Annotated in this window: 47 protein-coding genes, 5 pseudogenes and 2 CRISPR repeat arrays (1 of these 54 only partly in view); of the genes and pseudogenes, 20 read left to right on the top strand and 32 right to left on the bottom strand. The window is 56.6% G+C overall.

Going from position 1 to position 57,671, the window contains the following annotated elements:
• Positions 1-176: 176 nt before the first annotated feature.
• On the bottom strand, positions 177-362 hold the full coding sequence (locus MU558_RS23585) for a DUF8008 family protein (protein WP_486642007.1): 186 nt from the start codon (positions 360-362) through the stop codon (positions 177-179).
• Between the two features lie 203 nt (positions 363-565).
• Here MU558_RS23585 and MU558_RS22330 point away from each other — a divergent pair, with 203 nt between their 5' ends.
• Positions 566-1,522: a hypothetical protein gene (locus MU558_RS22330; protein ID WP_246975670.1), complete on the top strand. Its 957-nt coding sequence runs from the start codon at positions 566-568 to the stop codon at positions 1,520-1,522.
• 334 nt (positions 1,523-1,856) lie between these two features.
• Here MU558_RS22330 and MU558_RS22325 read toward each other — a convergent pair whose 3' ends face one another.
• The 4 genes from MU558_RS22325 to MU558_RS22310 all read right to left on the bottom strand — a co-directional run bounded on the left by MU558_RS22325 (position 1,857) and on the right by MU558_RS22310 (position 5,245).
• Positions 1,857-2,501 (bottom strand): helix-turn-helix domain-containing protein, encoded by a 645-nt coding sequence (locus MU558_RS22325; protein ID WP_246975668.1) that lies wholly within the window; start codon positions 2,499-2,501, stop codon positions 1,857-1,859.
• Between the two features lie 165 nt (positions 2,502-2,666).
• Positions 2,667-3,602, bottom strand: coding sequence for a hypothetical protein (locus MU558_RS22320; RefSeq protein WP_246975666.1), 936 nt, complete (start codon positions 3,600-3,602; stop codon positions 2,667-2,669).
• Positions 3,599-4,381 (bottom strand): DUF8168 family protein, encoded by a 783-nt coding sequence (locus MU558_RS22315; protein WP_246975664.1) that lies wholly within the window; start codon positions 4,379-4,381, stop codon positions 3,599-3,601. Before MU558_RS22315 ends, MU558_RS22320 begins: the two co-directional genes overlap by 4 nt.
• Positions 4,382-5,245, bottom strand: a complete 864-nt coding sequence (locus tag MU558_RS22310; protein ID WP_246975662.1) for a hypothetical protein — start codon at positions 5,243-5,245, stop codon at positions 4,382-4,384.
• 411 nt (positions 5,246-5,656) lie between these two features.
• Here MU558_RS22310 and MU558_RS22305 point away from each other — a divergent pair, with 411 nt between their 5' ends.
• A complete protein-coding gene (locus MU558_RS22305) occupies positions 5,657-5,899 on the top strand; it encodes a hypothetical protein (protein ID WP_246975660.1) in 243 nt (80 codons plus the stop codon).
• A gap of 88 nt (positions 5,900-5,987) precedes the next feature.
• On the opposite strand, the gene MU558_RS22300 is transcribed toward MU558_RS22305, so the two are convergent.
• The 5 genes and pseudogenes from MU558_RS22300 to MU558_RS22280 form a co-directional block, all read right to left on the bottom strand.
• Positions 5,988-7,124, bottom strand: coding sequence for an FAD-dependent oxidoreductase (locus tag MU558_RS22300; protein WP_246975658.1), 1,137 nt, complete (start codon positions 7,122-7,124; stop codon positions 5,988-5,990).
• Positions 7,125-7,154: 30 nt separating this feature from the next.
• Entirely contained in the window at positions 7,155-7,883 is a 729-nt protein-coding gene (locus MU558_RS22295) for a CPBP family intramembrane glutamic endopeptidase (protein WP_246975656.1), read from the bottom strand.
• Positions 7,880-8,761, bottom strand: a complete 882-nt coding sequence (locus MU558_RS22290; RefSeq protein WP_246975654.1) for an alpha/beta fold hydrolase — start codon at positions 8,759-8,761, stop codon at positions 7,880-7,882. Before MU558_RS22290 ends, MU558_RS22295 begins: the two co-directional genes overlap by 4 nt.
• A gap of 509 nt (positions 8,762-9,270) precedes the next feature.
• Positions 9,271-10,557: pseudogene (aglM, locus tag MU558_RS22285) on the bottom strand (UDP-glucose 6-dehydrogenase AglM).
• A 62-nt stretch (positions 10,558-10,619) separates the two neighbouring features.
• On the bottom strand, positions 10,620-11,237 hold the full coding sequence (locus tag MU558_RS22280; RefSeq protein WP_246975652.1) for a DDE-type integrase/transposase/recombinase: 618 nt from the start codon (positions 11,235-11,237) through the stop codon (positions 10,620-10,622).
• Between the two features lie 225 nt (positions 11,238-11,462).
• On the opposite strand from MU558_RS22280, the gene MU558_RS22275 reads away from it, so the two are divergent.
• The 6 genes from MU558_RS22275 to MU558_RS22250 are packed head-to-tail and all read left to right on the top strand — an operon-like array spanning position 11,463 to position 17,947.
• Entirely contained in the window at positions 11,463-12,539 is a 1,077-nt protein-coding gene (locus MU558_RS22275) for an ABC transporter substrate-binding protein (RefSeq protein ID WP_322987059.1), read from the top strand.
• Between the two features lie 23 nt (positions 12,540-12,562).
• Entirely contained in the window at positions 12,563-13,213 is a 651-nt protein-coding gene (locus tag MU558_RS22270; RefSeq protein ID WP_246975648.1) for a hypothetical protein, read from the top strand.
• Positions 13,210-13,836, top strand: coding sequence for a hypothetical protein (locus tag MU558_RS22265; protein ID WP_246975646.1), 627 nt, complete (start codon positions 13,210-13,212; stop codon positions 13,834-13,836). Before MU558_RS22270 ends, MU558_RS22265 begins: the two co-directional genes overlap by 4 nt.
• Positions 13,833-15,650, top strand: a complete 1,818-nt coding sequence (locus MU558_RS22260; RefSeq protein WP_246975643.1) for an ABC transporter permease — start codon at positions 13,833-13,835, stop codon at positions 15,648-15,650. The genes MU558_RS22265 and MU558_RS22260 overlap by 4 nt, the downstream gene beginning before the upstream one ends.
• The gene (locus MU558_RS22255) at positions 15,647-16,735 is read left to right on the top strand and encodes an ABC transporter ATP-binding protein (RefSeq protein WP_246975641.1); all 1,089 of its coding nucleotides are present in this window, start codon (positions 15,647-15,649) and stop codon (positions 16,733-16,735) included. The genes MU558_RS22260 and MU558_RS22255 overlap by 4 nt, the downstream gene beginning before the upstream one ends.
• A 39-nt stretch (positions 16,736-16,774) precedes the next feature.
• Positions 16,775-17,947 carry an ISH3 family transposase gene (locus tag MU558_RS22250; RefSeq protein WP_246972190.1) on the top strand — a complete coding sequence of 391 codons (1,173 nt, stop codon included), beginning with the start codon at positions 16,775-16,777 and terminating at the stop codon, positions 17,945-17,947.
• Positions 17,948-18,328: 381 nt separating this feature from the next.
• Here MU558_RS22250 and MU558_RS22245 read toward each other — a convergent pair whose 3' ends face one another.
• Complete coding sequence (locus MU558_RS22245) at positions 18,329-19,615, bottom strand: hypothetical protein (RefSeq protein ID WP_246975639.1); 1,287 nt, start codon at positions 19,613-19,615, stop codon at positions 18,329-18,331.
• A gap of 453 nt (positions 19,616-20,068) precedes the next feature.
• On the opposite strand from MU558_RS22245, the gene MU558_RS22240 reads away from it, so the two are divergent.
• Entirely contained in the window at positions 20,069-20,698 is a 630-nt protein-coding gene (locus MU558_RS22240) for a DUF7437 domain-containing protein (RefSeq protein ID WP_246975637.1), read from the top strand.
• A 96-nt stretch (positions 20,699-20,794) separates the two neighbouring features.
• Here MU558_RS22240 and MU558_RS22235 read toward each other — a convergent pair.
• A protein-coding gene (locus MU558_RS22235; RefSeq protein ID WP_015310310.1) for an IS1595-like element ISNpe28 family transposase occupies positions 20,795-21,678 on the bottom strand; the annotation gives its coding sequence in 2 pieces (ribosomal slippage) (positions 20,795-21,216 and positions 21,216-21,678; 885 coding nt in all).
• Between the two features lie 66 nt (positions 21,679-21,744).
• Between MU558_RS22235 and MU558_RS23580 the strand changes: the two genes are divergently transcribed.
• Positions 21,745-22,182: a PIN domain-containing protein gene (locus MU558_RS23580; RefSeq protein WP_486642010.1), complete on the top strand. Its 438-nt coding sequence runs from the start codon at positions 21,745-21,747 to the stop codon at positions 22,180-22,182.
• A 120-nt stretch (positions 22,183-22,302) separates the two neighbouring features.
• On the opposite strand, the gene MU558_RS22230 is transcribed toward MU558_RS23580, so the two are convergent.
• From MU558_RS22230 to MU558_RS22210, 5 genes and pseudogenes are all read right to left on the bottom strand, one after another.
• The gene (locus tag MU558_RS22230) at positions 22,303-22,803 is read right to left on the bottom strand and encodes a metal-dependent hydrolase (RefSeq protein ID WP_246975635.1); all 501 of its coding nucleotides are present in this window, start codon (positions 22,801-22,803) and stop codon (positions 22,303-22,305) included.
• Entirely contained in the window at positions 22,796-23,416 is a 621-nt protein-coding gene (locus tag MU558_RS22225; protein ID WP_246975633.1) for an OB-like fold-containing membrane protein, read from the bottom strand. The genes MU558_RS22230 and MU558_RS22225 overlap by 8 nt, the downstream gene beginning before the upstream one ends.
• Before the next feature lie 426 nt (positions 23,417-23,842).
• Complete coding sequence (locus MU558_RS22220; RefSeq protein WP_246975631.1) at positions 23,843-24,010, bottom strand: hypothetical protein; 168 nt, start codon at positions 24,008-24,010, stop codon at positions 23,843-23,845.
• A 168-nt stretch (positions 24,011-24,178) separates the two neighbouring features.
• Positions 24,179-24,628: an HVO_A0114 family putative DNA-binding protein gene (locus tag MU558_RS22215; RefSeq protein WP_246975630.1), complete on the bottom strand. Its 450-nt coding sequence runs from the start codon at positions 24,626-24,628 to the stop codon at positions 24,179-24,181.
• A 60-nt stretch (positions 24,629-24,688) separates the two neighbouring features.
• Positions 24,689-25,045 (bottom strand): annotated as a pseudogene (locus MU558_RS22210) (toxin-antitoxin system TumE family protein).
• 207 nt (positions 25,046-25,252) lie between these two features.
• Here MU558_RS22210 and MU558_RS22205 point away from each other — a divergent pair.
• The 3 genes from MU558_RS22205 to MU558_RS22195 all read left to right on the top strand — a co-directional run bounded on the left by MU558_RS22205 (position 25,253) and on the right by MU558_RS22195 (position 28,532).
• Entirely contained in the window at positions 25,253-25,810 is a 558-nt protein-coding gene (locus MU558_RS22205; protein WP_246975627.1) for an IS1096 element passenger TnpR family protein, read from the top strand.
• A gap of 84 nt (positions 25,811-25,894) precedes the next feature.
• Positions 25,895-27,709: an SWIM zinc finger family protein gene (locus MU558_RS22200; RefSeq protein ID WP_246975625.1), complete on the top strand. Its 1,815-nt coding sequence runs from the start codon at positions 25,895-25,897 to the stop codon at positions 27,707-27,709.
• 559 nt (positions 27,710-28,268) lie between these two features.
• Positions 28,269-28,532, top strand: coding sequence for a hypothetical protein (locus MU558_RS22195; RefSeq protein ID WP_246975623.1), 264 nt, complete (start codon positions 28,269-28,271; stop codon positions 28,530-28,532).
• A 2-nt stretch (positions 28,533-28,534) separates the two neighbouring features.
• Here MU558_RS22195 and MU558_RS22190 read toward each other — a convergent pair whose 3' ends face one another.
• Entirely contained in the window at positions 28,535-29,686 is a 1,152-nt protein-coding gene (locus MU558_RS22190) for a homing endonuclease associated repeat-containing protein (RefSeq protein WP_246975621.1), read from the bottom strand.
• A 113-nt stretch (positions 29,687-29,799) separates the two neighbouring features.
• Here MU558_RS22190 and MU558_RS22185 point away from each other — a divergent pair, with 113 nt between their 5' ends.
• Positions 29,800-30,564, top strand: coding sequence for a SprT-like domain-containing protein (locus MU558_RS22185; protein WP_246975619.1), 765 nt, complete (start codon positions 29,800-29,802; stop codon positions 30,562-30,564).
• A gap of 100 nt (positions 30,565-30,664) precedes the next feature.
• Here MU558_RS22185 and MU558_RS22180 read toward each other — a convergent pair whose 3' ends face one another.
• Positions 30,665-31,936, bottom strand: a complete 1,272-nt coding sequence (locus MU558_RS22180) for an ATP-binding protein (RefSeq protein WP_246975617.1) — start codon at positions 31,934-31,936, stop codon at positions 30,665-30,667.
• A 27-nt stretch (positions 31,937-31,963) separates the two neighbouring features.
• Between MU558_RS22180 and tnpC the strand changes: the two genes are divergently transcribed.
• A complete protein-coding gene (tnpC, locus tag MU558_RS22175) occupies positions 31,964-33,421 on the top strand; it encodes an IS66 family transposase (protein WP_246966203.1) in 1,458 nt (485 codons plus the stop codon).
• Between the two features lie 43 nt (positions 33,422-33,464).
• Here tnpC and MU558_RS22170 read toward each other — a convergent pair.
• Positions 33,465-33,629: pseudogene (locus tag MU558_RS22170) on the bottom strand (ATP-binding protein); the annotation flags it as partial.
• 130 nt (positions 33,630-33,759) lie between these two features.
• Here MU558_RS22170 and MU558_RS22165 point away from each other — a divergent pair.
• From MU558_RS22165 to MU558_RS22155, 3 genes and pseudogenes are all read left to right on the top strand, one after another.
• Positions 33,760-34,389 carry a DUF7986 domain-containing protein gene (locus tag MU558_RS22165; RefSeq protein ID WP_246975615.1) on the top strand — a complete coding sequence of 210 codons (630 nt, stop codon included), beginning with the start codon at positions 33,760-33,762 and terminating at the stop codon, positions 34,387-34,389.
• A 50-nt stretch (positions 34,390-34,439) separates the two neighbouring features.
• Complete coding sequence (locus tag MU558_RS22160; RefSeq protein WP_246975613.1) at positions 34,440-34,799, top strand: hypothetical protein; 360 nt, start codon at positions 34,440-34,442, stop codon at positions 34,797-34,799.
• A gap of 111 nt (positions 34,800-34,910) precedes the next feature.
• Positions 34,911-35,379 (top strand): annotated as a pseudogene (locus MU558_RS22155) (DUF7995 family protein).
• Here MU558_RS22155 and MU558_RS22150 read toward each other — a convergent pair.
• The 11 genes from MU558_RS22150 to cas6 form a co-directional block, all read right to left on the bottom strand.
• Positions 35,376-35,846: a hypothetical protein gene (locus MU558_RS22150; protein WP_246975609.1), complete on the bottom strand. Its 471-nt coding sequence runs from the start codon at positions 35,844-35,846 to the stop codon at positions 35,376-35,378. The pseudogene MU558_RS22155 and the gene MU558_RS22150 sit on opposite strands and share 4 nt — an antisense overlap.
• On the bottom strand, positions 35,843-36,217 hold the full coding sequence (locus MU558_RS22145; RefSeq protein ID WP_246975607.1) for a MarR family transcriptional regulator: 375 nt from the start codon (positions 36,215-36,217) through the stop codon (positions 35,843-35,845). Before MU558_RS22145 ends, MU558_RS22150 begins: the two co-directional genes overlap by 4 nt.
• Before the next feature lie 163 nt (positions 36,218-36,380).
• Positions 36,381-36,878, bottom strand: coding sequence for a toxin-antitoxin system TumE family protein (locus tag MU558_RS22140; RefSeq protein WP_246975605.1), 498 nt, complete (start codon positions 36,876-36,878; stop codon positions 36,381-36,383).
• Positions 36,879-37,088: 210 nt separating this feature from the next.
• Positions 37,089-41,821: direct repeats of the CRISPR family, unit length 37 nt; unit sequence GTTTCAATCCCGTGCTGGGTTTTCTGTCCACTGCGAC.
• Between the two features lie 117 nt (positions 41,822-41,938).
• The gene (cas2, locus tag MU558_RS22135; RefSeq protein WP_246975603.1) at positions 41,939-42,211 is read right to left on the bottom strand and encodes a CRISPR-associated endonuclease Cas2; all 273 of its coding nucleotides are present in this window, start codon (positions 42,209-42,211) and stop codon (positions 41,939-41,941) included.
• Position 42,212: 1 nt separating this feature from the next.
• Positions 42,213-43,208 (bottom strand): type I-D CRISPR-associated endonuclease Cas1d, encoded by a 996-nt coding sequence (gene cas1d / locus MU558_RS22130; RefSeq protein ID WP_246975600.1) that lies wholly within the window; start codon positions 43,206-43,208, stop codon positions 42,213-42,215.
• On the bottom strand, positions 43,205-43,822 hold the full coding sequence (gene cas4, locus MU558_RS22125) for a CRISPR-associated protein Cas4 (RefSeq protein WP_246975598.1): 618 nt from the start codon (positions 43,820-43,822) through the stop codon (positions 43,205-43,207). The genes cas1d and cas4 overlap by 4 nt, the downstream gene beginning before the upstream one ends.
• Positions 43,819-45,921, bottom strand: a complete 2,103-nt coding sequence (gene cas3, locus MU558_RS22120; protein ID WP_246975596.1) for a type I-D CRISPR-associated helicase Cas3' — start codon at positions 45,919-45,921, stop codon at positions 43,819-43,821. Before cas3 ends, cas4 begins: the two co-directional genes overlap by 4 nt.
• Before the next feature lie 43 nt (positions 45,922-45,964).
• Positions 45,965-46,711 (bottom strand): type I-D CRISPR-associated protein Cas5/Csc1, encoded by a 747-nt coding sequence (gene cas5d / locus MU558_RS22115; RefSeq protein WP_246975594.1) that lies wholly within the window; start codon positions 46,709-46,711, stop codon positions 45,965-45,967.
• Between the two features lie 8 nt (positions 46,712-46,719).
• Positions 46,720-47,709, bottom strand: coding sequence for a type I-D CRISPR-associated protein Cas7/Csc2 (gene cas7d, locus MU558_RS22110; protein ID WP_246975592.1), 990 nt, complete (start codon positions 47,707-47,709; stop codon positions 46,720-46,722).
• Positions 47,706-50,816, bottom strand: coding sequence for a type I-D CRISPR-associated protein Cas10d/Csc3 (gene cas10d, locus MU558_RS22105; protein ID WP_246975590.1), 3,111 nt, complete (start codon positions 50,814-50,816; stop codon positions 47,706-47,708). The genes cas7d and cas10d overlap by 4 nt, the downstream gene beginning before the upstream one ends.
• On the bottom strand, positions 50,813-51,673 hold the full coding sequence (gene cas6, locus MU558_RS22100) for a CRISPR system precrRNA processing endoribonuclease RAMP protein Cas6 (RefSeq protein WP_246975588.1): 861 nt from the start codon (positions 51,671-51,673) through the stop codon (positions 50,813-50,815). Before cas6 ends, cas10d begins: the two co-directional genes overlap by 4 nt.
• A 134-nt stretch (positions 51,674-51,807) precedes the next feature.
• Here cas6 and csa3 point away from each other — a divergent pair, with 134 nt between their 5' ends.
• Positions 51,808-52,473, top strand: a complete 666-nt coding sequence (gene csa3, locus MU558_RS22095; RefSeq protein ID WP_322987058.1) for a CRISPR-associated CARF protein Csa3 — start codon at positions 51,808-51,810, stop codon at positions 52,471-52,473.
• Between the two features lie 110 nt (positions 52,474-52,583).
• A CRISPR array of direct repeats spans positions 52,584-55,620; the repeat unit is 37 nt; unit sequence GTCACAGGACACCGAAAACCCAGAACGGGATTGAAAC.
• Positions 55,621-55,755: 135 nt separating this feature from the next.
• Positions 55,756-56,927 (top strand): annotated as a pseudogene (locus MU558_RS22090) (ISH3 family transposase).
• Between the two features lie 655 nt (positions 56,928-57,582).
• Here MU558_RS22090 and MU558_RS23575 read toward each other — a convergent pair.
• A protein-coding gene (locus MU558_RS23575) for a DUF8008 family protein (RefSeq protein WP_486642006.1) crosses the window boundary here: on the bottom strand, positions 57,583-57,671 show its final stretch. The gene runs 319 nt beyond the window's last position; 89 of the gene's 408 nt are visible here — the last part of the coding sequence; its start codon lies beyond the right edge, outside the window; its stop codon occupies positions 57,583-57,585.

Raw genomic sequence — 57,671 nt, 5'->3', positions numbered from 1 at the left:
TCACTTGCGACCATCGTCTGTAGCGACAACCACTGAGGACCACTCGGGGGAGCCACCCACGAGTAGCCATCCTCGAAGCCGCGGTCGTGGTGTGAATCGGTCGTCCTCTGAGACGTGGGGTGCTCTCGAGGCGGGCTCTCGCCCCCTGTCCCAGCCGAAGACGGGTGTCATCTGGATCAGGAGCTGAAATTCCGGCGTTCACGATCGCAACTCGAGCCGATAGTCTCTCCTGAAACGGCGACGTCCGCCGGGAGGACGAGCCGCCGTTCGGTGTACTCGAGGCCGTTCTTTCGCTGCGTCCGTCTGCGGACCGCGATTCGATTTCTCGACCGGTCGAACGAGGTGTTAATTTCCGGACACACTACAAAATTTAGAGTGCATACTCACGGTTTTCGCCGCGGGAGAAACAGTCAACTCGAGAATGGCTGAAGAATGTGGATGGTGGGGTGGTATAGAACGAGAACGCATCTCCTTCGGAGCGTCTGCAGACCTGAATGATCGACACTGATGGAAACTATTTTACCTGGAGTATAACGATAGCCCTCTCGACCATCACCCTGACGTAATGAGTGAACTGCTCAATCAGGGACTCGTTCTCCTGGGGGTCGTTCTTTTCACGATCGGATTCGCGGCCGTTCTGCTGAACCCGTCAGTGGCATTTGGTCCCGAGTCCACGTCTCCGGAAGGTAACGAGTCCGTGGACGCAGCGTCTCTTGAATCAAATGCATCCACGGAAACAGAGCCGACATCGTCTGGATCAAACAAATTCACGGCAACAGAGGCTGGTTCCTCTGTGTCCAACGAATCAACGGAAACAGAGCCTGCGTCTCCGGAATCCAATGAATCCACAACTACAGTTACAGTCGACGGCAGCACCAGGACGATGATCGCTGGTCAGACTATCAACGGCGACGTGAACGTCACCGGCCCGGTCCAAAGGAAGTTCACGATCGCGCGTGGCACAGTCATCGACGGGCAGCTCCGGCTCCCAGAGATACACACCAGGGCCGAGATCAAAGCCACCGTTGGAGGGATCACTGCACGCGCTCTTACCGACGACGCCAAACTACGACTAACCGACAGAGCGCTGATCGACGGCGCCGTCTCGATCGAACGAATTCATGATGGGGGTGCGTTCAAAATGAAGAACGGGGCCATCACTGGCCCAATCTCGATCGATGCGGTCCACGGCGGAGACGTCGCACTAGAAGATCACGCTCGGGTTGTGGGCCCCCTGTCGATCACGACAATCGACGACGACGCCGAGATTACGTTCAAAGATGCTGCCACTGTCGGCGGGGACGTAACCATCGAGACAGTCGATGACGGCAGCATTGCAATTGAGGACGCCGCGATCGCTGGTGATGTCGTCGTTGACGATCTCGGTGAGAACGGCGAATTCGTTCTCGACGACGATGCGACGATCCACGGCGATCTCGTCGTTCGAAACGTTGACTCGGAGAGCAAAATCGATGTCGACGATGAGGCCGTCGACGGAAAGGTCCGGATCGACACTGCCTGACGAGGTCCGCTCGAGGATGATCAACGCTACGAGGCTGCCACGCTCGTCTTACTACCCGCCCGATGCCCTGCAGACACCTACGACGTCGGTAGCTGTCGTACTCACCTCGTAACCAAGGCCTGCAGCGTCCATACATTCATACACCGAAAATCGCCCGACTGCGCGGGGACCTCCGGTTGGACGGGCATCTCTTCTACTTTCGTTCGATGGTCGAACGAGAGAGTGGGTCCGCAGGGAGTCGCGTATAGCCAAACCGACGTCGTAGAGAAGATCGATCGCCGATTGCTCAATCCCGAGTGAACCCGTGCTGTGCTGGTCGCAGTAGAGACTCTCGTCACCTCGTCTCGGTGTGTTTCCGAATCACCGCTGCCTCTGCCTTCCGCACCAGTTCCCCGGCGGTACTCGTCGAGCAGTTTAGAACACCTGCAATGTCCGCGATCGTCCCCTCACGAGGTACTTCGTAATAGCCGACCGAGACCGCAGCCTCCAGTGCCGCCTCTTGCCGGTCTGTAAGGCTCGACGGTGAGTTCTTTCGCTCGAAGTCGTGGACCTGTTCGATGGTGAGTTCACCGAGTTCGGAGAGCTTTTCGTGGAGTGCACTGAGCGCCGTCGTTTCACCGACCGCTTCGAACTGTACCTCACCCGTCTCGAGAAAGACGACTGGCGTGAGGAAAATCACACGTGAATTTTCGATTGTATCCAGCAACGCGGAAGCGAACTCGTAGTCGTCCTGCAGTAGAAACGCGTACGTCCCGTCGCCATCCTCAACGAAGTTACTAACGAGAAGGGAGTCGATATTTTCGATAGCTTTCTCAGTCGCTTCTCGATCCCCATCACACCAGAACAACGTCGTCGCGTCTTCGGTCGGACTCCACATCAGCAGTTCAGCCCGTGAAATCGATGACTGGTCCATAATCTGCTGGTGAAGTGGGTGGACGAATCGCTCCGGATAGGTGGCCGAGAACTGAATTCGTTTCATGCCGCCGTTGAACGACGTTCGACTGAGCCACATATCAATCAGTATGGTCTCTCACGAGCGGTTCCCAGCCCAGCGCGATGATATCAGTTGTTGGCAATGTGATCTACTTTATTCAGTCTGACCGACTGGGACACTGCGGAATCCTTGCCGGTCATTGTTCGGTTGTCAGTTCTCCGACTTCGGCTTTTCTATCTGTTTCTTGACGCTCGTTTCATCTGGAGTGACTGGCTTCACTCGAAGCTCTCCGAAGCCGTACTTCGAGTGATTCCCGACGCGGGTGAGTCCGGACATCGCGGTCTCCACCGGACGGTCGCCATCGTAGCCGACGACCACGCCGTGATCGACCGTCTCCAACTCGTATACGTCGCCGCCCTCGATGACCTTCTCCAGGCGGTGGCGCAGCTGCGCTTCGTCGTCTACGCTCCACCACCAGGGAACGTCCACGTTGTTCGCCTTCGGGTACTCCGACCGGAGGACGAACGGCGTCACAAGTTCGAGGATGAACGCCTCGCCGTCTTCGAGACGCGAGTAGTCCAGTGCCTCCAGGTCAACGACCTGCGTGTCTTTCAGCGTGGTCGTCCCGTAGCCGTAGTTCCGTTTGCCTCCGAACTGGAGGCCGTCAAGCACGTCCTCGCCGAGGGGTAGAACGTCCGGGTCATCGGCGTGCAGGTAGGCGTTCACGTACCAGCGCGTGGTCTGCTGCTGTTTCCGAGCGTCGTCGGGCCGGCCCATGATCGTCTCGTGAGCCAGCGCGGGCATCCCGCTCTGGAACCGGATGTCGTGGGCGTTCAGCCCGTCGCGGGGCCGAGTATCGAGCAGCCACGGGTGGTCGGGATGCCGGAAGAGGAACAGGTCGTCGTAGCTCTCCACGTCGGGGAGCGACGACCCCATGTACGGTCGAATCCCGCTCTGCGAGTGCTCTTCCGGGAACGTCCCGAACTGGCCGGGCACGAACATCCCGTGGCTGGCGTTGATGTGCTGGTGGACGTCGTGTTCCAGCTGCATCCCGAGCGCGTGGTAGATCGCGTTCCCCGAGACGTAGTAGGGATGCCCGAGGTAGTCCATGTCGAGTTCCCAATGAACCTGCTGGATGCACGTCATCGACTCTCCCTCCGAGTTTCGAGATCCTCGATGTACTGGAGCGCCGTGCTCCAACTCCAGATCCGACGGAGGTTCGCATCGAGCACCATGTCGTGCTTGTCGTGGTTGACATCGAGCGGGTGCGTGGTGAGGCGCTTCCATGCCGACGCCCACGACCGCCACGGGCGGCTTCCAAGGCGCGCCCATGGTTGCCCGTCCGCGCTCTCGTCGATTCGAAGCGCGAAGCGGTCGCCCGCGTAGACCGTCCGGTGGGGCACGATCTCCTCGGCATCGTCCACGACCAGGAGGAGATCGGCGAACTCGTGACCGGCGCGGTAGTTGTCCAAGAGCGTCGCCACGAGCAGCGTGTGGTACTTCAAGCTCGTGTACGGGTAGTAGATGCTCTCGTTGAACCCGCTCGCTACGTCCGACGTGATCCACGCCCGATGCATCGCCTTGGGGTCGGAGCCCGTCAGCAGGTCGTTGATGGCCTCAGAAAGGCGCGGGCGTGAGAACTCCTCGGGGTCGTAGTGAGAGGTCCCCGTCAGCAGCGAGAGCCGGTAGTGCGTCTCGTGGTTGTCCACGGTCTGCTCGGGCTTCCCGTTGGGCCGTGAGAGCGCCGACGCGTCGCCGTCCGCGCCGTGCGGGACGGTCTGATTCACCGGGACGCCGTGGAAGATGTCCGGCGCGTAGTCGTGCGTCTCACCGTTAAGTTTGTGGGCGTCGTGCCGGTACGCGGCGACCATCACGTCTTGGCCGCCGTCGCCTTGGAAGTCGCTGAGTGTGACGTTCTCGGCCATCTACGGCCCCTCCTCGATACGCTCTTCCAGCGCCTCCACGAACGCCGGGCGGCACTCCTCGGTCCACTGGTCGTCTTTCTCGTCCATCTTGTTGGTATTGCCCTTCCCGCGGTCAAAGACACGCTTCAGTTCGCGTTCCTCGTACAGCGGATTGATGAGGTGGCAATCAACGATCCCCGCGCCGAAGTTGCGCGCGCCACCGAGCTGGTGCATAAAGTTCGTCTTGTGCTCATCAAGGAAGTCGATCCCCTCCGCGAGGAGACCGATGAACTCGGGCTTCGTCTCCCGGAACGAGAGATGCCAGCAGCCGTCCAGATTGGCGACGGCGTCTACTGCGGCGTTCCGTAGCGGTTCTCGGTTGTCCTTCCGGTTGCGGGAGACTACGTTCCGATTCAGCCGGCGGTAGTGGCCTTCGGCCTGTCCACGTGTGTAGTCCACGCTGGAGCGGACGGGGTTAAACTTGATCGGGCGACGCATCACCTTTCCCGGCTGGTTGCCGAAGCCGCCGAAGAGGTCGAAAACCACGCATCCGTGGTCTTCTTTCGGGTCATCGACGCACGCGCCCTTTTCGTGGTAGCCGTCATCGAGGTCGCGCTCGTAGACATCTTCCTTCATGAAGTTCGCATTAGCCTCGCCGGGGTGACAGGCGGTACCGTCGTACTCGTGGACGACGCGCTCCATCCCGTGGCGAAGCCAGCCCGAGAGCGGAAAGGCAGGGATGATACCGCCAATCTGGTTCTGCGGGTCGTCGTCCTCGTAGTTGCCGTTCGAGGCGTGGTGTCTGTCGGTCATGATGCTGTCACCGACCACCAGCAGGTCTGTCTGGATTCGCACGAACACGTCGCGGTCGATGTCTTCAATCATGGTGACCCAGTTTCGTGACCTCATCACGTTTAAAGGTCAGCGAGTATCGAGTGCGTTCTCCAGCGCGTCCAGAGAGCCGTAGGCGACGCCACCCATGTGCTGCTGGCGGATCAGGTCGTTCGTTCCCACCATCGTCCCGGTAATCAATAGTAGTACGCTCTTGTGGCGGAGATTGTTGATACAGTTTCCCGTCGTCGGCTCGAGTCAAGACTTATCCACCAGAGCCACTGAGACGCAAGTTCGCGATCTACTGCACTCGCTGCAGAATCGCGGGACGGCTCCGCATCAACAATGTGCTACACAAGAGCGTTGGCTGAAAAGTTCCGTGGTAGATGGGGGGTAGAAACCTCATATCGAGTGATCAAAAATCGGTTTCTGCCACAGTCGGGTTCGAGCCAGATTGAACACCGGATGTTCCTGTTCGGCTACGCGGTGCTGCTGTACAACATATGGACGGTGGCGAACGCGATTGGAGCCGATCGGGATGACGATCACGACCTCGGGGAGGACGGGAAATACTGGAAGGCAATCGTCTTCCTGAGTAACATGATTGACGACCGGGAGCCACTCGAAATCGGGGAAGTTCCTGAGGGAGAGTTATCAGAATTCAGTGAGATGATTCAGAGCGATTTTTACTTGAAGTTCAGCGTCTGAAAGAGGGCGTTTCCACTCACCCCTCGAACTGAATAACATCACCTACATTGCCAACTACTGATATGGAGGAGTCCAGTTATCAGACTGTCTAGGATAACTCGCGCTCGAGGAACCACTCGAACAGCGGCGTCCGTTTCGTCAGTTCGTTCCGGACCCGGCGAAAGACTGGTGATTCGAGGAACGTGAACGCAGCTTCGATTCGGGCAGTTCGGCGGACGCGTTTCGCATCGGGGCGGCGACGCTGTTCGAACTGACTGAAAGCCATTCGGGACGACGATTGGTCCGTCGTGAGCAGTTCCTGGGCGAGCACACGGGCGTCCTGTAGCGCGAGCGACGCCCCCATGCCAGAGATCGGACGAACCGCGTGCGCAGCATCGCCGAGCAATACGACGCGGTCTGTATGCCAGCGTTCACAGGAGACGTCTCGGACACGGTCGAAGAACGGCTCGTCCTCCGTTCCGTCGAGAAGCGCCGGGAGTTTCCAGCCGATGGCTTCCGCGTGGTCTCGGAGCGTCTCGCGGGCTGGCCCGGTAACCGGTGTGTCGTGGCGTGCAGCGAGGTTGAACCCGACACGGTCGTCGACTCGAGCCACGAACCCCTCGCTTTCGGGGCCCCACACGCTGACCATGTCCGGGCCGATCTCGACGTTCTGGCGGGCCCACAGCGACCAAATATATGTATCGTGTTCGCGGACCGTCCAGTCGGTGAAGCACTGCTCGCGGACAGTAGAATGGATCCCATCCGCACCGACGACAATTCCGAACCTCTCTGTCGAGCCGTCGTCGAACGTGACTTCGACGCCGTCGCAGGTCTCGTCGATTCGGATTGGTTCTGTGCCCATTCGGAGCCATGCTTCAGGAACGCGATCACGGAGGGCCGCGTGCAGATCAGCACGGTGAACTGCCAGGAGAAGCGATTGTTCCCGTGGAATCGACATCCGTGTGAGTACTCTCTCGTCGCTCGAACGCACGGCAATCGCCCGCGGGTCAGTCGCCACCTCACGAACGGACGACAGGAGGCCGAGATCCGCGAGTACAGATTGGCCCTCGGCCCAGAGGCCGATACCGTATCCACCCCTCCCCCATTCGGTGCGCTGTTCGACTATCGTCGGTTCGTAGTCGAAGCGGGCGAGGTAGTTGGCTAACGCGAGCCCAGCCAGGCCACCGCCAACGATCAGTACATCGGTATCTACGTCCGTCGAACCACCGTGTTGGGAGCCCGTCATTGTGATTCGAAGCGTGATTGGAACGTCAGTTCACGCCCACCCGGCTGCGACCACGACTACGTAGGCAAACAGGTTGTTCAGCGCGTGCATCACCACTGCACCCGAGAGGTTGTCGTAGCGGAGTCGAAGGACTGCAGGGAGGAAGCCCCACGCAGAGATGAAGATCGTTCCGGCGACACCGAAGTTCGGTAAGTGGATGAGCGCGAAGAGCGCGGTCATCAGGACCGTCGCACTCACGGGCCCGAACCCACGTGACGTGAAGGCCCCGAGGACGAGCCCTCGATAGAGAATCTCCTCAGTGACCGGAGCCAACACGACCGCCCCGAGGACAATTGCAAGGACGGCTGTCGGGTTACTCAACGAGTAAGAGAGCCCCTGCAGTTGGTATCCGAGAGCCGCGTTCAGTTGTGCGGTAATCTGATACACCCCGAGACCGGCAACGAACATACCGATAGCGGCGGCCGTCTCGTTCAGTGACGGCCACCGGAAGGTGAATACCGCTGCGCGCTGGTTGGGGGTTAAAAGCCCATACAGCAGCCCGACGACGAGAAGATTCACACAGCCGTAGAACAGGTAGCCGGATACCAACGAGTATGCTCCAGTGGGGGTATCAGTGAGCATCCTGTGGGCGGCGTACAGAAGTGAGACCAATGGAACCGGGAGGAGCGTGATTATCAGTACGGTTCCAAATCGGTCACCAAGAGAGTCACCGATACGAACGCTTGCCAGCATCCGTCGGACACTGAGCGAGTCGGTCATCGATACCCCTCCAGCACGTCGGGGATACTCCGAAGCAGCGTCTGAAGGTGATCCACGCCGTCGAGAACGCGCAATTCGGCGCTCGGGATCTTCCGTTCCAGGTGTCGAGCCCCGGCAATCGGTACGTTCGTGTCGTTACTCCCGTGCCAGAACCGTACGTCTACGTCGATCTCCTCGACGTCGATACCCCAGTCAGTTGCCGTATTCCGGAACTCGGTCACTGCGCCACTGCGGTGACGGGCGAACGCCTCGACGAAGTCCTCCTTTACGATCTCCGCCGCAGCGTTGGGTACTGCGTCGTCGGTTGCAGTATATTGTCCCACGACGAACGACGGATCCAGGCGTTCCGCGAGCCACGTCTGTCCACGAAAGAGTCCGCGGAGGACGGATGGGGTCGTGGTCGCCAAACCCACCAGGAGCCGCTGTATCGCAGGAGGTTCCTCGCTGACGGTTGGGGGCGTCGCCCCAGAAATAATATCGACTTGACTAATTCTCTCAGGTTTCGTTGCCACTATCGATAGCGCGTATGGACCGCCGCCAGAGAATGCGATGAGACCCGCAGTCTGCACGTCAGCGTCGTCCAGAACGGGCGTAATGAACTCAGCGGCATCACACACCGACCGATTCGGCCACGGTGAGGAGCGGCCGTATCCTGGTCTGTCGGGGGCGAGTACTCGAACGCCGTTCTCCTGGGCTGCTGTCCCAAGAAGCGCCCCTAACCGACGGGATCCAGGCGTTCCGTGGAGAAACACCACCGGAACCCCATCTGGGCGTCCGTATTCAGCGTACGCGATCTGTCGGTCACTATCTACTGGAACGACGTTCGCTTGCTGAGAGCCCAACCTCGACCTACGTTGGGGTGGATTTGATGCTGACATTATCTGTAATTGTTTAGGGAGGGAGGGAGGAACTGGCGCCGGACCAATACGGTGGTATTTATACATACCCCACTCGATCAGCGGAAGCCCCGGCTACGTTATCGGCCGCTTCTCGGAACGCCCAGTCGCGTTGCAGTACGCCGCGAGGAGGGTGTCGTACAGTAGCTACGGCCGTGACGGCCCGATGATACAAAGTCCAGTGCGCTTGTTCTCGTCGACGAACAGGCGATTCGCCACCAGAAGTCGGCGGCAGTGAAACACCCTCTCATGAATCGTCTCCGGCACGGTCCCAAAGTTCTCTCCGGTGTCGTTCTGGGCAAACCCGATATCTCCACGATTCTGGACGTCAAAATGGGCGTCAACAGACTCTGAAACGATGTCGTCATGGATCGGCTGTCGAATCCTCGTGGGGACACTCGCATCGAGCGATAGACCACCTCGAGGACGCTCACGGCTCCGACTACCATCCACCATTCGAGCCAGCGTCCTCGAGTTTTCGAGCGACAGAATTACCAGGTGAGCCCTTCGTACGTGATCCCGTCTCGTCGCTGTGCGATCCGGCGGCCGTCGACGACGACTGGTTCAGCCATCGTGTCGAATTCCTCGTCCAGCATCGCGAACTCGTCCCAGTCCGTCACGACAGCTGCACCATCGCTCCCGTCCAGTGCCTCGGCTGCAGTAGTGGTGTATTCGATTTCCGGGAATCGCTCTCGCATCGGGTCGATCGCGACCGGATCGTAGGCCACGACGTCAGCACCGTGCTCCTGGAGCCGCTCGATAACGGGAATCGCTCGAGAGTTCCGGATGTCGTCAGTCCGGGGTTTGAACGAGAGGCCGAGCACGGCGATGCGTGCGCCCTCGAGGTCGACGTGCTCCGACAGGAGCTCGAGCAGCCGCGCTGGCTAGCAGTCGTTGACCTCGACGGCGGCCTCGAGCAGCGCTGGCTCGTACCCTTCTTCTCGTGCGGCTGCGATGATGGCGTTGACGTCTTTCGGGAAGCAGGACCCGCCCCAGCCGACGCCGCTGCGGAGGAACTGCTCGGAGATCCTGTCGTCGAGTCCGATCGCGTCCATGACCTCGTAGGCGTCGAGACCGAACTCCTTGCAGATGTTCCCGAGATCGTTGACCAGGCTGATCTTCGAGGCGAGGAAGGCGTTGTTCGCGTACTTGATCATCGCAGCCGTCTGCGGGTCGGTCTCGACGACGTGTGCGTCGTGGTCCTCGAGTAGCGGCTCGAACACCGCGTGGAGCCTGTCGGTTGCCCACGCCGAAATCGCCCCGAAGACGAGTTTGTCGGGGTGCACGAAGTCGGACACGGCACTCCCCTCGCGGAGGAACTCCGGGTTCATCCCAACTTCGACGTGTTCGTTTCGATCCGTGCCTCGGTGGACCGCCGGCTCGAGGACGGTCTCGATGCTCGGCGGCGTGACCGTACTCTTGATCACCACGAGGTGGCTCTCTAATTTGTCGGCGAGGGCTTCGCCAGTCGCCTCGGCGGCCGCCTCGAGTGCCGTGAGGTCGATACTACCGTCTTCGTTCGAGGGTGTGCCGATCGCCAGGAACGTGACGTCGGAATCGGGGACGACGTCGTACGATGTCGATGCCTCGAGTCGGTCGCCTGCGTGTTCGGCGATGAGTTCGTCCAGACCCGGTTCGTCGATTGGCGCTCGTCCATCGTTGATCGTCTCGACGATCTCCTCGTCGATATCGATCGCCGTTACCGTGTGACCGAGCTCTGCGAAACACGCCGCGATCGTCGTCCCGACGTATCCGCTGCCAATGACCGTAATTCGCATCGAGTAAGTCGCCAACCCAGACCCTCTTATCACTGTGGGATGGTATCCTAAGAGTGTCAACGTTAGCACCTCGTATTGTGAATGAGCACGAAGGCTTTCGTCCAGCGATCAGCTGACTGCCACGAACTCCGATACGGAAAGCGGTCGAAGAACCGCCTGATTCGGAGTGTGAACGGGCTGAACCACGATTCGACGATCGAGCGATCACCCCACGTTTCTCGGCGCGACTCACACGGGAGATCGAGTTCGTCGAGGCTCCAGTTGTACCAGGGGCCACGATCGACGACGATGACGGGCCGTCCTCGACACCGTTCGAGGACAATCCGGAGGAACAACAGCGCGTCAAGTTCAGATCGACCGGGAGACGCCTCGACGTGGATCACTTCGTCGGTGTGGCGATCGATTGCCGCCCAGACATAGACCTCGCGGTCGTCGACGATGACTTTCGTCTCGTCGACGACCACTGTGCCGTGTTCATCAGGTTCCAGTTCGAACAGGTCAGCGAGTGCCGTATACCACTCGTGGACCGCTTGGTGGGAGTGGCCGAGCCACTCGCCAACTTGGCGGTAGGACAGGCCGAAATGGTACAGAAATGCCGCCTCAACCCGTTGTTCGGTCGGTGTGTCCTCGCGTGGAAACACTCTTTGCTCGCGTGCTCGTTGGACTAGCTGGTCGAGCATTGAGTTCCACCAACTCCCACTAGCTCGACCATTTCCATACTCCTATCGCTGACACCCCTGGGTGAACCGTCTGCTTGCTTTTTTGGAGTGCGCATTCTTGGCAAGCAGCCGTTCTCACGAACTGGTTTCGTGCAGTTCTGAGATTCGTTTTTCTGACTGACCAACATTTTAGGCCGACCTAAAATAGAAAGGATTAAATGTTTTAGGTTGGCCTAAAACAAGTAGATGTCTCAGAATTCGAGATCCCGACGGCGGTTTCTGACGACTGCTGGTATGACTGGTACGGCCCTGCTCGCTGGTTGTGCGGGGGAAAACGACGGAGAACCGGCGGACGAAACGAATACGTCTGGGGACGCTGGAACACCCACCAACTCGGATGGGGCGACGCTTCGTGTGTTCGATCAAGAAGCTAATTTTGCCGACCCGTACGAGGAGGCAGTGTCCCGGTTCGAGGAAAATCACGACGTGACTGTCGAAGTGGTTGGGGGGCTTGGAGCGAACGTCGTCGACAAATATCTTGTCGAGAAAAGTAACGATATGCCGACAGCAGACGTTCTTGCAGGATGGATTCCACAAAAACTGCTCAGTGCCCAACTTGACGGCAAACTCGCTCAACCCGAACTTCCCACGCTCGCGGATCGCATTCCACAACGGTTCCGTGACCCGCTGCTCGTTCGACACGTTGCCGCAATCGTTCCGGCGTACAATCCGGACAAACTGCAGGCAGCTGGAATCGAACCACCGGAGTCGTATGCAGCACTCACCGACGAGCGGTTTGCCGGACGAATCGAAGTCGTCGATCCGGTCAACGTCAGCAGTGCGATGAAGGTCGTCGCCTACGTCGCAAACAACATCGGCGGCTGGGAGTACTGGGAGTCGCTTCACGAGAACGGTGCCAAAGTCGTCTCCGGGTATCCGCAAGTCCCGAAGGACGTCATCAGTTCGGGGACTGATACTTCGGTCGGTATTCTCGGGCTCGGGCTGGGACTTCCAGCCGAGAAAGACGGAGAGCCGATCAAAAACGTCATTCCGACTGAGGGCGCAGTTGGAAGTTCTCACGCGATTGCAATCAATCCGGATTCGCCCAACCCCGAGCTGACACGCCGGTTCATCGAGGAAGTGAAATTCGACGAGGACGTGCTGGACTTCTGGACGAACAAGTACCTCCCGGTGACCCTCGACGGGCACGAACTGCCCGATGATTCACCGTTGTCGCTCGAGGACATTCGTCTCGCCGACTGGAACTGGATGATCGAGCACGAGCTGGATCTCAAGGTCAGATGGCAGAATATCTTCAGCTGACCACCCACGTAGATAGCCGAGCTATGAACTCGATCAATTCGACTACTGATGCGTCTATCGGCGTCCTCTATGCGGGCTATCAGTCGACCTACGAGGTCACGACCGACAGTACGTACGCAGAGACGACGCTCCTGCCGATATACGACCTCCCGGAGTACGATCTGACGAGGTTCGACGGCGTCGTCGTACCGAGCGTCGTCGATCAGAAATTTTTGGCACAAGAGTCCGGTCTGCTCGCTCGCTATCTCGACGCAGGTGGCGTCGTCGTCTCCTTCGCGAAGATCTTCCGCGAGTGGCTCGACGGATACCGCTGGCGGTCCCATCCGACGCCGGCGCGCGATCTCGAACTGGAACTCGCCCGCAGACACCCCGTATTCGACTCGGTCACCAAGCGGGATTTGAACCTGTATGAAGGGGTCCAGGGGTGGTTTACGCGGGGGTATCTCGAAACACCCGAGGGAGTCGACCCCCTGGTCGTCGATACTGAAGACAGGATCGTCGTCGCAGTAGACGAGGAGAGTACTCCGGGGACGATCTTCGCAACCGCGGGTTCGGATCTGTTCCACACCGCGTTTCGTAACCACGATCCGTTCCCAGCAGTCGTCACGCGGTTACTCGAGTGGATCGTCGACGAAAGCGAGATCGAACACGAGACGCGACGAGGTGGGGTATGACCAGCGGTGCAAACGGATCTATCTCGATGGTGAACTCGGAGGTCCCGATTCATCAGTACATCCTCACCGAGAGCCCGTACGCAGACACGTTCGACTCGATTTCAGTCCAGTCGCTCCCGCAGACGGCCTTCACTGACGTCGAGACGCTCGTTATCCCCTACAAAACGAACCAGGAGATACTCCACTCGGAACGACGACGACTCGCAGAGTACGTCGAAACTGGGGGGACGATCCTCGCGTTCGGCGACGCCTTTCGACAGTGGCTTCCGGGCGGGACCTGGCATCCAGTCGAGTTCGACTACACGTGGTGGCGTCGCGGTGAATCACTCGAACTGGAGATCATCGAGCCAGCGCATCCGCTGTTCGCGAACGTTTCTCGCGACGCGTATCTCTGGCATTACCATGGGCGATTTGACCCACCAGCGGATGCGACGCCGCTGCTCGCTGCTCCCGAAGGCGTCATTATGTACGAGCAGTCGCTCGGGACCGGGAAACTCCTCGCGACGACGCTTGACCCGCTACACCATCTCGGCGAGGGAGCAATCACGAATCCGATCGACACGACCAGTGCACTCGAGTGCATTCTCGACTGGGCCGGGTCGAGGGGGTCGACTGGCAGATGAGTGGGAGCACGCGATTCCGAACGCTTCGGTCGCATCGGCTCGTCCGCTCGATTACTCGTCCACCGAGGCTCGTCGCTCTCGGGCTTTTGCTCCCGCTGCTCCTGTTTGCAGGGTACCCACTCGCGATCCTCGTTTCCAAAACCGTCGTCGTAGACGGCGTGACGACGCTCGCTTTCTGGCGATCGATCGTTTTCGGCACCCCGAATCGGTTCATCTCGGCCTGGGACGCGACGTACTCCTCGACGCTCGTCTGGCGACCGTTGAAACACTCACTCGTCGTAGCCACGGGAACGACGGCCGCTGCCGTTGTCGTCGGTACGGCGCTTGCAACCCTCGTGAGTTTGACGGACGTTCGATTCAAGTCGCTGCTTACGACGATTGCGATTTATCAGGTGATTCTCCCGCCGTTTGCCCTGGCGACAGCCTGGATCATCATGGGTCAACGACTCGGATTACCGGCGACGATCCGATACGGCCCAGCACCGATGATTCTCGTGCTCGCGATTCACTTCTATCCCTTCGTCTACCTGATTACGAGTGCCGCATTCAAGAAGATCGACTTCCGGTTGCTGGAGGCCGCGTTCGTCCACGGGGTTTCGAAGCGTGTCGCGCTGCGAGAGGTCGTTCTCCCGCTCGCTGGCCCTGCGATCGTCGGGAGCGGTGCGCTCGTTTCGTTCTCGTCTCTCGCCGTCTTCGCCCCGGTCGCGATTCTCGGTGGCGGATCTGATCCGTATCGAGTGCTCTCGACACAGATCTTTGCGCTCTACCAGAACGCGCTCTCGACTCCGACCATCATGCCGGTCGCGGCGATCGCATCGCTGTTGCTCACTGCCGTTTCACTGCTTCCGTTTCTCGGCTACTACGTCATGTTAAAACGGAGTCGGACGGAAACGGTGAGCGGACAGGGATCTCACAGTGAACTCTTCGAGCTGGGCACCTATCGCACCCCGATTTCGCTCGTCATCCTCGGATCGTTCCTGTCTACGATCGTCGTCCCACTCGCCTTCCTCGGGTTGCAGTCGGTATCCCCCTCGTGGTCGCTGATCGACGTGAACGCGATGTCGCTCGAGGCGTACAGAGCGATTTTCCACTCCCCCCAGCTAGCGTATAGCCTACTCGCCTCACTGCTCATCGGACTCAGCGCGGCGACGATCGGCACGGTCGCAAGTCTGTTCGTCTCGTACGTTCTCGTCGCCGGAACCGATCGACTACTGACGTTCGCTACCTACGGGCTCTCGTTGGTATCGTTCGTACTCCCAGGCGTTGCACTGGGTATCGCGTATCTGCTGGTCGTGACCCAACCACTCCCCGGTCTCGGTGACTCTTTCACGCTTCGATTTCTGTACGGCTCGATCGTCCTCGTGATCGTCGTCACGACCGTCCGAAATCTCCCGTTTGGCGTCCAGAGCACCGCGAGTTCGCTAGTCCAGATCGACGACTCGCTCGTCGAAGCAGGCTACCTGAACAACGCCAGCGTTCTCGAGGTCTTCCGCGAAATTCTGGTCCCTCTCGTCCGTCGGTCACTGGCCGCCTCCTGGATACTTACGTTCATCTTCGCCGTCAAGGAACTGGACGTGATCGTCTTTCTCTACTCACCCCAGCCGTTCACACAGGGGACAGTCTCTCTTTCGTCGATCACCGACGCACCACCGATCATGTACCAGATCTTCTATATGCTGAACGCCCCACAGGACCCCGAACTCTACTCTCGAGCGGCAGCCCTTCTCGTTATCGTGTCCGCGGTACTTCTCGTGGCGATTCTCGCAGTGAAACGATTGACGGCAGTCGACTTCGAGCAGTTCATGACAGCATGACTATCAGCAAACCCATCCTCGAACTGACGGACGTTACAGTCAGCTACGGCGACGTCGAGGTCGTCCGAGACGTCTCGATCGACATCATCGAAAGTGAAGTCCTCTCCATCGTCGGACCGAGCGGGAGCGGCAAATCGACCCTGATGCGTGCTATTGCCGGCCTCGAACCGGTAGCCGGTGGCCAGATCGCACTCGCCGAACGACCGGTCTCTTCTGACTCGATCCAGACGCGACCGCAGGATCGGGACGTCGGAATGGTCTTCCAGAACTTCGCACTCTGGCCGCACAAAACCGTCCGTGAAAACGTCAGCTTCCCACTCGTTGCGACCGGAACGCAACCGGCCGACGCACGTGCCCGCGTTGCGGAGGTCCTCTCGCTCGTCGAACTGGACGGATACGAGGACCGATACCCGGGAGACCTGAGCGGTGGCCAACGACAACGAGTCGCCCTCGCTCGAGCGCTGGCTCCCGATCCGTCGTTGCTCCTGCTCGACGAACCCCTGTCGAGTCTGGATGCACAGTTGAAACGCCATCTCCTGTCGGAACTGGATCGAATTCAGTCGGAAGTTGGTGTCACGACGATTTACGTGACGCACGATCAGCACGCTGCGATGCAGATCGCAGATCGCATCGCGATCTTGCGTGACGGCCAACTCCAGCAAGTCGGGTCTCCACGTGACGTCTATCGATCACCGGTCAACGAGTTCGTCGCGACTTTCGTCGGCGAACTAAACGCGTTCTCGCCAGCGGTACTGACTCGAGTATTCGGCCACGGCGACGTTGGCCAGGCAGCCAGGGTCGGTATTCGCCCTGAAGACTTCCGTCTGCAGCCCGTCGCGGCAACCGATGGTGACCGACAGCTCGCACGCTCCGATCGAGACACGCGTGCACGGGGAACTGTCGAGCGGGCGACCTTCCTCGGAGATCGGACGCGATACGAGGTCCGAACCGACGGTGTTTCATTCACCGTCGTCGAGCACTCTCGAACGCAGTATGACGAGGACTCGCCGGTTCTGGTCGAATTCGATCGGGCCGACGTAATCGAACTGTCGGTACTTCCCGACTGGTGTGAGAGCTGGAGCTAAAGCGTTGGTCTCATGAGGAAGATGTCTGGTTGAGTGAATGTGTTCAGTATCCCTCAGCCAGACGGTGTTCTTTCGGATTCGGACGTGAAAGATTTAGCGGAAGACGTCATCTGCCAGCTCCCCTTGCCAGGGATCGAGGGCTCGCCCCTCGATCCCGGCGATATCTGGGTTGTTGTCATTCTTGCAGCAGTCAATCAGACGTCCATCTGGGAGACGTGCAAGGACAACGACAACGCTGCCTGTGATGATACTGTCATGGACTGGCTCCATACGCTCAACCGAGAGTGGCTTGAGCGGGTTGCTAACCGCCTTCTCAGGGAGGTGGCGATGACGATCCTCGACCCTGATCGGTCGAGGATCGTCTCCATTGACTTCGTCGATAACCCCTACCACGGAACGTACGCCGATGAAGAAGGTGAACTCTGCCGCATGCACGCGAAAGACGGAACAACGACGTGCCACCGGTACTGCACGGCGTATCTCGTCTCGAACGGAAAGCCAGTGACGCTGGCGATGACGTACGTCCGTAGTGATGAGAAAGAGGCCGACGCGGTCGAGCGCGTCCTCGACCGCGTCGAAGCCTATCCCTTCGAGATAGAGCTTCTGTTGGCTGATCGTGGCTTCTACAACGAACGTATTCTGCGCCGCTCACGGGAGATTGCTGCGACTGTCGTTCCCGTCCAAAAGAAGGGCAAGCGCATGAGGAAGAAGCTGGATACGCACTGCTCGTACATGACAACCTATCGGATGTACAAAGGCCGCGAGCGGGAACTGGAATTCCCGCTCGCGGTCGCTGTATCATATCACGCCGGAGATCGCGGGAAAAGCGGCGAGGTCGTTCGAGGCTATGTGGCGTGCGATCTGGCCGATCGCACGCCGAAACAAGTCGAACGGCTCTATCGAAAACGGTCAGCGATCGAAACGAGCTACCGTGTATTTCGCCAAGCACGAGTGGTAACGACGACACAAGACCCAATCATCCGCTTCGCGTTCGTCCTGGTTGGATTCCTGTTGGAGAACCTCTGGCTTGTGCTTCGATGGGCGGTCGTCGCCCGCCCCCAGCGGGGCGGGCGCGACCTGCCCGAGGAATTCACGTTCAAGACCTTCTCTGACTGGATCAGACATGCATTAGAGGAAGAGCTAGAGCGGAGTTGGGAGATCGAGATGAACGGAACAGGTGTGCCAGAAGCATACGCGCCGGCCGCGGGCTGACGCCAGCCCGCGGCCGTGGGCAAGCTCCTGGTGAGCAACAGCATTCGCCTAGAACAGCGTATCTCAGCCTTCTTACTTCACTTCTCCTCATCCGTGGATTCTATTTCCTGTTCACTCAGTTACCACACCGGCATTCGCTCTGTTCGTCCATGACTCAGCACAGTTCACGAAGCGACGTTCGGGAAGTACCGACTGTGACTCTCGGGAATGCGTTCCGTGAGCAGTTCGACGTCCGGGCGTTCGACGCTTCGTTCCCGATGGTGTCGAGGATCGACGCACTCGAGTGAGTGATTTCCTGCAAGGCCTCGAGTTCCCCGCCACGTTGTGTCGATGCCATTTATCGGCAGCTTCACCGGTTCGATCTCCTCGGGATCGGTACGGTTACCGTCTCGAGGTCGTCTGCTGTCGTCGCTCTGTCGGCTCGAGTTCTTCACGGAGTCGATCGGCGACGCGCTCGGGTGTCTCGACGTACGGAAGTGTCTGCCGGTAGAATCCGTATGGCGACTGCTTGACAGCCAGATAAGACCGGTCGAGCGTGACTGTCGCTGCGTCCGTGCCGGGCGGTCCTGTCCAGAACCCTCGTTCGACAGACACGTTCCGGATCGCGTCCAGCGGGACACGCCACTGAACAGCGTCGAGTCGTGTGTCGTATGCGACCAATTCGTCGTCGTACAGCCGGTACTCCATCGCCCCGAAGGCCAACTCGAAGTGAACGATCCCCGCGAGTACGAAGCTGATTACAACTCCGACGAGTGCACCGCCAATCCCGACGACGGCTGCCGTCGGTCCACCGATGAACGCGCCGACGAACCCCACGAGAGCCACCGAGAAAAGGGCCGCAACTCGAGAAAAAATGTTGAGCATCTCCCACTCAATTCGGGGAACGAGCCCGTCGATGACTCCTGCGAGTCGGATCGCCTGCCGATCGGTTCGGAACCGCTCGGTCGGTCGTCCCGTCGGTTCCAGAAGTTCGACCGAATCCGCTCCCGTCGGCGGCGGCTCTCGGTGTATTTCGTACGCGATCCGCCCTCCGACGAGGACGACTGCAATCGTGGTGAACCCGGTCGAGGGATCGAAGTCGGCCCCCGCGTGAACGGTGTCGACAGCGGCGACCGGAAGCGCCATCAGAATCGGCCCAAGCCATCGTACGCCCGGGAGAATCCTCTTGGCAGGTGGACGATTCGAGTGGACGAACCGCCGAAATGCCCAGCCGTGTTTCACGATGATCGCGAGACCACCGGCAGCCAGTATCCCGAGCGTCGGTTCCGACCCAATAGTGAACGGCGGTTCGAGGACCGTCGCCGTCAGCCCGATCGCGAAGGCGGTCAGCGGTACTGCAGTGAACAGCCCGACCACGGCCGGCTTGAGGTTGTGTACCGCGATCGGCGGCAACCAATCGACCGGCTGGACGGTCCCGAGCTTCGGGGTCAAAAATCTGAACGGATTCGGGTCACCGTTCCGGCGCATTGCTGGTGGCTCTGTTGGCGAGTACTCCTCGCGTGGAGCTGCAACCACCGTCTGACAGAACCGCCGAACCGTCCCTCCGATCACGTCTCCCCAGTAGAGCAACAGGACGACGTACAGCGAAAACGGATGGAACAGGACCGCCACGAGCGCGATGAGATCGACAGCCAATGCGCCAGCGCGACGGAAGCTATTATCGGTCATATTGTAGAGCTGAAGCGCTGTGACTCGCTAGATGAGCGTTTCCGTAGCGACCGTCCACGCAACCGCCACTGATCATTCGCCTCGCCCGGCGGAGCAGGTGTGTAGCCACCACGGAATATCGAGGACTATCGTCAGCACAACCGCGACTCCCAGCCCCTGCAGAAAACCATCTGCGAGACGAAGCGCCAGAAAAACAGCGACAGCGCTACCACCGATTCTCGTTATTCGCTCCAGGTTCCAGTCGAGGAGAGCGAACTGCATCGTCGAAATCATTCGCCATCTGTAATGATAGGCTCTTCGAGTCAACTGCACAAACGACCAGGGAACGATTTGATTCATTTCGACCGCCCTTCTTGTAAAGATCGAAGAATTATTGTCTATAGTGACACCCGTAGTTGACTGGTTGGAGAGGCCTCCAAAATATTTTAGACCATAGTTCACGTACTATGGACTATGTCGAACGCTCCAACGCCTATCCAGCCACCGGATGCGGGACACACTGCCCACCGGTTTTTTGTCATTCAGGAACTGCTGGGGACTCCTGATCTCGCGCGGTTCTACACTGACCTTCTGATTAACTCTCCGACAACGGTCACGGCAGCCCGTGAGCGGCAGGGATTCTCCAAAAGTACCGCCTACAAATACGCGAATACACTCGCCGAATTAGGTGTCGCAGAAGAACTGGACGAGTACGAAACTGGCTCCGCACTCTGGCGTGCCGATCCCGTAAGTGGGGACTGGACAGACGAAATGACCCTCGAACTCGGTCCTGCCATCATCGCGGTCTATGGTGCGACTAGCGTTGACGACGATCTTGAACTGTTCGTTGATCGGCACGGGAAAGCGGCACTCGCACCGGCGGTCATTGCCACACTCACTTACTTGCAGGGCGAGACGACGCGTCGTGGCGTCGCGGACGAACTCGGTGTGCCTGCTGTGGAAGCCATCGCGGTCACCCAGGCGGTTGAGCGGATCATCGCTGTAGTGAAAGACCACGACCCAACGCTGAGCGACATTACGTTCGAGGTAGAGGTCCACGACCGAGCAATTGAGCAGGGGCCGTACCAGCGAGCCGATGAGTGAGGAGCATCCGTCTCCGTTCCCGACGGCTCTCATTCTCGACACAAGCTTTCTTCGAACGATCGGGGGGACGAGTTCCACACCGTATCAAACCTTCGCTCATCCCGATACATTGTAACATAGGAGTTTCTCGAACCAGCTATCTGGTTCGTTGAGTTTCAGTTCAAGGAAATTGAGATACCGTTGGAGATGATGTTTTGAGACACCTCTGAACTTCGCCAGCCACTGGCGAAGGAAGCTGTGGCGGTTCTCACAGGTGTTCGTGTGGGCATCGCCGATGACGTAGGTGTCGGAGTGGGTGACGGCCAGATGGCCGTCCACCCCCTCCTTCTCCTCGATCTCGTCGTAGATTGTGTAATCATCGGTACAGAGGATGACGCTTCCATCACCGTATTCAGCGATGTCTTCGTCGGCGTCTTGGAGATCCTTGCAGACGAGAAACCGAACTCGTCCGTCATCCCGACGGACGAGTGTCAACACCGGTGGTTTGTCTGATTCGAATCGTCCTCGTCCCTTTTTTTGAGTCCGCGCTTGCGCGGACTCTGATCCTCGTCTTCGATCCCTTTCTCACCAGCTGTTACGTAGATCTCGTCAGCTTCACAGACATCGTACAGCTCAAATTCATCGATCTCCCCGCTCACATCCTGGACTTTGTGAACGAAGTTGAGAACAGCTTCGTAGTCTCGGCCAAGGTCACGAGCGATCTGAGCGGTCGGCTCAGATCGCATCTCCTTGACGATATAGAACATCTCTTCCAGTTCGAAGCGATGTTGGCCGAAGATCGTGTTTGTGAGGTCGTTGAAGTACGTCTCACACCCCTTGCACCAGTACTGCTGGGCGTCTTTTCCGGTTGTTCCGCGCTTGACAACGTCGTCACTCTCGCAATGGACACACGTCACCGTCTCGCCGAAGCGGGCGAGACGGAGACGTTCAAAGCACCGCTCACGTGGTGGAAGGAACACTTGCGCAGACTTCTCGTCCATCTTGGAAGACACTTGGAGAGTAAGGAAAATTGATGTTACGACTTATCGAGATGAGCGCAAACCTTTATCCAGTATGTCAAGGAAAAAGGAGTTGGCCTGTACTTAACACCGGGTGTCGTAGATGAACTCGCGGAGCAACGGGGGTACATCAGTATCGACTGGGTCGACCGGGCAGACACAACAGCGTGGATTAATCTTATCGACACCGTGCAGCCAGGGGTCCGGGTACACGATGGGCCGCGTGCTGGCGAGATTATGGATCGGGTCCATGAGCGACTGGCGAAGTTCGAGCAGACCGACCCAGACACGTTGCGGAAGACTGATTCAGAACTTCCAGCGGCTGCAGTAATGCTTCTTGGTTCGACAGCGCATGATTCCGTTGGGATCTTGATCGACGACCGGAACGCCGAACGGTCGATTTCCGGTGTGATCGACAATACGTACTATGAGGGTCGAATTCGGGTACTCAGCATCTGGGATACGATAGAGTATATCGAGTCCTGACTACGTCAGCGGTCGTCCAAGTATTCTCTCCGCTGTTCCATCTTCTTTTCTTCTGAACGTGAGTCGTAGTGCATCGAGAGCACCGTTCTTGAGACGTGTCGGTGTTCTCGAGGTGGGCTCTCACCGCTGTCTTGCAGCCGCTCGTCGTTGACTGACCACCCAGACGAGTGCGGCGGCGAGACCGGCAACGAGTGCGGGCCATCGATCGCTGCTGAGGTAGAGGTTCGGTGCCGGCAGATGCGACTGGACGAGCGGCCAGAGCACAGGATACGCGTAGCCTGTCGGCGTGAGCAGATTGAAATCGAGGGCGTGATGGGTAAGCGCCCCGATCCCGAACAGGCCGATCGCCCGCATCCGATTCTCGGGTGAGACCAGGAGCGACCCGAGAAGAATCACGACCGCCGACCCACCGAGCGTGTGCAACGGCGACCACGAAAACGGAACGCCGGTCGCTGTCGCGACGATCGAATCCGGGACGAGCAGCTTCACTTTCACGAAATCCGGCGAGAGCGCGCCGATCATCACGAGCGTGACGTGTGCTGGTCGCATCCACTCGTATCGAAACGCGAGCAGCGTTCCGACGACGTACCCGATCAGGACGTGGGTGAGGAGATCAGGCATCCGAATCGCCTCCAGTCGTCACTCGAGTACGTCCGGCTTCGCCTGTGGCGGTTTCGGTGTGTGACGTCTCGCTCGGCCGTGGCTGGAAGCGGTTTCGGAGCGGCCGCGGCCGCTCACGCGGGACGAACGCGAGCTGTTCGCGGTCGAACCGCCAGCCTCGGACGAATCGTCCGAGCACCCAGAGCCCACCGAGAAGCGAGACGACGTACATGTACTGGAGTTCCCACGACTCCCTCACGATCGTGCGTTCGGTCGCGAGTGTCGACGGGTTCTCGAGCGTGCCGAAAGCGGAGACCTCGTCGCCTCTCTTGAGAGCACGGTCTGCGTTCTGGACAGTCGCGTCCACGTCCTCGAGCGTGACCGTCCTCGAGTCTCCGGTGTGGGAGATCTCGACGACGACGGGATCGGTGTCGACGACGCGGCCACCGAGGACGACACGTTCATCCACGTACGCCCGTGGCTCGTTTACGACCGCCTCGTCGTCCGGGAACTGATTCAGCGACGGGTCAGCCGTGGCCGTGCCGTCCCAGACGAGGAATCCAGCGAGAACCGCGAGCAAAACGAGTGCAGCGAGGAGTCGGCCCCGCTGGCCGTACGGTTCGCGTGGTGGCATCTACCTCGAGCGAACACATCGCGTCGTATAGGTGTTGCGAGAGGTCGATTCTGCGATGTGGGGCAGATGTGCAAGCCGGATTATCGGGCCGGTTGGTTCGGGTGCACCGCAAAGACGATTTCTGAATCAATATGTCCGTGGTGGCCGCTCGAGAATCTCAAAAATCTCCCGTGCTCGATATTCCCGGTTTCGTTCCTTCCCAGTCGTTTCCTCGAGCACTCCTTCATCTTCGAGCTGATCGATCGCTCGGTAGGCTGTTGGACTCGTTACGTCGAGCAGTTCCTTCGCAACGTTCGCAGTGAGATACGGCCGCTCAAAGAGTTTCCACGCGAGTTCTGCATAGGCAGCAGAGGTGTCACCGTACGTCGCTTCATATTCCTGCTGCAAGCAGTACAGCTCTTGAGATCGGAGTAGCGATTCTTCCGCCTAGTGGCGGATACCCGTCACGAAGAACTCGACCCATGCTTCCCATTCTCCGTACTTCCGGACGGCGCTCATACGATCGACGTATGTCTCTTTGTAGCGATTGAAGTACTCGCTCAGGTAGAGCGTTGGGTGCTCGAGGTAGTCTTGCTCGTGTAGCGAGCGTGTCATACAATAGTTCTCAACAGTCATTATTCATGGCATCAATCTCGAACAAAACCAATAACTGGCGAAACTACAGACTCATACCGAATTGAGAGCTATATAATCGTCAGGTAGAGGGTGTGAGATGTATTCTATGACACGCTGAGGCAAGCTAAAGACAGATGCTCGTAGACCTTACGGTGCGGCGGTTGCCGTGTCGCCTGCCTCTGGATCGAACGGGAGGTTGATTACGAGTTCATCAAACCAGACAACCGGGCGCTTACTCTGGCCGTCTTCTTCGAAGAAGATGATGCCCAACTGGGCGAGCCGGCTGAGTTCCTCGTGGACGTTCTTGACGTCCCGGTCAACAACCCGTGCGGTCTCGTTAATGCTGGATGGCTCTTCCCGGCGGATGGCTTCGATGAGATCGAGAACACGCGGCGTCAGCGTCTCCATGAGGTCGTCGTAGCTGGTGAACGAGAGCGTCGGCGGGGAATCCACCGCGTCGCCTCGTTCGAGCGCCTCGATTCCGTCGGTGACATCGTCGTGGAACTCACTGGACGACTTGACAGTCACGACGAGAGTTGATTCGGCCCGAAGCTGTTCGCGCTCCATGGGGTGCAGCGGCGGCGTAGTGTCGTTCATGGGTATCACCGTAGTGTGATGGCCTCAGTTGACCTCGAATTCGGATTTCGGGATTTCACTTCAGAACCGTTCCCAGAGTTCGACCATCCCCGGGAACTCGATTATGTCTGGGTCGGGGTCCGGTGCCACGTGCAGTTCGTGCCCCTTGGTGTCCTCGTGCGAGTTATCGTCTCGAAACGGCTAGCCGTTTCGATGAGTCGTCGAAAATCCGGAGATTTTCGAGATACCGACGAATCGTCCCATCGTCAAGCGTGCGGGGCGAGTCCGGCTCCGTCGCATCGTAGTGGAGCTTGTAGGCCCACCCAGACGGGTACGCATCATGTCTGTCCGCATGCAAAACACGCGAACGACGGTCCCGTCGGGATACGTCTTCCCCTCGCTCACGCCATCGAGGTCGTCGTCGGTCAGTGAGGCCATCCTCATCCATTGGTACGCGAACCAATGCAATAAGAGCATTGGTCGAGAGAACAACATTTTCACTCCTATGCTGGGTTTTCTGTCCGTCGCAACGACCGCCTCGAGTACTTTCGGGGCGGCACACGATGGTACAATTTACCGGGAGAAGAGATGTGGTGCGAGAAACAAATGAGTAAATGCCTCCATGAGGAAGCACAAAGGGAGAGTATGACAACCTACAGGTTCAGAGTCCTGCTGTTGCCGAACCCACCACTGGATTTCGAGTCCGACACCGAAGTCTACCGGGAGATCGAGATCGACGGGTCCAGCACCCTGGCGGATCTTCACGAGGCGATTTTCGACGCGTTCGACCGCTACGATAGCCACGCGTACGAGTTTCTCACACGTGACGAACACGGGATCGCTACTCGGAGCTACGTCCATCCGCAGTTATACAGTGGAGACGAGAGCTGGCCACCGATGGACGACGACGAGATTGATCGCTTCCTCGAGCACGCAATCCCCGACAGCGAGCCTGAAGAAGCCAGAGAACGATTCCGGGAACTCCGGAAATACCCACCAGAAGAGGGCAACGCTGCCGAAATCACGATCGACGAACTCGAGCTCGATCAGTCACAGACGCTGTTCTACGAGTTCGACCTCGGTGACGGCTGGGAACACCACATCGAAATCGAAGAGATCCGGGAGGGGTCGCCCGATGACGGCCCGGTCGTCGTCGAGAAACAGGGTGAGGCACCACCGCAGTATCCCGGGCGGAGTCGGTGACGATGTCACGCGATGTTGTTCCATCGGCGAGTGAGATCGACGAGACACGTTTCCAAGAGCGAACCCCATCTACACATCAGAAGCATGCGTGACGAGCGATGGCCACACGTCACAGAAGCAACGGTCAGAGACCTCGCCAGGTCGAGTTCTTACGATCGCGGCCAGTCCTACTACGAGCGCGGCGCAGTCGGTGAGGTGGTTCGCCGCGGGGAGACAGTCCGTGCCGACGTTGAGGGGAGCCAGTACCAGCCCTACACGGTCACGGTCGAGTTCGACGATGCCGGCGTTGCGCACACAGAGTGTACCTGTCCCTACGACCATGGCGGCATCTGCAAACACCGTGTGGCGGTCCTGCTGACGTGTCTTCGCAATCCCGAGCGTGTCGACGACAGGCCACCTGTCTCGGAGTTGATCGAAGGAACGAGTCGTGAACGCCTCGAGGAGTTGCTCGTTGAGTTCGCGGAAAACCGTCCGGAGATTGCCGAGTGGATCGAATCCCGTCTCACGCCTGTGGATACGACCACTTCCGACACCACTGTGTCGGTGAACATCGAGTCCATCCGCAAGCGGACGAACCACGCATTGCCAAAGCCTGGTCAGCGAGGACACAACGACGGCTATGCAGAGGCAGAGCGGATGGCGTCGGAGCTGGACGACTTGATCGAGCAAGCACAGCAGGCACTGGACGCGGGCGATGGTGAGACAGCAGTAGAGATTCTCGAGGCAGTCACGGAGGTGCTCGCGACCAACCGCTGGTCTGGATTGCTCCCATACGACGTCACCGAACTCTACGAGACGTTGGGACTGCTTGGCGAGACGTTCGCAGAAGCGATGTTGATAGCCGAGTTGAGCGAGAGCGAGCGTGAACAGTGGGAACAGCGTCTCTCCGAGTGGGACGAGGAGATACGACGCTTTACCGGTAGACCGACGCTTGCTGTCGCCGCCGACGCAGCACGGGAAGGGTGGGATGACGACCGGCTCCAGCAAGCTCTCGACGGCTCTCTCACTGACGGGGACCTCGAGGTCGATGAACCGAAGTTCGTCGCTGGTCTTATCACAGTACGGCTCTCCGCTCTCGAACGGCAGGGACGTACTGACGAGTATCTCAATCTGGCCAGGGAAGCAGGTAAAACCCAGCTATATGCCGAGATGCTGGCACGGGAGGGCGAGATACAGGCAGCTGTCGACTGTGCAACTGAGAACCTCTCGACGCCGCAGTCGCTGCTGGAGATTGCACAGACACTGCGTGGGACTGGCAACCCGATGGCTGCACTGGACGTTGCCGAACACGGACTGACCGTCGATGGCTTCCGGAAAGCCAGATTGGCAGAATGGCTCCGGGACCGGGCCGCGAGTCTGGGCGAGGAGAACCTCGCGCTCCGGGCTGCGATCGTTGCCTTCGAAGGGAGTCCATCGCTGAGTACGTATCAGGCCGTAGAAGAACTTGCAGGCGACGAATGGGAGTCCGTTCGAAATGAACTTCTGGAGTCACTCCGCGAGCAAACTCCAGCGTCGGAACACGCAGCCGACGTGTTCCTCGAGGAAGGCCTGTACGACGAAGCCGTTGCGGTTGCTGATCGCTCCGGCAGCTCCCGGGTGGTCAAAACTGTCGTCGAAGAAGTCACGGGGCATCGTCCCCAGTGGGTGATCCGGACGTGTAAATCGAACGCCGAACCGATCGTCGAGCAGGGGAAACACGACAGCTACGAGACAGCTGTCAGCTGGCTCAGATATGCGGGCGAAGCAGCCCAGAAAGCCGACGAACTCGAGGAGTGGCGCGAGTACGTCGAGACGATGCGTGAGGAACACTACCAGAAGTACAAACTGCGACCGATGCTGGACGACCTGCTGGAAGCGTTTCAGTCTCCGGGCGATAGCGAGGTGAGTTCGGATGGCTGAGATGGGATTGACACCGACAGATCGCTGGCATCTGCTCGGCCGACATGCCTGTCATCACCTCGACTCGACAGAGATTGTCGAAACGAGAACCTTCGACGAACTGGACTTGACACATCCGGAGTGGGGAACCCTCGGTGTTCCGAGCGACGTTGGCGGTCCAGACGCGAAGTGGTGTAGCCACTGCAAAGACACGATCGAGGACATGCGATCCAGACGGTACGACGTTATCGTCTTCCTGAAGCGACATGTACCGTATCGTGACGTCTCGTGGACGACGGTCGACTCGAACGACGATTGTGCCTGGTGTGGCAAAGCCAGCAGTGCGACGCGGTACAACGACAACCTCGACGAAAAGGTCTGTCCAGCCTGTGCCCGGAAATATAACCGTCCCAGCATCGAGGTACGCACCCCACCAGAAACAGACCTTCGGCAGGAAACTCCGAACAGTGAAGTTGACTCGATCCGGTGCACGTACTCCTCGGGCGAGGCAGAGTCATCGGACCGTGAACAGGCGCGTCAGCGCGCTGCCAAGGAAGGACGGCCATACATCGAAGTGAAGATGAAACAGAAATACGCCGACGTTGTCTGCGATATTGGGGGAACCGGCCATCGATTCACCCCGGCAGCGGTCGGAGAGATTGAGGCCCTCCAGGCCGAACAACGAAAGAAAGCCGACGCAGACCAGGATCACAAATCACACGTCGGGACTGACATCCATCCGGCCGGGACACACGTTCAGACGAGGTCGCTGTTGCCTGACGAGGCGAAACGGCACGCAGCCGACCTCGCCGAGATCGCTGCCGATCCAGAGAACTGGCAGTGAACTCACTGCCCGTTATGCTCTACCGTCTCGTCGTTGTCGGGATCGTATCGGCGAAGTTGGTGAGTCGTCGGTTCGAATCCCGCTGCACGGAGTGCCTCAACCCACGAACCGAACCGCCGTTTGTATGGCGACGATGAATACCGCCCGAGGTCGGCCATCTGTCTGACTGTCGGTGGACGATCGACGACGTCACCGAGTCGCTGCAGTTCGGTAATCAACTCTTCTCGAGAGAAGAGATCCTCCGTCGTTCCGGTAAATGGGGTGAATCCAGCTCGCTCGATAGCGTTGTTCCACGAACCGAACCGATTGAGGTACGGGCTCACCGAATACTGGCCGTGTTCGTTCATTTGCTCGGCGGTGGGCCGTCCGCCGACCTGATCTGCGAGCCGATCGATTTCCGCCAGCAGGTCGGAGGCAGGGATGGACTGTCCAGATACATCGGGAGCCGATGAAACGGGCGTGTATCCCGCGGCACGTATCGCGTCGTTCCACGAGCCGAACCGCCCGAAATACACCGAGGCTGTGTACTTGCCATGCTCTCTCATCTCTCTGGTCGTCGGCGGTCGGCCGAACTTCTTGACAAGCCGTTCGATCTCCTCGAGCAGTTCTTCGTCGGTGTACTCGTTGCCCGTCTTCGGTGGTTCGTATCCAGCAGCCCGGAGCGCATCGCTCCACGACCCGAACAGATCGTAACAGGTTCGCGCCGAGTAGGCCCCCTCTTCGTCCATCTGATCGGTTGTCGGTGGCGTTCCGTCCGTCGCCAGCCGAGTAATCTCCTTGAGTACGTCTGCCTGACTGATCGTATCGGGCTCTCGCTGATCGATCCCGGCTTCGTCGAGCGCCGACTCGAGGTCACCAAATTTCGAGTACACTTGCGAGAGCGGCTGCCGACCGTGTTCTCGGATCGCTTCTGACCAGGAAGACGGATTTCCGACGATGTCCTGAATTCGTTGCAAGTCTTCGACCACGTCAGCATGGGTCGTCGCTGTGGTGGCAAGATCCGCTGCCTCGAGTGTTTCGTCCCACGTGTCGAAATAATAGTAATAGGCCTGAGCAGAATATCGACCGTGTTCGTGCATGTCTTCCGTCGTCGGTGATCTTCCCAACTCCTCTGCAAGCTCTCGAAGGTGCTGGATGAGTTCCGTGCGCCCCATGTGCGTGTCGCATGTTTTAAAATTCAAAAACTGTTTCTATGTACCATCCAATCGTGCGTTCATAACCAACGAGAGATCGAGACTCCTTTGTTTCACGTCAGAATACGGAGTGTATGGTGACCGCGGGCAACCTCGGAGATTCGCACGCCCTCTCTCAGCGGGCATGGGAGTATGCGAACGAGGTTATTTTTGGTGACGAGTGGCCACTGACGCCGGATCACGTTGATCTCTCTCGTGTAACCTTCGAGACCAGCACGCGAATGGTGCGACGACACGGGGTCTGTTCATCGGACGGATGTGGTAACTGTACGATTCGTCTGTCCAAACGGACTCTCGATAGGGCGGGGTTCGAAGCACTACAGGAGACGATTCGCCACGAACTCGTCCATGCCTACCAGCAACAGACCACCGGCGTTGATACCGGTCACGGCGACTCGTTCAAGCAATGGGTGGAGCCGTTAGCTCTCTCTGGACGATGCAGCACTCACTACGAGAAACAACCCGAGGACTACAAATATCGTTTTTACTGCATAGATGGGTGTGGATTCATCGGTGGTCGCCACCGCTGGAGCGTCGCGGTCGCCCGTGCGATCGAGGGAACACAGATCTGTGGCACCTGCGACGCCCAGCTCCGTGTCGAAGGCCCCAACGGCGTCCTTGACGAGATCCCAGAGTGGCGCGATGACACCCCATTCGACGAAGACGACCTCCGCTATCGGTTCTATTGCGAGAACTGCGGACTTATCGGTGGCCGCCGACAGATGTGCAAGACCGTCCGTCGGGTTGTCCACGGCGCCACCATCTGTGAGCACTGTGATTCGCTGGAAATCGAAACGCGTGATGAAAGTGGGAACATCATCACATCCAATGACCTCTAGTCTGTTGACTGATCAGTTGACGTTGACCGAAGATAGGTGAAAAGAGGTTACGACGGCACGACAGATGGCCTCTCTCACTCACATACGAATACTCCATTCACTATGGATTAGTGACATCATCTACGTTGAATAATTGGAGATCGTCACGCTCGGACACGGCTTCCTGTACTGATTGTGTTGCGCCACTTCGTGTGAACAACGCGTATTCCGTGTCAACTTCGCCGGAGTCCGGCGTCCAGCGAATTTTCGACGCGTGGTCTTCGAGTGAGGACAGAGCACTGTAGTCCAGTGGCGAGTTAGTGAACTTGCATTCTCCCACGATCATTGTTCCGTCTGTGGTGAACCCGACGACGTCCACTTCATGTTCCTTGTACCACCAGCGGCCGATATTGAGGAACAGCTTCTCTGGATACAGGCGTGGGAGGGCATCCTGGCAAAGCGTTTCGAACTCTTGACTGACGAAATCAGGGAGTTCTGGCTCGATAACTGCTTCGTAGGCGTCCTCACCTAGACGCTCGTATCGATCCTCTTTGCCGTAGACGAAGCGGAACCAGAAGCGAAAGAGGGGATCCAGGATTCTATAGCGTCCGCGGCGTGACTTCGCTTTCTCCTCGGTGATCGGAACTTCCCGTTCAACGAGCCGCGACCGTTCTAACTTCTGAGTGTACGTCGAGATTTGTTTCCCGTCGATTCCCACCGTTTGGGCGATCTCGTTCGATGTCGTCTTCCCCGCGGCTATTGCGGTGAGAATCGCGAAGTACCGATTCGGGTCTGTGAGTTCGGTCCGGAGGACGTATTCTGGTTCGTTGTGGAGATATCCTTTCTGAGAGAGCACCTCCTTCGTGAGGACTGTCTCGAGGTTCTGATCGAGATCGATACCGTCGAGATAGTATGGGACGCCACCGAAAATTCCCCACGCGAAAACACGCTCTTCGGGGGAGTACTCGTCTGGAAGGAGCTCTTGTGCAGCGGCGAAGTCGAGTGGCCGGAGATCAAGTTTCTCGGTGAAGCGCCCGTACAGGGGGCTGTTCCCAAGAAGCGTCGCTTCTTCCATCATGCCGATCGATGACCCAACCAGAATGAGTGTTCCCGATGTGTGTTGGAATCGCTGGTCCCACAGCCGCTGAATGACCGAGGGGAGGCTCTCGTCGGCATCGATCAGATAGGGAAATCCGTCGAGGACGATAATTCCGTCCTGATCACCGAGATACCCCAGGAGTGCTTCCCAGTTTTGCCTGATATCCGTAATTCCTGGAAACGTGTCGGCAGCGACGTCGACGAACTCGTCGAGTTGTATCTGTGACGTGGTTTCCGTAGCCTGGTAGTAGTTGGATAGCGATTTGCCGTCAGACCGATTTCGTAGCAGTCTCATGAATGGTCTCTCAATGGTGAACCAAGTGTGTCGCTGGGGATTGGCGGATCGCCGGAATCGATAGATTCCGCGATCCGCACCGAGAACAGTACGCATCTCCGCCAGCAACTCGTAGTCCAGAAGCTTGAGAACCGTCTTCTCCGTCGCCAACTCGCTGCACAGCAACAACAGATCGAACAACTTGAGACTCGCCTCAAGAGGTACGAAAACCCAAACACACCACCCAGTAAGCAGGGTGGTGCGGCTGGATCACCTGGCAACGACGACAGCGACGAGGAAAAGGACGAAAACCAGGAAGACGACGCTGGCGGCGACGCTGACGCCGCCAGCGACTCATCCCCAGGACGTAGCGAAGGTCACGAAGGAACAACTCGACCGCCACCTGAACCAGAGGAGACTATTCGAGTCGATCAGGGATATTGTCCAGATTGTGAGCAAAGCCTCTCTAACCCGGACAGCTACGTCTCACGAACTGTTATCGACATTCCTCTTCCCATTCCAACCACTGTCATCGAGTACAAACTCGGCAAACACCGCTGTTCCTGTGGAAACGAGGTCGTTGCTGAACATCCTGACTGCCCGGAAACCGGGCGGTTTGGGCCGAATATCATGGCCCAAACCGCCCTCGGTAGGTTCCATCAGCGACTTCCGAACCGTAAACAGGCGGAGCTGTTTGATTGGGAACTCGATATTCCCATCTCTCATCGGACGATCTACAACCTGACCAAGCGGGTCGCAGACCGGCTGCGACCCGCGTATGACGATGTCAAAGCCCGTATTCAGGAAAGTGACGTCGTCTACTGCGATGAAACGGGATTTCCTGTTGACGGAGAGCAACACTGGGCGTGGACGTTCGTTACTGACGAAGAGGTGCTGTTCTGGGTTGATGAGAGTCGTGGAAGCCAGGTGTTAGAGGACGTCCTCGGCGAGGAATTCGCCGAGGACTCGACGCTCAGCTGTGACGGTTGGTCAGCGTATCCGAGCTATCACACGAAGCTCCAGCGGTGCTGGGCACATCTGTTGCGGGAGGCGGAGTACGTTGCTGAACGGTACGAGGAAGCAGAGAAGTTATCTGCGGAGTTACACGCTCTCCATGACGATTTAACGGCGTTCGACAAGGAGGATCCATCCGCCTCCGCCCGCGAGCAGAAGCGGGCGGAGGCGTCGTTACATCTGGAAGGCCTGATCAGGGAAGACTATGAGGCACAGGAGGTCCAGAAGCTGATCGAGAAGATCAGGAACGGGTTAGGCCACTGGCTGACGTTCGTCACAGAGCCAGACGTCGATTCGACGAATAATCGCGCAGAGCGCGCTCTGCGCGAGCAAGTTGTGCTGCGGAAGATGTTCCGGACCCTCCGCTCAGCCGAAGGGGTCCAGATTCACGAGACGATCACGACCATGTTAGCCACGTGGAAACGGCGAGGACTAGATCCGCCTGAACAGCTCCAGTCCATCCTCGGTGGGAAAGAACTCAGTTCAGGATGAGAGGTATCACTGATCGGTGAATCCTGGTCACGCTATCCAACTACGCCTGGTAGACAACGGCGTCGTCGCGTTCGGCAAGCGAGTGCTGGACGAGTTGTGTTTTCCCAAGGCGCCGCCGGCCAAAGATGACGACTATCTCTGCGTCGTCAGAGTCGTAGCACCTGCGGAGCCGTGAGAGCTCATCTTCCCGGTTGACGAAGCGCTCCATATCCCTCCGTCATCCCTCCAGAGGATAATACTTCCGAGTAGCCTATTCCAAAATAGCCTATTCTAAAATTGGTTAATAGCATTCCCTGTCGTTTATTTTCTGCTCGATGCAATCCTCTCAGTGAGTACCCGTGAGCCACCTCGAGCGCTATCAACGATACCGAGACCAGGGACGAGAACTCCACCCGAAGATCTTCGACGCATACCTCGATCGCGACATCATAGATGAAACGTCACAACTACTGGATCTCGACAGAGACGGTGATGATCTGCTGTACGACACCGAGGAAGAACAGAGCGTCCACATGGATTTCATTCTCCACGAGTATCGCCAAAACGGAACGACCTTCGTCGAACGCTACCGCGACGAAGAGGGAGGCGATTCCGAACTCGAGCGGGAGGTACTCGACGCGCTGGTTCGCGCCGAGACGTCCCTGTTTCGCGTGGCTGAGATCGATGCGTCTGCATCTCAAGTGATTCTCGAAGACGTATTGAACGACGAAGCTGGGATCGAACTCACTGACAGAAACTTTAGTCAATCAGCGGAACCTGATGTACTGCTCTTCCTCAGACTCGTTCGACTCGAGGACCTTACCATGACGTCCGGGTTGTCGTTCGCGTTCCGGCCATCCACAGAAGAGCACCTGATTTCAGTCTACAGTCAAGTCCTCGAACAAACGGATCGGCCTGAATCGATGAGTCGGTTCATCACCTTCCACAAGTTGAACCGGAAATACGGACTTGATGTCCTCCAAATATGACTATCCAGCAACGAGAGCAATTTTGTATCTCTGGACAACCATAACGGTGTATGGCCGACACGTACACTCTTACGGTTCGAATCGACTCGTACGAGTTTAGCGGTGAGTTCTACTTCGTTGGTGAGGGATACAGTACGGGCGAGGAAGTACTGAAACACGTGGCGGCTGACCACATCTTGGCAATGAAACAGCGACCTCACGTGAGTGAGTATCTTCTCGAAACACTCCAGAAGGCTGAAAATGTGAGTGAATCGGAGTACAGACAGGCAGACTCCGATGTCTCCTGCGGACTTCACTTTGATGTCGACCACCAGCAGTTCCGTTTCTGGGTTGGCGATCATACGGCCGAGATCGGGAGACAACCAACTAAGGGCGAACTTCGATCGATTGCTGAAGATCTCCCGATGTAGTTATTCTCGGTTTCTATGTGTGGGTTTTTGAGCGCCGGCGATGGGTGCCGGCGCACCGAGCAGACAGAGCCGAGCAGAGCCCGGTGAGTCGGCGCTCCGAGGTGAACGAAGATGCACATGGTCATCTACGCCTTAGTCGAAGCACCGACACAGCACGACGCTCTCGTCGAGGGAAAAAGCAGTCTTCGACCGTCTCGTCGGAGCGAATCCCCACGGCTGCGCCGTGTTTGACTACTACGTCACGTTTGACGAAGACGATACGACAGTAGCCGGGAAAGCGCGTTGGGGAGACCTGCCGACGGCAGCACCCATCAATTCAGCGGAGGGCGGCGAGCTTCTCGACCGGGCCTGGAAGGCCACCAAGGAAGAGTTTCAGCGAAATCTCGACCGCGTGAGGGAGGCGCTCGACGAGGACCTCGCTCGGCACGCGTTCCACCAGGTCGGCGCCTACGAGGGGCCGTCCATCCCGATGTACGATCAGCACGCACAGGGAATTCGGCATCGCGGCCAGCTGGATCGTGTCCTCGAGGAACTAGATTGTACAACGGTTCGTTCTATCGCAAACCTCGTCTCGAATTAAGTGATGAGTGTCGCTTCAAGATAGGTGACCACCTGTTCCGTGGCTTCGGTGGTAACCTCGTCAGTGAGGTGGCCTTGGTAACCATTCTCTGGAACTTCGTCGTCGGGAATGCTATCGAGGCGAGCGACGAGGTCACCAGTCGTATCCAGGAACCGATGTTGAATCGCGGAAATCGACCACGGCATGATCGACGACCCCTCTGGTGCGCCGCCTTCTACCCAGCTCTCCGCCGAGAGAGGAATCGACTCATCGTGCCACGTCCGTGTCGTGAGCGTGAGACAGAGGTACTGCTCAGGGTGAAACGGGACAGCATCAGTACTGATGATCAGCCACGGACGTGGGGCCACACCTCCATCGTCATGCGATGACTCGGAGTGCATATCCGAGTCTTGTTTGAACGGGTCGACCCCCCAGACGACATCTCCACGCTCGAATTCGATGACCTCACCCTCGGCATCCCGCTTCATTCGTTGTCCGTCTTCTCGGTCTCATCCGTGGCTGGCATATGTTCAACCCACTCGGAGGGATCCTCTTCGCCGTAGAGTTCGTTCAGACTCTCCGTGACGAGTTCATACTGTGTGAGCGAGTGGAGACGGTCGCGGTCGTCCGTAATAGCCCAGTATTCACCCTTGTGGCGGACGAGCGCTTGTTCTTCAAGACGATGCAGGACAGAATTGATGGAATTCTGTGGAATTTCTGTCGCTCCGGCAATTTCGACCGGTCGGAACGCCTGATCAGCGTGAGAGGCAAGGAACGACAGGACGCGCTCCGGCTGCGTGAGTCCACCGCCGAGCGTATCCTCCGAACTTCCCTCGAATGTATCGATGTCGATCGGCATTGTCACTGTATACCTACGTCTGTCTGTACGATAAAACCTTTGTACGTGTACTGTGACCCGTATCGGTAGACTCGATAGCTACTGTCCGATATCTCGAAGTAGCGATAGGGGAGACCGGCTTGAGAGTTGACGGTTCGAACGTTCCGTTCTGGTATGCTTCCCGTCAGATTTTTGCCGTGGCCATTGCGACAAGGGACACACGCCGAACTCGGATACACGAACCTTCGACATCCTGGGCCTTGCTCGATGCCTCTGGCGGTGGATGAAAGTGGGCGTCGTCGTTCGGTGCTGGGTAGTCATGTTGATGGATATCCCAGCGCAAATCGAAGCCACGATCATCGGAATAGTGGATGTTGTAGTCACCCCGCGTTGACCAGCGAACGTCGAATCGTCCACCTGCGGAGTCTCCGATTCCATCGTCGAGGACGATCCGGAGTTCGCTCGGATCGAACGGATCATCGAGTTCGCCCGAAGCTAACGGCTCGACCTGTTCGAATTCGTCGCGAAACTGGCGAAGCGATCGCCGATCGATCGGCCCTCGAAGCGAGTGAGACTCGTTCGCAGGCCCCGTCATGCGACGTTCGGTATCACTTCGTTCTCGGCCATCGACAGTGCCAGTGCTACTCTGGCGAAACGTAGATTCCGGCGTGTCGTCCGCCACTCCATGAGTACCTCATCGTCGATGTGATCGTGTTTGAACACAGCCTCATCCGGGTTTTCCGCTTCGTACTCCTCTCGATATGACTGTAGTGTCCGCTCCAGCCGGTTTACAGACGCCGTCAGTTCGGACTGCTCACATCGATTCAGCATGTCTGTCGCCTCCTCGAGGATCAGTGACTGCTCCGACCGTCGATAGAGAGTCGCCGTTCGATCTTCAATCCCGTGCTGGGTTTTCTGTCCGCTGCGACACAACTACGTCCTCGGCATCGAGTCGAACACTCCGCTGTTTCAATCCGGTGCTGGGTTTTCTGTCCACTGCGACCCGCGAAGCTGCTCGGCTCCAGTCCTTCCCCGACAACGTTTCAATCCCGTGCTGGGTTTTCTGTCCACTGCGACGATATCCAGCCGGTCCCTGAGTATATGCGCGATGCGTTTCAATCCCGTGCTGGGTTTTCTGTCCACTGCGACAAGCCGAAGTCAAATCCGGCATACTCATCTCTCTCGGTTTCAATCCCGTGCTGGGTTTTCTGTCCACTGCGACCGTCGAGATCGCGCTACCCCGGCTCGAGGAGCGACGGTTTCAATCCCGTGCTGGGTTTTCTGTCCACTGCGACCGTGAACGCTCCAGCCGCAGACAGACGAGCATCGTTGTTTCAATCCCGTGCTGGGTTTTCTGTCCACTGCGACCGGAAGGAGTCCGTGAGTCCCTGAATGCGTTTCAGGTTTCAATCCCGTGCTGGGTTTTCTGTCCACTGCGACATCCGCGGCATCGTCCGTCGTCTCGATCGCGAGCGCGGTTTCAATCCCGTGCTGGGTTTTCTGTCCACTGCGACTTCGAAAGACGGGCGTCTCTGGCTCGGCGAAGACTGGTTTCAATCCCGTGCTGGGTTTTCTGTCCACTGCGACGACTCCGACTTGCCTCGTGACGCATCATCATCATCATCGTTTCAATCCCGTGCTGGGTTTTCTGTCCACTGCGACTCGATGCAGTCTGATGACGAGGAGCGACCCGAGTATGGTTTCAATCCCGTGCTGGGTTTTCTGTCCACTGCGACGAACTGCTTTATTCGCATCATCTGTCGTCGACGGGTTTCAATCCCGTGCTGGGTTTTCTGTCCACTGCGACGAACTGCTTTATTCGCATCATCTGTCGTCGACGGGTTTCAATCCCGTGCTGGGTTTTCTGTCCACTGCGACCTTACCCACAACCAGCAGGCCGGCAAGCTCAGCAAGTTTCAATCCCGTGCTGGGTTTTCTGTCCACTGCGACTGATCGGGCCGTCATGCAGTTTGACGACGAGACCGGGTTTCAATCCCGTGCTGGGTTTTCTGTCCACTGCGACCACAGACGACCGAGACGGTCACGGAGACCATCACGTGTTTCAATCCCGTGCTGGGTTTTCTGTCCACTGCGACCAGACTGCGGACACACGACGTCGGTCGGCCGCACCGTTTCAATCCCGTGCTGGGTTTTCTGTCCACTGCGACCCCGCGGAACGGGTGGTACACCAAGACCCCGGTGTCTAGTTTCAATCCCGTGCTGGGTTTTCTGTCCACTGCGACGCGTCCATCTCACCCCGAAGGAACCTGACCAAGCCGTGTTTCAATCCCGTGCTGGGTTTTCTGTCCACTGCGACAACGGGGACCTTCGTGTGTCAAATCTTCGGATCAACAATGTTTCAATCCCGTGCTGGGTTTTCTGTCCACTGCGACAGTTGGACTCGCGTTTGTCTCACTGTTCCTGTTTATGTTTCAATCCCGTGCTGGGTTTTCTGTCCACTGCGACCCACTGCGACGAAAGTAGGAGTCGGGGACGTAGGGTTCGCGATCGTGTTTCAATCCCGTGCTGGGTTTTCTGTCCACTGCGACTTCCAGCGGATTCGGGGGTGGTTCTATGAGTAACGGTTTCAATCCCGTGCTGGGTTTTCTGTCCACTGCGACAGTGTCCCGGCTGCGGATCGAGACAAGTCGCCAAGTTTCAATCCCGTGCTGGGTTTTCTGTCCACTGCGACGCGGTCGACTCGTTCTTTGGACCGAGCTTGGATCTGTTTCAATCCCGTGCTGGGTTTTCTGTCCACTGCGACCGAGCACGAACCCGCGACCGATATTCATAGATTCGGTCTGTTTCAATCCCGTGCTGGGTTTTCTGTCCACTGCGACGCGTTCGCCCCCGCTGAGTACGACCGCGAACCCTAGTTTCAATCCCGTGCTGGGTTTTCTGTCCACTGCGACGAGAAGGCCGAGTTCTTCGGCCTTGTCGGGTGGCAGTTTCAATCCCGTGCTGGGTTTTCTGTCCACTGCGACCTCCTGGGCCTCGGCGTCCACTGGCACGTCGTCGGGGTGTTTCAATCCCGTGCTGGGTTTTCTGTCCACTGCGACTTGCTCACGAAAGAGGGTGTGCCGGACCGATCGAGTTTCAATCCCGTGCTGGGTTTTCTGTCCACTGCGACGCTTCGGTTCCGAGAGTTGTGTCACCTGGCCTCGCAGTTTCAATCCCGTGCTGGGTTTTCTGTCCACTGCGACACGACACGACACCGACCGAGATTCCGATGGACAGTTTCAATCCCGTGCTGGGTTTTCTGTCCACTGCGACTTGCTCACGAAAGAGGGTGTGCCGGACCGATCGAGTTTCAATCCCGTGCTGGGTTTTCTGTCCACTGCGACGCTTCGGTTCCGAGAGTTGTGTCACCTGGCCTCGCAGTTTCAATCCCGTGCTGGGTTTTCTGTCCACTGCGACACGACACGACACCGACCGAGATTCCGATGGACAGTTTCAATCCCGTGCTGGGTTTTCTGTCCACTGCGACCTGCGGACCCTTGCGTCCCGATAAACGATCCCGTTCGTTTCAATCCCGTGCTGGGTTTTCTGTCCACTGCGACGTGCCGTCCCTGACCGAGATCGGACGCGCAGCCCGGTTTCAATCCCGTGCTGGGTTTTCTGTCCACTGCGACGAAGCGATCTTCGTCGAACTCGAAATAGCCGTCTTCGGTTTCAATCCCGTGCTGGGTTTTCTGTCCACTGCGACTTCGTCCCCACGCTCCGGGTCGACTTTCGTCCACACGTTTCAATCCCGTGCTGGGTTTTCTGTCCACTGCGACACAGCAGATTCCCCATCGTGGTGGCGATCCATCGGAAGTTTCAATCCCGTGCTGGGTTTTCTGTCCACTGCGACACGGCCAGACCAACGGGACGTACCTCACCGGTAGGTTTCAATCCCGTGCTGGGTTTTCTGTCCACTGCGACCAGATTGGTCTGTGACGGCACCCGCAGGTCGGGTGTGTTTCAATCCCGTGCTGGGTTTTCTGTCCACTGCGACTCGGCACGCGCTGTGCGAGCTGTGCCCGCGGCCAGATCGTTTCAATCCCGTGCTGGGTTTTCTGTCCACTGCGACGGTTTGCTGTTGATGCATCTACTCCTACCGAACCAATGTTTCAATCCCGTGCTGGGTTTTCTGTCCACTGCGACGACGACGATAACCCACTGCAGCGGAACATCCGCGAGTTTGTTTCAATCCCGTGCTGGGTTTTCTGTCCACTGCGACACGAGTCGTCGGCGGAGTTGTAGACGGCGTAGGTGTGTTTCAATCCCGTGCTGGGTTTTCTGTCCACTGCGACCCTCGAAACACTCGAGCAGTTCCCCGACGAGCATGTTTCAATCCCGTGCTGGGTTTTCTGTCCACTGCGACGCCACACTCCGCACAGCCAACGAACTCTCTCGGGTGCGTTTCAATCCCGTGCTGGGTTTTCTGTCCACTGCGACCGGTCGCACTGTCTTGAGCCGTGATAATGACCTTCAGATGTTTCAATCCCGTGCTGGGTTTTCTGTCCACTGCGACCGTCGTCCGCTCGAGACGTCCGCAGTCGGACGCTCTGTTTCAATCCCGTGCTGGGTTTTCTGTCCACTGCGACCTGCGGGGGAGTCCTGGGCGATCGCCGGACCCGTGTTTCAATCCCGTGCTGGGTTTTCTGTCCACTGCGACCGGACTCGCAACCGGCGCGTCGTCGGCGTAGATCGGTTTCAATCCCGTGCTGGGTTTTCTGTCCACTGCGACACGGCGGCCAGACCACCCTCCCGGTCGGCGAGACCGTTTCAATCCCGTGCTGGGTTTTCTGTCCACTGCGACTTGATTGCCGTGTGCAGTTCCTCACCGGGCTGAGTAAGTTTCAATCCCGTGCTGGGTTTTCTGTCCACTGCGACAGGCAGCGGACGTCTACACGCACGACGAAGTCCAGATGAGTTTCAATCCCGTGCTGGGTTTTCTGTCCACTGCGACTTAGCGTCTACGCTACCAGTCGGGAAGCCACATGAACGAGCCCTGTTTCAATCCCGTGCTGGGTTTTCTGTCCACTGCGACCTGACGACTACGAACCAGCAGATCAGTCACCGACTGTGTTTCAATCCCGTGCTGGGTTTTCTGTCCACTGCGACCTTTTCCTGCATAGTTGCCTCTCTAACACCACTTTCCCGGTTTCAATCCCGTGCTGGGTTTTCTGTCCACTGCGACCGGGAGATGGCTGAGTATCGAAAACAGGTCATCTATGTTTCAATCCCGTGCTGGGTTTTCTGTCCACTGCGACATTATTAAAGTCAGCACCGTCCGAAGCCACTCCCGCGTTTCAATCCCGTGCTGGGTTTTCTGTCCACTGCGACAGATGAGTGCGGCTATCGATACTGCTGTCGTCTATCTGTTTCAATCCCGTGCTGGGTTTTCTGTCCACTGCGACGGTATGACGCCAGCAATGGTCGTTATGATGGACGACAAGGTTTCAATCCCGTGCTGGGTTTTCTGTCCACTGCGACCTCGAGGACGGCGACCGCTTGTACATCGACGGGAAGTTTCAATCCCGTGCTGGGTTTTCTGTCCACTGCGACAGTCGTCACGCTCCTGCTGTCGATACTCGCGTTCAGTTTCAATCCCGTGCTGGGTTTTCTGTCCACTGCGACAGGGGGTCGATATTCGTGTAGAACTCAGATAAACGTTTCTCAGCACACTATTCGGGACTCGTTGTTCGTGGACTGGGGCTATCCACGAGCTTAATAAAGGTCCATGAAGACTGCCCCTCAGATTACGTTCGAAGACTCGTCGGGCTGCTCGGCACCAAGATCAGTCGTCGCTTCCTGACACCCGGAACAGAGGTAATATATCCGGATTCGGTCTCCATCAGACGGGTCGATGTGTGACTCGAGTTCGTCTTCAAGCTCCACGCGCTCAGTTTTCGAGATCTCGAGCTCGAAGACGCTGTACTGTTTCCACGCACCATACCGCTCGAGAGTTCGATACACTCGCCGTCGGTTCGCATCGTCACTGACGTCGTAGGCGATTGCGAGACGCATGCTACCTCGCGAACGTCAGAGGGTGGTACTCGTCGAGCTCGTCGGTGATCGCTTTTCGGAGGAGAATCGCCTGCTGTCTGACTGCCTTCCGGCGAGTGACTGTGTACTCGAAATGAGGATGAGTCAGCTCCTCGTTCATGTAATCTTCGAACTTCTCGAGATATGTTTTGAAAGCGCCGTCGCTCAACCTGTTGTCCTTGCGGAAATCGTCATGATTGACCACGCCACGGTTGACAAGTCGTATAACGAAAGCGTCACAGAATATCGGACGGAACTCTTCTTGAAGATCGAGCGCAAGCGATGGGCGACCGTGACGGTCAGCGTGCAACACGCCGAGAAACGGGTCGAGATTGTACTGGCGAAGCGCTGACAGGACCTCGTTTTTCATAAAGACATAGGTCAGCGACAGCAGCGAGTTGATGTGGTCTTCGGGTGGTCGTTTCGTGCGCTTCTCGAACATCCAGCCGTCGGCGAGTGTCTCATCGAGAAGCTGGAAATACCGCTCTGCGGCCTCGCCTTCCGTACCTCGGAGGTCGTCTTTCGTCGCATCGGACTCCGTGCGGACACCGAGGTCTTTCAGGACATCCGTTCCACGAACGCCCTTCCGGGAGAGAAGAGTCCGGGCGTTACGGATCTTCCCGGCGATCATCTGCCGGGCGATATCGAGTTCCCTCTCTCTGGAGAGATCGTACTGCGCTCGTCGCACCTCGGCGATCGTGTTCTTCTCGGGAACAAAACTCCCGCGGTACTTGCCGTGCTGGGTGAAATAGTTGAGGACAATCCCGTGTTCGTTCGCTCGAGCAACGAACGGTGTGCTGAAGTTGACGCCACCGAAGACGTTGATCGTGTCGAGCTTCTCGATTGGGAACGAGGCCAGTTCGCCCTCGTCTCCGTCGACGTCCCAGATCACGATCCGACCACCGTCGACCTGCACCTGCGCTCCCTGTTTAGTTACGTAGATGACCGATTCGTCGAACATCCCCTCCGGTGCCTTCATATTTGCCCCTCCCAGCCCGTTCCGCGAGCTTTCTCCGGCTCGAGACGGGCTGTTTCAGCAGGCATGCAGTATTCGCGAGCCGAGCACGCTTCGCATTTCTTAGGATTATCTGTGAGTGGAGGGATGGAGTCGACGGACAGTGATTGGATCTTATCGATGATCTTCCGTACCGTCTCCCGGTGACTTTCCGTAATTTGGATCGCATACCGCTCGTCAGTTTTATACAAATAAATATAGCCGACATTAACCGGCTCTTCAATTGCAGATTCAAGTAGCATACAGTACCCCGCAAGCTGGATCTCATCACTTGGAAAATACTGTCCACTCTCAGCACGTTTTCGCTCAACAGGTGTGAGTAAATCCCCGTCCGATTCAATCAAATCAATCTTTCCATGCAGACTAAGTTCGGCTGCTCTGAAATATCGCTCCGTGATCCATCCGCCCCTCTGTGATTGTTTTTCGTGTTTTGATCGGCCATCTACAAGCTCATATGGGGTCCCCATCTCGTCATGATAGTGCTGATAATAAAACCGACGTGGACAGTAGACGAACTCATTTAGCGCGCTCACCGGTACGAGTGTATCACGCTGTCCGATCGTCTGTGGTGTGCTCAAAAATCAAGCACCTCGTCAATCGTGTTTGATTCAGCCTCTATCCGATCTTGGACGTGGCAATGTAAATAAAGCGCATCATGACTGAATGCGACCGCTGCATTGCTCTCTGTATAGTATAGTGGATATATGAATTTAAAGGGATCAAGTGAATATTGGTTCCGTATTTGGGAAACGTGGCCCTCTAACGGATAACAGAGAACCTCCGTCTCCGAGAGATCTTCTTTCAATAAATCGAGACCTCTGACGCTCGGCTCTGTCTCGATCTCGAGTCCAGTGCAGACTTTCGGTGTCCGAATATCCCGAGAGACATTACTTAATAGCGAGTACAATTCACCAGTTGCTTTGTAGGTGACTAACCGCCCAGTTGACTGGCCTTTCTCCGTGGTATCTTCTTCGTTTTTATAACCGCCTTGATAGAGACAGTAGCCACTACTGTATGGTTCAAGCCGTGAAACGTGGTGATGCAAGTGTTCTGGAATGAGGGCGAGAAACTCAGTCTTTGAATGGAACGAGACATTACCATAACGGAGTAGGTATGGAATACTGTATGTCTGGAGTGTCTGTGACTGACTATTGTAGACTACTGTCTGTATGCTGTCCCCGCGATAGGTCTGGAGCGTATTTAAAAGCCGTGAGCCTGCAATATCATGCAATCGTTTTAGGTCAGCCTCGGTAAGTCCGTTCTCATGATTGTGGAAGAAATGACGTTCAATACGTTTCCAGCCTGTCTCTCGTATTGTTGGTTGGTCGTCTGATGGTGCACCCTCTGCTTGTTTTTCAATGTGGTCATAGGCTTCAACAGCCGAGTATCGCCAGTCGAACGATTCCGGTGTTGATGAGTCAACATACTCTGAACTAACAAGTTCTTCGAATGTTGCTCGATCAACCCATTGGCCAGTATATCTGTCGGCCATTGATTCAAGTGTACTGAATAGATATGGTGGTACATATCCATACGCTGTAGATCGATCAGAGCGGGTTCTGAGCCGGCCAAGTCGTTGGAAAAAACTCGCCGCGTCGTGACCAGAGAATAGGATTTGCTCTGTGTCAAAGTCGATACCAACCTCAACAGCAGAATTACTTACTAAGGTCTCGAATAAATTGATCTTTTCACGCACGTTGTCACGGTGAAAGCCATCGATTCGAACAGTTCCTTCAAGACCTGATTGAGACAACGAATGATAAACGCGATCGACTTCATGGACCCCGTCAATCATCATGACCGTCCTACCGTTCTTCAATCGATCATGCAACACATCTTCCGAATTGAGAATCTCTGTGGCAGTCTCAAATGTCGGCGCAGGTGTGATTGTCAGGTCGACTGGTGGTAGCACTGCTCGGTAGTCTGGCGGGAGTTCGTCAGGAGCAAATGCAATCACTGACTCCTCATCAGTGCCAACGGCTGGATGTGGTGTTTGTCGCCATTCTAACTCACTAACACGATAGTACGGCGCGGCCATTGCCTCCTCAAACTGGCGTTCGAGTTCTTTTTCTGGAGTTGCGCTGAGGAATACAAGATGTTTGAGCCGACAGATTGCTTCATTAGTCTCATACATTTCATCGAGTAGAAAGAGCATCGTATTTCGCTCCTTCCGTGTTGCCCGATGGAACTCATCAATGACCGCTACCTCAAATCGATTGATTGCGTCAATTCTCTCTCGATATATCTCCCGGCGAAGAAGGACAAATATATCCGGATTTGTGAGAAGAATAACGGTCTCTTGACTATTGAACGCCACTGTGAGCAATTTTCGAAGCCGTTCCCCATTTGAGTTAGCCGATGGGAACTGTTCGGCGTGCTCGTTCTGGAGTGTTTCGCTAGTCACAGCAAGAAGACGTACATCATCTCCCCCGTCGACATCGTCAAGCTTCTCGTTGATGTTCCGTACCTGGTCTTCAATAAGTGCATTTGTTGGATATATTGCTACTGTCTGAAGTCCTTCGGCTACGACGGGAGCAAGCCATGCAAGCGTCTTACCGGCTCCAGTTGGGGCATCGTCAACAAACAATCCAGGAAGACAATCTGTGAGTGCATCGTAAAGTGCCCACTGATGTTTATGCGGAGTTACATCATCTACAGGGTACTCTCCGGGGTACATTCGCAGACCGAGCCCTGCAAGCTGAAACGAAACTCGATCGTGATTAGACATCGTTCCGTTTTGTAGCTAAGAATTTTGCATCAGCAGGATAGCAGACACGTGACTGATTTCGGAAGGGTGATTCGATCGCATAATACTCTGTATCGAACTCGGCTTCGAACCAGACTGGCGTCGGCTGCATCTGTTTCATTACAACACCACCGATAGGTGTTGTTTCGTGATCGTAGACACTGAGTGGATGCCCTAGCGTGAACTCTCCGGAACGACGGACTCCGTTGACGATTCGGTAGCTAACATGCCCTTTCCCACGCTTTTTTCCCAGACGAATGTACGATGGAAGTTGCGATGCGACCTCGGTTGCATCCCGACCGTACGGGAACACATAGAACCGAAACACGTTTTCAGGGGCGAGTGCCCGCTCCCGTTCGAACGTCGGAAGGTTCTTGCTGGATTTCCCAGTTGGATCATCCGTCGCAGGATAATTTGGTGTCGCGTAGGTGTCGCTCCGAGCATTTCGATTCGTCGTGATATACTCGGTTTTTATCGACTCATTTCGCTCGACACGAGCAGGTGCCGCAGGGGTAACGTATACGTCATTTACTATCTCAGCGGTGTCTTCAATGTATGTTGGTTGATGACTAACATCGACATAACGACCACTGGCAAGACCGAGTGCGTAGTGGAGTGCCGTATTCAGGATACAGGAGTCCGTATCCGTCATTCGGCCAACTTCACGTGAGGCGAAGCCGACTTTTCCGTGTGTGGTGAGCGTTGCTTCGATGACTTTCATGGGCCTTTTTAGTTTCCGTCAGTGTCGATTGCGCCATCGATAAACGCCTCTGAGCGTGGCCGTTGTGCTTCAAGAATCGCCTGTAGTTCCTCGTCATCCGCCAGCGAAAGCAACTCGTTAACTATCTCCTCATCAACCGGTTCTTGTGCAATCTTGTTCTCGCAGGCTGCATCGTAGGCATCTTTGACGTACTCACATGCCTGTACAACGTCGAGTGCTGGTGCCTGAACTACATCACTGAGCGTCTGTTCGTCGTCTGCGGCAAACGATGTGATTACGTTGGCCGTCAATTCTCGGTTAGAGGGTCCTTCCTCAGAGCCGGTGTACACTCCGAGAATGTGGTTTTTCACACGACCAAGTCGCGTTGTTGCAGCTCCGTACCGCTTGTTTCGTTTCGTGATTGCAACGACAAACGCGACTTCAGCCGGAGTCGCATCTCGAAGGGTGATCGCACACGGGAACAGTGTCCCTGGTTCGAAGAAGTCTGGCTCACGGATCGTTGAACGTGATCCTTTTGCGTATCCCTCTCCGGGCGCGTTCTGGAACTTCTCATCGATACACGCACTGGCGTCACGAACGGTAAACGCCGTGTCATACATCACACGAGAGGTGACGCCAATGTCGACATCGTCGTCACCGCTGGCTGCACTCCCGTAGAGTGCGGATTCAACCGACTGAGGATTCATATCATTGACTTCCATCGAATCTGGGCGGTCATACTCCAGTAGCTCTCGCTGGATTGCTTTCCCCATCCGACGGTCGCTTCCCGTCTGTTTTCGCATGAACATGATCCCTGGCGAATACTCGATACTCGAATTCTCACCAACGACGGACAGCGACGCAATATCCGCGTCTTGTCCGTTCGTCGTGAAGACCGCGTGGCTCTCTAGCTCACGGAGAGTGAGAATTGTCGTATAGTTTGTTCCAGGGGTGTTCGTCATTCCGTCCATCGAAACTGTACCGTTCTCCAGTGCTGTGGTGAGTGTATCTGAGATCATTGATTGCTCCGGTTGTTGTCTGCATCGTCGTCTTGGCTTTCCTCGTCACGTGCATCGTAGTACTCCGATTCTGCACGGAGTGTCGCACCGAAAAAGCCGTCCGAAAGGTTGTTTTCGAGTCGTTTCAGCTGTGATGGGCGACCGTTGGCAATCCCGTAGAGTATTTCATCTATGAAGAAGCCAGCATACTCCTCGATACGGTCCTGGAGTGGTGTGCCCGCATTTGAGTCCTCTGCACTCACTGGATACACCGAGTCTCCAGCTTGTCTGTCGAGCATTTTTTGCAATCGTCCCGAGACGAGCATCACGTAATCGTCTCGGCTCAACTGGTCGCCTGTTTTCGAGACCGCCTTGACACTCTCACGGAACACGCGTTCGACGCGGTGGGGTTTGCGCCCATGTCCGCTTGCAGGACGAATGGCGTCGTATGCGAGATCCGCGAGCTTCGTAATGCGGCTGTGTGGTGTGTCACTCATGTTTGGTTCGAATTGTTTGATACTGGCCTGTTCGTCAAGCGTGACTGCGTACCTCATCAGGGCAGGAATATACGGCCCCTCACTTGAGGACTGGGCGGCACGCTTGAGCAGGTGCGACCCAGGGAGCAGTTCATTACGCGTTACACGAAGATATTTTGCGAACAATGAATCTTTCCGAGAATCTCCCTGTAGGGCATATCCTAATTTGATCAGTGATGATGCCGCTTGAAGACGATTCTGCAAGGTTGAGAGTGGAACCGACTCACCATAGAAATTCGACACCTGCGTGAAGCCCCCTCCTATGTTAACGAACTCTTGGAAATCTCGGGACCTCATTTCTGGGATTGGAGACGAACTGAGATGTACTCTCATACCAGTGTAAGCACTGATAGTAAGTGCGAGGAATGCTCCAAAGAATTGGAACTCCGTATCATTTCCTCCATCTGAGTAGAGGTCCTTGAAATAGCCGACAACTTGAGCACCATATTGGGCTTCTTGATCAAACCCACCAGACAGCGAATCAAGCATCGGTCGGCCTCCATCGGATTGTGTGAGTTCTGTCATCACCTCATTGAATGCATCTAATTCATCAATATCAAAGACTTCCTCAGCCAGTCTACCTATCCGAACACGACTTTCCCCAGTAAACCGGTTGGTAACTCGACTGAAGAGTCTCCATGCAAATGGAGTATAGAAATAATCCGGTGCGAGATGGATGAATAGTCGGCCATTGTATCGATTACTACTAGCCGCACCTCGCAACGATAGTTCAATTTGGCAGGGAATACATATTACTCTATTATCCCGTTTACCACTTCCAATCGGGTCTCTGTTTGTGAAACCCCCACGAACTATCGTAACATCACTAGATGGCTGCATATCTCCAAGATTATGTGATTCACTCAGTCCACCCGAGCAGAGCGAACATATCCGTCCGCGTCGAGACGTTTTTGCGTACTGATGATATGTGTCGGTAAGAGCACCGGTCTCTTGTTGTGAATTAGACCCGATTCGAAGATGTTTCTTTATAAATAAAACAACCTCTGTACGATAGCCACCAGAGTAACTTTCTCTGAGGAGCTCTCTCCAATCGCCGTTATCGGTGAGTGAGTCTAGACCAGATTCTATATCTTGGATGATCTCAGATTTCGCCTCTCGAATCTTTGGCCCCTCACCATACTTTTCAAGCAACGCTTGAGCAAAGCCATATGAGAACTCCCATTTATTTCCGCTTACCAACCTCTCTTTTGATTCCATAGGTAGCGATATAAGCTCGTTCGCAGTACGATCTGATAGACCTAACACACGTCCAGTAGTACGTATACCTTCGTCAGATGTCATCCCTGTATTGTTCAGGAAATCAGGTAAGATTCCTCGACGAAGTGTACTCACAAAGCGAGCCATTCCATATAATTGACTTGTTTTATACAATTCACGTCCCAGATCCTCTTCTAGAAGTTCCATTGATTCCAAAGCCGAATCGGTCGGTTCCTCATCAGCAGAACCATCTGTCACTCCTTTTGTCACAATTGCCCGCGTTACTCTCTCAGAACCTGCATAAAAGAACTCGGACGCATTAAGGCTGTAATGTCCGAGATTTACTGTTCCGATATCTTCCGCAAGCAAGTCGGTATCACTATATATCGGATGCGAATCGCTTATGTTCTGACTTAATTTCTCATATACATTATCTACGAACTTATCAGTAGGCTCTGGGGATGACTCTGTTGGTGAAAGATAGACACACCCATCTTGATAGATTGTGAGTAGTGTGTACTCAAATGTCTCCTCAAGAGATTCACTTATTGCTGCATTGAGCAAATTAGTAAAAACCCCACTAACGTGATCAAGATGGTGATATGACAATTCAACATCCGTTCCTGGGAAGCACTTACTAAACTGTTCTTGTGCCCGTGAATTAGCCGCCATTTCGGGCGTTGTCGACGACGCCATGCCGTCCGCGAGACGGATGAGTGAGCGGTAGTCTTTCCATTTGAGGGTGACGTTTGTCGACTTCGCATTGTCGGTTGCATGGTGATCAACAGCACACGACCGAAAATCACGTATTGTTAGCTCCGAGTTTTCAACAGACGGATCTTTACTGAATTCCTGAAGGCGGATTTCATCAATGAAGGGCTCTAATTCTGCGAGAGTTATATCAAACCTCTTTGCTCGGTTTTCGTCTTCCTCTCGAAGTTTGTGATAATCATGGATAACTGCGAGCGCAATTAAATCACGGAGTTCGTTTGGTGAAATTGGTGGCAATCCTGCTGCTTCGGCCTGCGTTGCCAAACGATGAAGGAAGAAAACGAGATTCCGCGTGTGGTTGAGCATCGATTGGTCGACCTTCCCGTATTCAATACTCTTGTTCGGAAGGAACAGCCAGCCCGCCTCAACGAGTTTGCCATCTATTTCCGATAGATATTCTTTAAACACCTCATTGAGACCAGCTTGGTCATCTGTCTCTGTTTCATCTGGAGCAAATGCTCCGTCTGGGTCTTCAAAGAGCTCTGGTGAGAACGATTCAACGCCTGATGTCGACTCACCATTGTTCTCGTCTGTCTCTGTCTCCGCTGGTCCTCCACCGAAATCATATAGGCTATATTGTTGATTGTTGTCTTGATTATTCATCCATCGGTTACCTCTACATATATGTTCCCGCACCCTCGAGCAACGGCGCTCCCGACGCCACTATACCCACCGAACAGCGCGAGTGCTACGACGGCGTTCTGGACGGACTCGCTCGCATCCTTGAATGCATAGGTGCACTCGCCGCTGAATCCCTGCTTGAACAGGTTTCGCGTCTCACCGTCGTCGTTCTTGACTCGATTCACCAATACGCTATGTGTCCTGTACGCACGCGCGTTGGGTTTCTCGATTACCGATGAGAGCAATGCGTCTCGCGTTAGCTCGAGTTCCAGTTCTTCGGGTGCAGTCCGGTTCCACTTAGTCAACAGCGACCGGAACACCGCAACCCGATGAGGGAACATCGTCGTCACCTCGTCGGCTTCCTCGAGGCAGGTCGCCGTCTGGAACCGGATCGTGACCGCGGGATCGTCAGCCTCGCTCGCGCGCTCGAGTAACTCCTCGTGGCTCGCGTTTTCACTTTCGAACGATTCCACCCGGAGCGTGCCGTTGGTCAGCTCGATCGTCGACCCCTCGAGGACGAGTTCTTTGACGAGCGCTTGGAACACCGCCTCGTCGTCGGGATCGACGATCCCGAGCGTGATCTCGTATGTCTCGTCCGGACGAACCGACTTGTGATGTCGGCGATCGCTCTCGCCGAAAGCGCCCTGGAGCCCACTGTTGTGTAGACTCCCGAGTGGGGAATCGTGGACGCGCTGACTCACCGATTCGTCGGCATCGTCGAGAACGCTGAGGAGTGCCCCGTAGAGGGGGTAGCCGTCTGATTTCGGGACTGGAAACCGCTCGGTCGGTCGAACGGTGAGCGTAACACATCTAGCACGCGAAACTTTTTCTTGTCCCATGTAATCCGCACGCACTAATCGTCGGACAGAGATCAAATAAAGCTATCGGGAATTTGAAACGGTTGCGCAGAACAGCAATTGTCGCCTGTCGATTTCACCTACGTGCAACGATGGATTTTTCCTGATCGTAATTGATGGGGGAGAATATGCGTACGTACGTCTCCCCGATCGGCTATAACTCCACCAGCGTCGTTCGACCCGTTCTCAGTCGAGGGCTCGATTCGGGAGATGAAATCCGACTTCTCCGTCCACATGAGGAATCCGACGGGCAGCGCGCGACGGAAGCGATTGGAGATGTCGAGCGACTCCTAAACGAGATCGAGCCTGATGTGACGCTCACGGTCGAGTGGATCACTTACGACGACTACGCGGCAGCCGTCCTCGAATGCAGTGAGATTATCATCGGTGCTGACGGGGACGTCATCGTCAACCTTGGAGGAGGAGCCCGTGATATTCTTGTCCCGCTGACAACGGCCGCGCTGGTTCATAGCGAGGCGATCGCCACGATGGTGACGTTTAGCGATATCGACGGCGCAGTTCGCGAACTCGAGTCACCTATGATAACGGCTTCAGTCCCAGAGAACGTCGTTTCGACGCTCGAAGCGGTTGCGGATCACGTTGATCGCGTCTCGACCCCGACGCTCACGGAGGAACTGGACCGGTCGAAGAGTTCGATCACGCGTCACGTGAATCTCCTTGAGGAGGAGGGACTCGTTCAGACCGAAAAACACGGGCGGACGAAGGTCGTCGAGCTGACGTTCGCCGGCGAGTTGTACCTGCGTATTGATGGCAACTGCTAATCTTCATCGACTCTCTTAAACGCCGTGGATAGCCCCAGTCCACGAACGACGAACTGATTTTCGCTCGAGGAGCAACGTTTTTAGCTTCGATAGACGTATCTCGACCCCCTGTCACAGGACACCGAAAACCCAGAACGGGATTGAAACTGGAACATCGTCGGGACGAACTCGGCTGGACAGGCTGTCACAGGACACCGAAAACCCAGAACGGGATTGAAACAGAGACGATCGGATGTAATCGCTCATGTTGTCATGTCACAGGACACCGAAAACCCAGAACGGGATTGAAACATCCTCGAGTATCTGAACGGCGGTGGCGACGACGATGTCACAGGACACCGAAAACCCAGAACGGGATTGAAACGCAACGTCAGGACTCGATGCCGCGGACGTCGAAGTGTCACAGGACACCGAAAACCCAGAACGGGATTGAAACGCATCTTCCTGCCGTTCCTTTCCGGAGGATACGTGCGGTCACAGGACACCGAAAACCCAGAACGGGATTGAAACGAAGAAAACCCGTCTCTCGATCTCGAGGAACCGACAGGTCACAGGACACCGAAAACCCAGAACGGGATTGAAACTTATTGCGGCGTATGATGCTTCGGATGGGTCTGAGTGTCACAGGACACCGAAAACCCAGAACGGGATTGAAACTCGCCGTCGATCTCGACCGCGGCGGTCACTGGTTCGGGTCACAGGACACCGAAAACCCAGAACGGGATTGAAACGTGAGGCCAGCGGTCGTACTCCCTTTCCCGTCGGTGTGTCACAGGACACCGAAAACCCAGAACGGGATTGAAACAGGTAGTCGAACTGATTTCAGAACAAGACGCACAAGAGGTCACAGGACACCGAAAACCCAGAACGGGATTGAAACCGATGGGGGCGGTCGATCCTGGTGCCGGAGCCGCTGTCACAGGACACCGAAAACCCAGAACGGGATTGAAACCAGGGCGACGATGTTACTGTCGACTTCTACGAGGTGTCACAGGACACCGAAAACCCAGAACGGGATTGAAACACTACGTCCTATGGGCCGACCGCTCCGTGGCGATGGTCACAGGACACCGAAAACCCAGAACGGGATTGAAACATGCAGAGTACGCCGCCAGGGTGCCGCGGGCTTGTGCCGTCACAGGACACCGAAAACCCAGAACGGGATTGAAACTCATCCTGGGCATCACGGAGCGTCTGGAGGTCGCCGAGTCACAGGACACCGAAAACCCAGAACGGGATTGAAACTCGCAAGACAGGCCGGGGCCGATTTCCGCGCGGTCACGTCACAGGACACCGAAAACCCAGAACGGGATTGAAACGGTGGGTGTTGGTGCTCATCGGTCGGTGCCACCGGTCACAGGACACCGAAAACCCAGAACGGGATTGAAACTAAGTGGAAAGAATCGATGGGGACCGGCCCATGGCTGTCACAGGACACCGAAAACCCAGAACGGGATTGAAACCCGGTTGGCGTGGTGGTGTGGCGACGGATTCGTGTAGGTCACAGGACACCGAAAACCCAGAACGGGATTGAAACACGTCGCGCGGGTCGTGTCCATCTGCCATGAGCATGTCACAGGACACCGAAAACCCAGAACGGGATTGAAACTTGATCAACCACGACCCCAACGAGGAGGCCCGACAGGGTCACAGGACACCGAAAACCCAGAACGGGATTGAAACTCGGTGGGGTGACGTAAATCTCGAGGGGAAGAAACTGGTCACAGGACACCGAAAACCCAGAACGGGATTGAAACCGACGAAACACAGCGCGGTCCTCGAAACACTCGAGCGTCACAGGACACCGAAAACCCAGAACGGGATTGAAACCGACGAAACACAGCGCGGTCCTCGAAACACTCGAGCGTCACAGGACACCGAAAACCCAGAACGGGATTGAAACAGCCCAGCGTGACGAGTGTCGTCGACAACGCGATCGTCACAGGACACCGAAAACCCAGAACGGGATTGAAACCTGAAAGATATCGCCGAGGAAATCCGCTCGCGGCCGGGTCACAGGACACCGAAAACCCAGAACGGGATTGAAACATGCGTGGCATCGCGAAACTGGCCGACTACTATGATGGTCACAGGACACCGAAAACCCAGAACGGGATTGAAACTCACGAACTTCCAGCCGTCGTCGCCAGTCTCGGCCGTCACAGGACACCGAAAACCCAGAACGGGATTGAAACAACCGCTGTTCGAGCGTGGGATCGACGAACTCGCGTTGTCACAGGACACCGAAAACCCAGAACGGGATTGAAACTCTTTGGAGGGATTCTCCAGAGTGCCGGCCCTGGCTGTCACAGGACACCGAAAACCCAGAACGGGATTGAAACCTTGCTTGCACTCGTCCTCGGGTCGTGTGTCGGATTGTCACAGGACACCGAAAACCCAGAACGGGATTGAAACCTTGCTTGCACTCGTCCTCGGGTCGTGTGTCGGGTTGTCACAGGACACCGAAAACCCAGAACGGGATTGAAACGGAGTGGGATCGTCTTCGAACAGTCTGACGAACACGGTCACAGGACACCGAAAACCCAGAACGGGATTGAAACCGTCACGAATCGGTACGTCCGTGAGGAAACGGAGAGTCACAGGACACCGAAAACCCAGAACGGGATTGAAACACGAGTGGCGAGTTGATCACACGATGATCGACGGCCGTGTCACAGGACACCGAAAACCCAGAACGGGATTGAAACATCGCGGCCGCGGCACTCGCGGTCCTGGTCTCGCTGTCACAGGACACCGAAAACCCAGAACGGGATTGAAACTTCAGTGGCATCAAAACAAGTGCTGTCGGTGGTGCATTGTCACAGGACACCGAAAACCCAGAACGGGATTGAAACATCGCGGCCGCGGCACTCGCGGTCCTGGTCTCGCTGTCACAGGACACCGAAAACCCAGAACGGGATTGAAACTTCAGTGGCATCAAAACAAGTGCTGTCGGTGGTGCATTGTCACAGGACACCGAAAACCCAGAACGGGATTGAAACACCGACTCCGATCGCAACGGTACGCCGAGCGCAACGGGTCACAGGACACCGAAAACCCAGAACGGGATTGAAACACGAGGTAGTCCACGAGTTCCTGATACTGCGAGTGTCACAGGACACCGAAAACCCAGAACGGGATTGAAACTGATCGTGCGGTGTTCGTCGATACATCAGGGACTAGTCGCAGGACACCGAAAACCCAGAACCGGTACTTCCCAACTGGTGTGAGAGCTGAAGCTAAAGCGTTGGTCTCATGAGGAAGATGTCTGGCTGAGTGAATGTGTTCAGCGTCCCTCAACCAGACGGTGTTCTTTCAGACTCAGACGTGAAAGATCTAGCGGAAGACGTCATTTGCCAGCTCCCTTTGCCAGGGATCGAGGGCTCGCCCCTCGATCCCGGCGATATCTGGGCGGTCGTCATTCTTGCAGCAGTCAATCAGACCTCCATCTGGGAGACGTGCAAGGACAATGACAACGCTGTCTGTGACGATACTGTCATGGACTGGCTCCATACGCTCAACCGAGAGTGGCTTGAGCAGGTTGCTAACCGCCTTCTCAGGGAGGTAGCGATGACGATCCTCGACCCTAATCGGTCGAGGATCGTCTCCATTGACTTCGTCGATAATCCCTACCACGGAACGTACGCCGATGAAGAAGGTGAACTCTGCCGCATGCACGCGAAAGACGGAACAACGACGTGCCACCGGTACTGCACGGCGTATCTCGTCTCGAACGGAAAGCCAGTGACGTTGGCGATGACGTACGTCCGTAGCGATGAGAAAGAGGCCGACGCGGTCGAGCGCGTCCTCGACCGCGTCGAAGCCTATCCCTTCGACATAGAGCTTCTGTTGGCTGATCGTGGCTTCTACAACGAACGTATTCTGCGTCGTTCTCAGGAGATTGCTGCGACTGTCGTTCCCGTCCAAAAGAAGGGAGAACGCATGAAGGAAAAGTTGGACACGCACCGTTCGTACATGACAACCTATCGGATGTACAAAGACCGCGAGCGGGAACTAGAATTCCCGCTCGCGGTCGCTGTGTCCTATCACGCTGGAGATCGAGGGAAAAGCGGGGAGGTTGTGCGAGGGTATGTGGCGTGCGATCTGGCTGATCGCACGCCCAAGCAGGTCGAACAGCTGTACCGGAAACGGTCAGCGATTGAAACAAGCTACCGGTGTTTCGCCAAGCACGAGTGGTAACGACGACACAAGATCCAGTCGTCCGCTTTGCATTCGTCTTGGTCGGGTTCTTGCTGGAGAACCTCTGGCTCGTGCTTCGGTGGGCGGTCGTCGCCCGCCCGCGTCGGGGCGGGCGCGACCTGCCCGAGGAATTCACGTTCAAGACCTTCTCTGACTGGATCAGACATGCATTAGAGGAAGAGCTAGAGCGGAGTTGGGAGATCGAGATGAACGGAACAGGTGTGCCAGAAGCATACGCGCCGGCCACGGGCTGACGCCAGCCCGCGGCCTTGGGCAAGCTCTTGGTGAGCAACAGCATTCGCCTAGAACAGCGTATCTCAGCCTTCTTACTTCACTTCTCCTCATCCGTGGATTCTATTTCCTGTTCACTCGGTTACCACACCGGCATTCGCTCTGTTCGTCAATGACTCAGCACAGTTCACGAAGCGACTTTCGGGAAGTACCGAGAACGGGATTGAAACTCAACCCGCCAGCCCTCGAGACTGTTAGAATGGCGTGCACCGAGTGCACGTAATTTAGAGGGCGTTTAGAGATCGGTACTGCTGAACTGTCTACTTACCCACAGCTCGAAACTCTGGACCGCTTTGAGACAGCACCAAAGGTTTAGCGGCACCAATCTTCATTCTGATAGTCAAGGCCATGTTCGACCTCGGTTGGTCGACTATCGCCGCTTGGGGGATGGAATGCAGACTCTCATATCTCATTTCGCCATCTCAGACACTATCTAATCTTGTGCAACGAGGTATATGGATAGTGTTCACAGGCGAAGGTTGCCGTCTCGAGGTCGCCCGCGGTCATCTGTCGTCTCGAGTATGCAGGGTGCTGTGGACACCTGTCGTCGATGGTGGCAGACTCGAGGGCGTCTCGGTGTGTGGACTGCCGCGGACTGCTCGAGGAAGACACCGGCGGCTACCGAACCGAGCATGCAACCGCGTTGCGGGAGGATTTCGTCTGTGTCCAGAGAGGGGTGGCCTCTCTCGAGGTTTCGATAGGGGGGA

The organism is Natribaculum luteum (genome assembly GCF_023008545.1).
Classification (GTDB): Archaea; Halobacteriota; Halobacteria; order Halobacteriales; family Natrialbaceae; genus Natribaculum; species Natribaculum luteum.
This window is presented reverse-complemented; position numbering and strand designations above follow the sequence as displayed.

Bases quoted from the DNA above. Each gene is read 5' to 3' on its own strand.
- MU558_RS22190 (WP_246975621.1), bottom strand. From the start codon at position 29,686: ATGGGGCGCACGGAACTCATCCAGCACCTTCGAGAGCTTGCAGAGGAG.
- cas1d (WP_246975600.1), bottom strand. From the start codon at position 43,208: ATGAAGGCACCGGAGGGGATGTTCGACGAATCGGTCATCTACGTAACT.
- MU558_RS22305 (WP_246975660.1), top strand. From the start codon at position 5,657: ATGTTCCTGTTCGGCTACGCGGTGCTGCTGTACAACATATGGACGGTG.
- MU558_RS22180 (WP_246975617.1), bottom strand. From the start codon at position 31,936: ATGAGACTGCTACGAAATCGGTCTGACGGCAAATCGCTATCCAACTAC.
- MU558_RS22245 (WP_246975639.1), bottom strand. From the start codon at position 19,615: ATGACCGATAATAGCTTCCGTCGCGCTGGCGCATTGGCTGTCGATCTC.
- MU558_RS22310 (WP_246975662.1), bottom strand. From the start codon at position 5,245: ATGATTGAAGACATCGACCGCGACGTGTTCGTGCGAATCCAGACAGAC.
- MU558_RS22225 (WP_246975633.1), bottom strand. From the start codon at position 23,416: ATGCCACCACGCGAACCGTACGGCCAGCGGGGCCGACTCCTCGCTGCA.
- MU558_RS22215 (WP_246975630.1), bottom strand. From the start codon at position 24,628: ATGAACGACACTACGCCGCCGCTGCACCCCATGGAGCGCGAACAGCTT.
- MU558_RS22290 (WP_246975654.1), bottom strand. From the start codon at position 8,761: ATGTCAGCATCAAATCCACCCCAACGTAGGTCGAGGTTGGGCTCTCAG.
- MU558_RS22260 (WP_246975643.1), top strand. From the start codon at position 13,833: ATGAGTGGGAGCACGCGATTCCGAACGCTTCGGTCGCATCGGCTCGTC.
- MU558_RS22295 (WP_246975656.1), bottom strand. From the start codon at position 7,883: ATGACCGACTCGCTCAGTGTCCGACGGATGCTGGCAAGCGTTCGTATC.
- MU558_RS22205 (WP_246975627.1), top strand. From the start codon at position 25,253: ATGACAACCTACAGGTTCAGAGTCCTGCTGTTGCCGAACCCACCACTG.
- cas10d (WP_246975590.1), bottom strand. From the start codon at position 50,816: ATGAATAATCAAGACAACAATCAACAATATAGCCTATATGATTTCGGT.
- MU558_RS22320 (WP_246975666.1), bottom strand. From the start codon at position 3,602: ATGACGTGCATCCAGCAGGTTCATTGGGAACTCGACATGGACTACCTC.
- cas7d (WP_246975592.1), bottom strand. From the start codon at position 47,709: ATGATCTCAGATACACTCACCACAGCACTGGAGAACGGTACAGTTTCG.
- MU558_RS22145 (WP_246975607.1), bottom strand. From the start codon at position 36,217: ATGCCGATCGACATCGATACATTCGAGGGAAGTTCGGAGGATACGCTC.
- MU558_RS22275 (WP_322987059.1), top strand. From the start codon at position 11,463: ATGTCTCAGAATTCGAGATCCCGACGGCGGTTTCTGACGACTGCTGGT.
- MU558_RS22255 (WP_246975641.1), top strand. From the start codon at position 15,647: ATGACTATCAGCAAACCCATCCTCGAACTGACGGACGTTACAGTCAGC.
- cas2 (WP_246975603.1), bottom strand. From the start codon at position 42,211: ATGCGTCTCGCAATCGCCTACGACGTCAGTGACGATGCGAACCGACGG.
- cas3 (WP_246975596.1), bottom strand. From the start codon at position 45,921: ATGTACCCCGGAGAGTACCCTGTAGATGATGTAACTCCGCATAAACAT.
- MU558_RS22160 (WP_246975613.1), top strand. From the start codon at position 34,440: ATGGCCGACACGTACACTCTTACGGTTCGAATCGACTCGTACGAGTTT.
- cas5d (WP_246975594.1), bottom strand. From the start codon at position 46,711: ATGAAAGTCATCGAAGCAACGCTCACCACACACGGAAAAGTCGGCTTC.
- MU558_RS22220 (WP_246975631.1), bottom strand. From the start codon at position 24,010: ATGACACGCTCGCTACACGAGCAAGACTACCTCGAGCACCCAACGCTC.
- MU558_RS22195 (WP_246975623.1), top strand. From the start codon at position 28,269: ATGAAACAGAAATACGCCGACGTTGTCTGCGATATTGGGGGAACCGGC.
- csa3 (WP_322987058.1), top strand. From the start codon at position 51,808: ATGGGGGAGAATATGCGTACGTACGTCTCCCCGATCGGCTATAACTCC.
- MU558_RS22150 (WP_246975609.1), bottom strand. From the start codon at position 35,846: ATGAAGCGGGATGCCGAGGGTGAGGTCATCGAATTCGAGCGTGGAGAT.
- MU558_RS22265 (WP_246975646.1), top strand. From the start codon at position 13,210: ATGACCAGCGGTGCAAACGGATCTATCTCGATGGTGAACTCGGAGGTC.
- MU558_RS22200 (WP_246975625.1), top strand. From the start codon at position 25,895: ATGCGTGACGAGCGATGGCCACACGTCACAGAAGCAACGGTCAGAGAC.
- MU558_RS22240 (WP_246975637.1), top strand. From the start codon at position 20,069: ATGTCGAACGCTCCAACGCCTATCCAGCCACCGGATGCGGGACACACT.
- MU558_RS22330 (WP_246975670.1), top strand. From the start codon at position 566: ATGAGTGAACTGCTCAATCAGGGACTCGTTCTCCTGGGGGTCGTTCTT.
- MU558_RS22280 (WP_246975652.1), bottom strand. From the start codon at position 11,237: ATGCTCGACCAGCTAGTCCAACGAGCACGCGAGCAAAGAGTGTTTCCA.
- MU558_RS22300 (WP_246975658.1), bottom strand. From the start codon at position 7,124: ATGACGGGCTCCCAACACGGTGGTTCGACGGACGTAGATACCGATGTA.
- MU558_RS22325 (WP_246975668.1), bottom strand. From the start codon at position 2,501: ATGAAACGAATTCAGTTCTCGGCCACCTATCCGGAGCGATTCGTCCAC.
- MU558_RS22185 (WP_246975619.1), top strand. From the start codon at position 29,800: ATGGTGACCGCGGGCAACCTCGGAGATTCGCACGCCCTCTCTCAGCGG.
- cas6 (WP_246975588.1), bottom strand. From the start codon at position 51,673: ATGGGACAAGAAAAAGTTTCGCGTGCTAGATGTGTTACGCTCACCGTT.
- MU558_RS22315 (WP_246975664.1), bottom strand. From the start codon at position 4,381: ATGGCCGAGAACGTCACACTCAGCGACTTCCAAGGCGACGGCGGCCAA.
- MU558_RS22270 (WP_246975648.1), top strand. From the start codon at position 12,563: ATGAACTCGATCAATTCGACTACTGATGCGTCTATCGGCGTCCTCTAT.
- MU558_RS22230 (WP_246975635.1), bottom strand. From the start codon at position 22,803: ATGCCTGATCTCCTCACCCACGTCCTGATCGGGTACGTCGTCGGAACG.